This window comes from Haliscomenobacter sp. (genome assembly GCF_041740695.1).
Classification (GTDB): domain Bacteria; phylum Bacteroidota; class Bacteroidia; order Chitinophagales; family Saprospiraceae; genus Haliscomenobacter.
On sequence record NZ_JBGSLK010000038.1, the window covers coordinates 57,672 to 109,015 of the forward strand.

At 48.0% G+C, this 51,344-nt stretch carries 40 protein-coding genes (1 of these 40 only partly in view); 26 read left to right on the forward strand and 14 right to left on the reverse strand.

The features are described from left to right. From ACEW9O_RS08220 to argH, 4 genes are all read left to right on the forward strand, one after another. Positions 1 to 2,128, forward strand: the 3' end of a protein-coding gene (locus tag ACEW9O_RS08220) for a T9SS type A sorting domain-containing protein (protein WP_373549665.1). Its footprint begins 4,919 nt before the window's first position; 2,128 of the gene's 7,047 nt are visible here — the last part of the coding sequence; its start codon lies beyond the left edge, outside the window; it ends in the stop codon at positions 2,126 to 2,128. 171 nt (positions 2,129 to 2,299) lie between these two features. Further along, positions 2,300 to 3,070, forward strand: a complete 771-nt coding sequence (argB, locus tag ACEW9O_RS08225) for an acetylglutamate kinase (protein WP_373549666.1) — start codon at positions 2,300 to 2,302, stop codon at positions 3,068 to 3,070. 56 nt (positions 3,071 to 3,126) lie between these two features. Next, complete coding sequence (locus ACEW9O_RS08230; protein WP_373549667.1) at positions 3,127 to 4,182, forward strand: M20 family metallo-hydrolase; 1,056 nt, start codon at positions 3,127 to 3,129, stop codon at positions 4,180 to 4,182. Further along, positions 4,179 to 5,510 carry an argininosuccinate lyase gene (gene argH, locus ACEW9O_RS08235; RefSeq protein WP_373549668.1) on the forward strand — a complete coding sequence of 444 codons (1,332 nt, stop codon included), beginning with the start codon at positions 4,179 to 4,181 and terminating at the stop codon, positions 5,508 to 5,510. The genes ACEW9O_RS08230 and argH overlap by 4 nt, the downstream gene beginning before the upstream one ends. Before the next feature lie 194 nt (positions 5,511 to 5,704). On the opposite strand, the gene ACEW9O_RS08240 is transcribed toward argH, so the two are convergent. The 6 genes from ACEW9O_RS08240 to pheS form a co-directional block, all read right to left on the reverse strand. Beyond that, entirely contained in the window at positions 5,705 to 8,197 is a 2,493-nt protein-coding gene (locus ACEW9O_RS08240) for a zinc-dependent metalloprotease (protein ID WP_373549669.1), read from the reverse strand. 810 nt (positions 8,198 to 9,007) lie between these two features. Continuing rightward, the gene (locus ACEW9O_RS08245) at positions 9,008 to 11,440 is read right to left on the reverse strand and encodes a M12 family metallo-peptidase (protein ID WP_373549670.1); all 2,433 of its coding nucleotides are present in this window, start codon (positions 11,438 to 11,440) and stop codon (positions 9,008 to 9,010) included. 444 nt (positions 11,441 to 11,884) lie between these two features. Beyond that, positions 11,885 to 14,365 carry a M12 family metallo-peptidase gene (locus tag ACEW9O_RS08250; protein ID WP_373549671.1) on the reverse strand — a complete coding sequence of 827 codons (2,481 nt, stop codon included), beginning with the start codon at positions 14,363 to 14,365 and terminating at the stop codon, positions 11,885 to 11,887. 363 nt (positions 14,366 to 14,728) lie between these two features. Continuing rightward, positions 14,729 to 15,340, reverse strand: a complete 612-nt coding sequence (locus ACEW9O_RS08255; RefSeq protein WP_373549672.1) for a NifU family protein — start codon at positions 15,338 to 15,340, stop codon at positions 14,729 to 14,731. Positions 15,341 to 15,415: 75 nt separating this feature from the next. Next, entirely contained in the window at positions 15,416 to 16,762 is a 1,347-nt protein-coding gene (gene hisS / locus ACEW9O_RS08260) for a histidine--tRNA ligase (protein ID WP_373549673.1), read from the reverse strand. A gap of 74 nt (positions 16,763 to 16,836) precedes the next feature. Next, complete coding sequence (pheS, locus tag ACEW9O_RS08265; RefSeq protein ID WP_373549674.1) at positions 16,837 to 17,874, reverse strand: phenylalanine--tRNA ligase subunit alpha; 1,038 nt, start codon at positions 17,872 to 17,874, stop codon at positions 16,837 to 16,839. Positions 17,875 to 18,082: 208 nt separating this feature from the next. Between pheS and ACEW9O_RS08270 the strand changes: the two genes are divergently transcribed. After that, positions 18,083 to 19,315, forward strand: a complete 1,233-nt coding sequence (locus tag ACEW9O_RS08270; RefSeq protein WP_373549675.1) for an O-antigen ligase family protein — start codon at positions 18,083 to 18,085, stop codon at positions 19,313 to 19,315. A gap of 241 nt (positions 19,316 to 19,556) precedes the next feature. Next, a complete protein-coding gene (locus ACEW9O_RS08275; protein WP_373549676.1) occupies positions 19,557 to 21,728 on the forward strand; it encodes a hypothetical protein in 2,172 nt (723 codons plus the stop codon). 134 nt (positions 21,729 to 21,862) lie between these two features. Here the strand turns inward: ACEW9O_RS08275 and ACEW9O_RS08280 are convergent, their stop codons facing one another. Beyond that, on the reverse strand, positions 21,863 to 23,044 hold the full coding sequence (locus ACEW9O_RS08280; protein WP_373549677.1) for an amidohydrolase family protein: 1,182 nt from the start codon (positions 23,042 to 23,044) through the stop codon (positions 21,863 to 21,865). Positions 23,045 to 23,063: 19 nt separating this feature from the next. Beyond that, complete coding sequence (locus tag ACEW9O_RS08285; RefSeq protein ID WP_373549678.1) at positions 23,064 to 24,170, reverse strand: DUF1015 family protein; 1,107 nt, start codon at positions 24,168 to 24,170, stop codon at positions 23,064 to 23,066. A 472-nt stretch (positions 24,171 to 24,642) separates the two neighbouring features. On the opposite strand from ACEW9O_RS08285, the gene metG reads away from it, so the two are divergent. Further along, positions 24,643 to 26,811: a methionine--tRNA ligase gene (gene metG, locus ACEW9O_RS08290; RefSeq protein WP_373549679.1), complete on the forward strand. Its 2,169-nt coding sequence runs from the start codon at positions 24,643 to 24,645 to the stop codon at positions 26,809 to 26,811. A gap of 122 nt (positions 26,812 to 26,933) precedes the next feature. Here the strand turns inward: metG and ACEW9O_RS08295 are convergent, their stop codons facing one another. Continuing rightward, on the reverse strand, positions 26,934 to 27,422 hold the full coding sequence (locus ACEW9O_RS08295) for an NUDIX domain-containing protein (RefSeq protein ID WP_373549680.1): 489 nt from the start codon (positions 27,420 to 27,422) through the stop codon (positions 26,934 to 26,936). Between the two features lie 234 nt (positions 27,423 to 27,656). Between ACEW9O_RS08295 and ACEW9O_RS08300 the strand changes: the two genes are divergently transcribed. The 3 genes from ACEW9O_RS08300 (at position 27,657) to ACEW9O_RS08310 (ending at position 29,896) form a co-directional block, all read left to right on the forward strand. Further along, on the forward strand, positions 27,657 to 27,917 hold the full coding sequence (locus ACEW9O_RS08300; RefSeq protein WP_373549681.1) for a type B 50S ribosomal protein L31: 261 nt from the start codon (positions 27,657 to 27,659) through the stop codon (positions 27,915 to 27,917). A gap of 91 nt (positions 27,918 to 28,008) precedes the next feature. Continuing rightward, on the forward strand, positions 28,009 to 29,214 hold the full coding sequence (locus ACEW9O_RS08305; RefSeq protein WP_373549682.1) for a GlmU family protein: 1,206 nt from the start codon (positions 28,009 to 28,011) through the stop codon (positions 29,212 to 29,214). 4 nt (positions 29,215 to 29,218) lie between these two features. Beyond that, a complete protein-coding gene (locus tag ACEW9O_RS08310; RefSeq protein WP_373549683.1) occupies positions 29,219 to 29,896 on the forward strand; it encodes a spermidine synthase in 678 nt (225 codons plus the stop codon). Between the two features lie 138 nt (positions 29,897 to 30,034). Here the strand turns inward: ACEW9O_RS08310 and ACEW9O_RS08315 are convergent, their stop codons facing one another. Continuing rightward, a complete protein-coding gene (locus tag ACEW9O_RS08315; RefSeq protein WP_373549684.1) occupies positions 30,035 to 31,045 on the reverse strand; it encodes an alpha/beta fold hydrolase in 1,011 nt (336 codons plus the stop codon). 29 nt (positions 31,046 to 31,074) lie between these two features. Then, positions 31,075 to 31,635 carry a hypothetical protein gene (locus ACEW9O_RS08320; RefSeq protein ID WP_373549685.1) on the reverse strand — a complete coding sequence of 187 codons (561 nt, stop codon included), beginning with the start codon at positions 31,633 to 31,635 and terminating at the stop codon, positions 31,075 to 31,077. 17 nt (positions 31,636 to 31,652) lie between these two features. Here ACEW9O_RS08320 and ACEW9O_RS08325 point away from each other — a divergent pair, with 17 nt between their 5' ends. Beyond that, the gene (locus ACEW9O_RS08325) at positions 31,653 to 31,832 is read left to right on the forward strand and encodes a hypothetical protein (RefSeq protein ID WP_373549686.1); all 180 of its coding nucleotides are present in this window, start codon (positions 31,653 to 31,655) and stop codon (positions 31,830 to 31,832) included. Then, a complete protein-coding gene (locus ACEW9O_RS08330) occupies positions 31,826 to 32,701 on the forward strand; it encodes a LytR/AlgR family response regulator transcription factor (RefSeq protein ID WP_373549687.1) in 876 nt (291 codons plus the stop codon). The genes ACEW9O_RS08325 and ACEW9O_RS08330 overlap by 7 nt, the downstream gene beginning before the upstream one ends. On the opposite strand, the gene ACEW9O_RS08335 is transcribed toward ACEW9O_RS08330, so the two are convergent. Next, positions 32,691 to 33,539 carry a phosphodiester glycosidase family protein gene (locus tag ACEW9O_RS08335; RefSeq protein WP_373549688.1) on the reverse strand — a complete coding sequence of 283 codons (849 nt, stop codon included), beginning with the start codon at positions 33,537 to 33,539 and terminating at the stop codon, positions 32,691 to 32,693. The two genes, ACEW9O_RS08330 and ACEW9O_RS08335, sit on opposite strands and share 11 nt — an antisense overlap. A 104-nt stretch (positions 33,540 to 33,643) precedes the next feature. Between ACEW9O_RS08335 and ACEW9O_RS08340 the strand changes: the two genes are divergently transcribed. The 11 genes from ACEW9O_RS08340 to ACEW9O_RS08390 all read left to right on the forward strand — a co-directional run bounded on the left by ACEW9O_RS08340 (position 33,644) and on the right by ACEW9O_RS08390 (position 45,307). Beyond that, positions 33,644 to 35,566 carry a S8 family serine peptidase gene (locus ACEW9O_RS08340; protein WP_373549689.1) on the forward strand — a complete coding sequence of 641 codons (1,923 nt, stop codon included), beginning with the start codon at positions 33,644 to 33,646 and terminating at the stop codon, positions 35,564 to 35,566. A gap of 1 nt (position 35,567) precedes the next feature. Continuing rightward, positions 35,568 to 36,341: a type III pantothenate kinase gene (locus ACEW9O_RS08345; protein WP_373549690.1), complete on the forward strand. Its 774-nt coding sequence runs from the start codon at positions 35,568 to 35,570 to the stop codon at positions 36,339 to 36,341. Positions 36,342 to 36,344: 3 nt separating this feature from the next. After that, positions 36,345 to 37,016, forward strand: coding sequence for a glycosyltransferase family 2 protein (locus tag ACEW9O_RS08350; protein WP_373549691.1), 672 nt, complete (start codon positions 36,345 to 36,347; stop codon positions 37,014 to 37,016). Positions 37,017 to 37,025: 9 nt separating this feature from the next. Beyond that, a complete protein-coding gene (gene hypF, locus ACEW9O_RS08355; RefSeq protein WP_373549692.1) occupies positions 37,026 to 39,311 on the forward strand; it encodes a carbamoyltransferase HypF in 2,286 nt (761 codons plus the stop codon). Continuing rightward, a complete protein-coding gene (locus ACEW9O_RS08360; protein ID WP_373549693.1) occupies positions 39,308 to 40,648 on the forward strand; it encodes a flavin monoamine oxidase family protein in 1,341 nt (446 codons plus the stop codon). Before hypF ends, ACEW9O_RS08360 begins: the two co-directional genes overlap by 4 nt. 116 nt (positions 40,649 to 40,764) lie before the next feature. After that, a complete protein-coding gene (locus ACEW9O_RS08365) occupies positions 40,765 to 41,217 on the forward strand; it encodes a nuclear transport factor 2 family protein (RefSeq protein ID WP_373549694.1) in 453 nt (150 codons plus the stop codon). A 181-nt stretch (positions 41,218 to 41,398) separates the two neighbouring features. Then, a complete protein-coding gene (hypD, locus tag ACEW9O_RS08370; protein ID WP_373549695.1) occupies positions 41,399 to 42,502 on the forward strand; it encodes a hydrogenase formation protein HypD in 1,104 nt (367 codons plus the stop codon). A gap of 22 nt (positions 42,503 to 42,524) precedes the next feature. Then, positions 42,525 to 43,562: a hydrogenase expression/formation protein HypE gene (gene hypE / locus ACEW9O_RS08375; protein WP_373549704.1), complete on the forward strand. Its 1,038-nt coding sequence runs from the start codon at positions 42,525 to 42,527 to the stop codon at positions 43,560 to 43,562. Between the two features lie 49 nt (positions 43,563 to 43,611). Next, positions 43,612 to 44,241 carry an urease accessory protein gene (locus ACEW9O_RS08380; protein WP_373549696.1) on the forward strand — a complete coding sequence of 210 codons (630 nt, stop codon included), beginning with the start codon at positions 43,612 to 43,614 and terminating at the stop codon, positions 44,239 to 44,241. A 336-nt stretch (positions 44,242 to 44,577) separates the two neighbouring features. Beyond that, on the forward strand, positions 44,578 to 44,853 hold the full coding sequence (locus ACEW9O_RS08385; protein ID WP_373549697.1) for a transposase: 276 nt from the start codon (positions 44,578 to 44,580) through the stop codon (positions 44,851 to 44,853). A 220-nt stretch (positions 44,854 to 45,073) separates the two neighbouring features. Beyond that, positions 45,074 to 45,307 (forward strand): DUF433 domain-containing protein, encoded by a 234-nt coding sequence (locus ACEW9O_RS08390; protein ID WP_373549698.1) that lies wholly within the window; start codon positions 45,074 to 45,076, stop codon positions 45,305 to 45,307. Between the two features lie 15 nt (positions 45,308 to 45,322). Here the strand turns inward: ACEW9O_RS08390 and ACEW9O_RS08395 are convergent, their stop codons facing one another. Next, a complete protein-coding gene (locus tag ACEW9O_RS08395; RefSeq protein ID WP_373549699.1) occupies positions 45,323 to 47,134 on the reverse strand; it encodes a serine hydrolase in 1,812 nt (603 codons plus the stop codon). A 194-nt stretch (positions 47,135 to 47,328) separates the two neighbouring features. Between ACEW9O_RS08395 and ACEW9O_RS08400 the strand changes: the two genes are divergently transcribed. Together ACEW9O_RS08400 and ACEW9O_RS08405 are read left to right on the forward strand one after the other, a co-directional pair. Further along, positions 47,329 to 47,946 (forward strand): DUF2306 domain-containing protein, encoded by a 618-nt coding sequence (locus ACEW9O_RS08400; protein ID WP_373549700.1) that lies wholly within the window; start codon positions 47,329 to 47,331, stop codon positions 47,944 to 47,946. Between the two features lie 45 nt (positions 47,947 to 47,991). After that, entirely contained in the window at positions 47,992 to 48,525 is a 534-nt protein-coding gene (locus tag ACEW9O_RS08405; RefSeq protein ID WP_373549701.1) for a GAF domain-containing protein, read from the forward strand. A gap of 237 nt (positions 48,526 to 48,762) precedes the next feature. On the opposite strand, the gene ACEW9O_RS08410 is transcribed toward ACEW9O_RS08405, so the two are convergent. After that, a complete protein-coding gene (locus tag ACEW9O_RS08410) occupies positions 48,763 to 49,218 on the reverse strand; it encodes an N-acetyltransferase family protein (protein WP_373549702.1) in 456 nt (151 codons plus the stop codon). Positions 49,219 to 49,473: 255 nt separating this feature from the next. Here ACEW9O_RS08410 and ACEW9O_RS08415 point away from each other — a divergent pair, with 255 nt between their 5' ends. Next, entirely contained in the window at positions 49,474 to 51,204 is a 1,731-nt protein-coding gene (locus ACEW9O_RS08415; RefSeq protein ID WP_373549703.1) for an amidohydrolase, read from the forward strand. Positions 51,205 to 51,344 lie beyond the last annotated feature (140 nt).

The following is a 51,344-nucleotide window of genomic DNA, read 5'->3' on the forward strand; positions in this document are numbered from 1 at the left end:
AAGTTTCTACATCACTCCTTGTACCTGCCCAGCAGATGCGGGCAAACTCAAGCCCAATAGCGAAGTATGTTTGCCTAAAAATGGCGAAGTGCTGCTCTCTGCTAGTTCGCTCACCGCAAGTACCGTTCCTTCTGGCTATGGTATTCGCTACTTATTGAGCAAAGGCGCCAACAAGGTTATCATTGACTTTGGTACCAACCCAAGCTTTAGCGTTGCTGAAACGGGGACTTACCGTATCCATGTATTGGTGTACAACTCGACTACCTTCTCTCTGGCTAGCATCCAATTGGGTGTAACCACAGTGAACAGCTTGCGGGCACAGTTCATCGAAGGTGGTGGTGGTATTTGCGCCAGCGTTGAAACAGGTGGAGCGCTCTTTGAAGTACCTGCTTGTGTTGTACCCTGCGTCGCCGCCCCTGGTAAGCTGGTGGTGGTAGGAGAACCTTGTTTGGTCAATGGCCAAGGCGTATTCACCGCTACGGTTTCTCAACAGCCAACCGTTCCAGCTGGTTATGTGGTTCGCTACATTTTGACCAGTGGCAATACTTTGGTAATCAGAGAGATCAAAACCACTCCTTCCTTCACGATTACCCAGTCAGGGGTGTACCGGATTCATGTCCTGGTCTACCTACCAGGAACCTTGAATTTGAATTATCCAGCGGGTGCGACATTGAGCTTTATCTCTAATCAGATTAACAGCAACGTTTGTGCCGCACTGGATGGTGGAGTAGCGTTTGAAATTTCCAATTGCCAATTCACTTGTATCGCATTTGCTGGTACGTTGAAACCGGTTGGAGATACTTGTAAATCTACTTTACCTGCTACCTTACAGGCTACGGCGAACATTCCTCCAATTGTTCCTGTAAACTATCAGGTGAGATACCTGCTAGCTAGCGCCAGCGGCAACAATAAAGTGATTGAACAAATCAACACTACACCAAGTTTTGTGGTCAATAGCCTCAAAAACTGGACGATCCATACGCTGGTGTACGATCCGAATACCTTCAATCCGAATACAATCCAGTTGGGTGTGACAACTATTGCCGGGCTGAAAACGCAACTCAGCAACAACGTGCAAATTTGCTACAGCCTGGATGAAATAGGTGTTCGCTTCATTACCGGGCCATGTTGTACCGCTAAATTGGGTGAATTCAAACCTTATGTGAATGTACCTTGTATCCAACAAGGAGCTTGTGCTTACATTAAATTGGAATGGAAAAAAGCACCAGTAATTCCACAAGGTTGGAAGATTCTTTACCTGGTTTCTGCGCCGAATAGCAAGATCATCAACGTGGTATACGACAAGCCTGAATTCTTCCTTTGCAAGATTGGCAAGTACACCGTCTACCAACTGATCTACAATCCAAAGGATTTTGATCCGCTCAAGCTGATTTCTATCGGTCAATCGACTATTGATGACATCGTGGAAGAAGTCACGATCTTCAAGTGCAACCTGATCGATGTAGGCTTTATGCTGGACATTAAACTTTGCACCGATTGTGGCATGATGATGGCTGGTCGTTTGGATCCTCAAACCATGTCTTGTTTTGTTCCTGCTGGCATTACCATTAAGGCAAATGTTGTATCCATGAACATGGCAGACGCGCCGCTGAAATTGTACTACGTGCTGACTGATGGGGACAAAGCGAACATCCTGGGTATCAGCGACAAACCTGAATTCAAAGTAACTCAGGTCGGAACCTACCGCATACACCCCGTGATCGTCAATCCGGTTCAAGTGAACCTCAACAATTACGCAACCCTCTTTGAGGTGATGCTGCAATTGAAGATGGGTGGCGGGCCATACTGCGGTTTTGTTGAACTGAGCGGTGCAACCTTCAACGTCAACGATTGTAAAGGATTTGGAGCAGTGCCTACAACGGATGCTTATCCAAACCCCACCAACGATCGGGTGCGACTGATTTTCAACAATCCTAAAGAAGTGGATGAATCCGGAATTTCCGTAGAGGTACTCAACCTCAATGGTGGAGTCATCAACCGGGAGAAGTTTGATGCAGGCGCGACTGAAGGCGAACTGGATCTGAAGACATTACCTTCTGGTCTGTACCTCATCCGCGTATTGCGGAGTGGTCAGGCACCAGAGTTGATTCGTATCAATAAGATGTAAATTGGTTGGGGCGGCCCTTGCGTGGCCGCCCTTATTTATCCAATTTGGTAGGGGCAAGCCTTGCGGTTGCCTCGGTAGGGGCAAGCAAATAGGCTTGCCCCTACAATTTTTTTCCCACCCACTATAAAACACTATCTTCGTGCTCAAAGCCAAATACAATACCCAAGCACGATGAACTTACACATCTTAAAAGTTGGTGGCAAAGTCATTGACGATTTACCCCTCTTACAACCCATCCTGGAGGCTTTTTTACAAAAAGAAGGACAAAAAATCATTGTACATGGCGGTGGCAAAAAAGCATCCGAACTCAGTGAGAAACTGGGCATTCCTGTACAAATGGTCAACGGCCGGCGGATTACCGATGCTGCTGCCCTAGAGGTGGCTACCATGGTATATGCCGGCCTTTTTAATAAACAGATCGTCGCTTTGTTACAATCCATCGGCGGCAATGCCTTGGGACTGAGTGGTGCGGATGGCAATGTGATCCTGGCCCACCGGCGACCAGTCAAAGAAATTGATTATGGTTTTGTAGGTGATCTGGATGTGGTGAATGCTGAAGCCATTCACCGCTTGTTGAGCGCCGAGTTTGTCCCGGTTTTTTGCGCCATCACCCACGATGGGCAAGGACAATTGCTCAATACCAATGCGGACACCATTGCCTCTAGTTTGGCAACAGCTATGTCGGCGCTTTACGAAGTAAAACTGTATTTGTGTTTGGATAAAAATGGGGTCTTGAGCAATGCGGAAGATGACAACTCCGTCATTCCGCGCATCAACGCCGCGGATTATGCACGTTACAAGGCAGAAGGGGTCGTATATGCCGGGATGTTGCCCAAACTCGACAATGCCTTCGATGCTTTAGCACAGGGAGTAAAAGAAGTAATCATTTGTGGACCCGAATCCCTGGTACAAGGTGGTGGCACGGTAATTTATGCGGATTAATTTTTTGACCCACTACTAAATCATAAAAAGTATCTTTGCGGCGAAAATTTTGCTTCATGAATTTAGCAGACGCGGCCATTGATTTGTTGAAAAACTTGATTGCGACCCCTTCCTTTTCTAGGGAAGAAGCGCAGGCCGCCGAGCGTGTTGCTGCTTTTTTTACCGAAAAAAACATCCCCTTTCAGCGCCATTTGAATAATCTTTGGGCTCGGAGTCGCCATTGGCAAGCCGGCAAGCCCATCCTTTTGCTCAATTCGCACATCGATACCGTCAAACCTGCTACGGGCTGGCAACGTGACCCTTTTCATCCTGGAATAGAACAAGAAGACATTTTATATGGCTTGGGTAGCAACGATGCTGGAGGGCCATTGGTTTCGCTCCTGGCTACTTTTGTCCATTTTTATGAACGCAGCGATTTGCCCGTCAACCTGATCATGGCGGCTACGGCGGAAGAGGAAATTTCCGGTGCCAATGGCATCGCTGCCCTGCTTCCCGAGTTGGGTCAAATTGACTTCGCCATCGTCGGTGAACCCACCCAAATGCGCATGGCCATTGCTGAAAAAGGTTTGATGGTCATTGATGGCGAAGCACGTGGTGTGGCTGGTCATGCTGCCCGGGAAGAGGGGGTGAATGCCATCTACATCGCCCTGGAGGACATCAATCTCATCCGCAACCTGGAACTGGAACGGGTTTCACCCCTCTTGGGTAAGGTAAAAATGAGCATCACTCAAGTCGAAGCGGGTAAACAACACAATGTGGTGCCCGATTCCTGCCGCTTTGTGATTGATGTGCGTACCAACGAGTGTTACCGCAACGAGGAGATTTTTGACCTATTGCAAAGCAAAGTGCAATCGGAACTTAAAGCGCGTTCCTTTCGCCTCAACTCGTCTGGCATTGCTTTGGAGCATCCCTTGGTGCAAAGTGGGCTCCAATTGGGTTTGCCTTACTTTGGTTCGCCCACTTTGTCGGATCAGGCTTTGATGCCTTTTCCATCCTTAAAAATTGGCCCTGGCGACTCGGCGCGTTCACATACTGCTGATGAGTACATTCGACTGAGTGAAATTCGGGCAGGAATTGATTGCTATATTCAACTGATTGAAGGAATAATATGAAACTTTGGCAAAAATCCATCTCCGCCTGGTCGGAAGTAGAAACCTTTACCGTGGGGCGGGATCGGGAAATGGACTTATACCTGGCCCCTTACGACATTCTGGGCTCTTTGGCACACATTGAGATGCTGTGTAGCATCGGTTTGTTGGAACCAGCGGAATATACAGCGCTGGCGGCGGCATTGAAGGAATTGTACCAGGAAGCCGTAGCTGGCAATTTTGTCATTGAGGATGGGGTAGAGGATGTCCATTCCCAAGTGGAAATGTTGCTCACGCGCCGCCTGGGCGATATGGGCAAAAAAATCCACAGCGGTCGTTCGCGCAATGACCAGGTTTTGGTTGATTTGCGTTTGTTTTTGCGGGCGGAGATTGAGGCGTTGAGCACCCAAATTGGTGAACTCTTCGAGGTGTTGCAAAGTCTTTCTGAAAAGTATAAAGACATTCTTTTGCCTGGCTATACTCACTTGCAGGTGGCAATGGTGTCTTCCTTTGGTTTGTGGTTGGGGGCATATGCGGAGTCGCTGGTGGATGATTTGCGGCAGTTTCAAAGTGCCTACCAGATCATCAATCAAAATCCACTGGGTTCGGCGGCAGGTTATGGCTCTTCTTTTCCGCTGAATCGGCGGATGACCACGGAGTTATTGGGCTTTGCTGATCTGAACTACAATGTGGTGCATGCCCAAATGGGGCGCGGCAAAACCGAATTGTTTCTGGCTTTTGCCCTTTCTGGCTTGGGACATACTTTGAATAAATTATCGATGGACATGGTCTTGTACCTCAACCAGAATTTTGCCTTTTTGAGTTACCCCGATGAACTGACCACGGGCTCAAGCATCATGCCCCACAAGAAGAACCCCGATGTATTTGAATTGCTGCGGGCTAAATGCACCCAACTGGCCGCTTTGCCTCAGCAAGTAAGCCTGTTGACCAGCAACTTGCCGAGTGGCTACCACCGCGATTTTCAGTTGTTGAAAGAGGTGATTTTCCCGGCCATTGAATCAGCAAAAAGCTGTTTAGCCATGCTGTGTTTTGCGCTCCCGCAAATGCAACCTAAAACCAACATCCTCGACGACGACAAGTATAAATACCTGTATTCGGTAGAAGTGGTCAACAAACTGGCTCTGGAAGGTATTCCGTTTCGCGACGCGTATCGCCAGGTGGGCATGGACATTGAAAACGGAACCTTTAATCCCGATCGGACTTTGAATCATACTCATGAAGGGAGTATTGGGAATTTGTGTACGGCGGAGATCAAAGAGAAGTGGGAGAGGGTGTGGAGTGGATTTGGGTTTGAAGGAGTGTTGGAGCAACTGGGGAAAATGGTGAAATAACCACTAGGTGGTTTTAAAAAACTGGACCTATCGATAACCGACCATGAAGGGCGATCGGTCATCGACAGATACCAGCAATTAGAACACTTTATCCAAAATTGGGAACAAAAAAAGGGGAACTTATTCAAGTAAAGTAAACCTAGCCAAGGCTTTGTCTTCAACCTTGGCTAGGAGCATCAGCTTTAAACAAGCTCTTAATTGCCACTCATCACGACCACCCGGCCGGACAGTTTCAAATTTTCATCGCCGATTTTATACAAGTAGGTGCCTGCCGGTAAATCCGCAGTTTCCAAATCAAACGAGTGCTCGCCATAAGCAGCCACATTCAGGGACTGATTGCGGACCACTTTTCCGTAAACATCAAAAACGTCAAGCTGGTATTGCCCAGCTGGCCAGGAACTAAGGCTGACCTGAGCTTTGGCATTGGTGTGGGTTGGATTGGGATAAATGACTACGGCTGGTTTTTCATTCAGCAGGTTGGTGCCAAAACCAAGGCCTTCAGTATTGGGTTGTTGGAAGCCAGGGCAAGGGGTAGTTTCGTAAATGCGCACATTGCGGTACTGCGACTCACTGGTGTATGGCGCTGCATCCATGTCGGCGGCAAAGAACAGGTACTTGGTTGCTCCGGTATAAAACTGTCCCACTTTGATGGTGTACTTTTTCCAGGCCCCATTGCCTTCATAATTGCGGAAATTGGTAATCCCCCAGGATTGTTTACCCCACAATTGGAAGGTATAAGGAGCCGAAATGTTTTCATCATCGTCGAAACCTATACCATGAATTTCACCCTGTAAGGTAGAGCGGAACTCAAACTCTATGTAGGTATTGGCCGTGATGGTATAAGCCAATGGAACGGCTTTCCAGGCATTGTTCTTGATGGTTAAGGATTTGCCGAGGTCGGCAACCGTGGCCGAACCCCCATCCTGAGACCCACCGAAGGATACTGGAACCGTCTTGCTGAAGTCAATATTGGTACAAGTGGTATTGGTAGGTGGGGGAGGATTGCCGCCACCTGATGACTGTACACAGAAGCTGGTCAGCGATTCTTTGGTGAATTGTCCACCTTGGGCAATGACCACGTTGTTGGCGTCCAACAATTTGAATGCCCCAGTGCCATAACTGCAACAGATCCCATCACCAATTTTGTCCAGAATACGCAATCTGTAGCAGCCAAAAGGAAGGCAGATCGTTTTTTCCACTTTTTGGCCAGCTGTTTTGTCTACATATGGCCCACCTTTATCTACTGCAACCCCTGCCGGGTTGAGGATTTCCCAGGTCGTTTCGCTGCCGAACATGTCCAGGGTAAGTGAAAAAGTAACGTTGGCACAAGTAGCTGTACCTGTTCCAGTCCCGGTGCCAGTCCCACCACCTGTTCCGGTTCCACCTCCACCTCCAGTTGGGCACGCCACCAAACAGGTAGCTGCCGCAATCCGGTTGCGCATCAGCGTAGCTGGCTGGGTACCAAAACCGACGGTGAAGCTAATCCCAACCCGGTTGAGGTGACAGTAGGACATGATCGTTCCACCACCCGTAGGTGCAGCTATGGTTGCCGCACAATTGCCTTCTGTAAAGCCGGGGCAAGCATCCAGGGCAGTATTGTTGCCATTCCATACACAGGCATGTGTGTGCTGTGAGCCAAGAATGTGTCCCAATTCATGCGCTACCACCATCACCGTGAATGAAAAAGTAGGCACGGCAGAATAGGTTTTGCCAATGCCAGAATACCCCATTTTAAACGAAGTATAAGGCCGACACAAACCATCTACTACCGCAATACCGCCATTGCCTCGGTAAGAAAGCAACATCCCGGCATCACCATTAAAGGTACTGCGGGTACGTTGGAATTGGGTGAGTAAACTGTAGGTATCCGAACCAGAATACGGACTGGTGGTGTTCCAAATGAACACCTGCGACAAAGTCAAACTGATGTTTTCTTTGGCGTACAAGGTCGCTACCTGGTTGAATACACCGGTGATGTATTGTGCAGTGCCATCTTGACCACCTTTGTCTACAAATACATCATTGTCTACTTCCAGGTAAACCCGTACACAGGATGCAGCACCTCTTAGCTCGGGTGCATCTCTAAGTTCTTCCGCCCGGTAAGCCTGACCACTATCTGCAGTTTTACAATCAAACTCTGGATGGTCTTCCATCATGCTGTCTTCATGCAGCATGTGCAAGCGGCGGTCGCTGCTTTTGTAACGGCCCAATACCTGGTTGGGGTGATCGGGTGTGCTGATGACGCCCGAAATCTCGTCGTCAAAAACACTGATGGCTACCACGGATTCGGGTTGTCCTTTAACGATGCCCCGATAATGAACGCCACTGTTCATTTCGTGCATAACCTTAGGATTACTGGCCAATACGATGCTGAAGTCATCAGCAAAAAGGTTGACTTGTACCAGTTCTAATTCGTAAGTGCCCGCATCGCCCGCAGGTACAGGAAAGGTCATTGCTTTGGGGCGCGCTTGTAGCAGTCCTCGCAGGTCTTCCGACCGCAAGGACAGCCACTGAGCGTTTACAGCGTCTGCATCGCGCAGATTTGGTGCCCGGTCAAACAGTTGATACTTGACAAATTTAGCGCGATTGCTTTTCTGAGCTTCGACCAGCTCCGCAGGACGTAAAGATAGTTGTGCATGGACTATGGACAAAGCCATAGCCATCGCCAGCGTAAGTACAGTTCTCATGGCGTGAATCGGTTTTTGGTAAAACTTTTAAGGTTACTACAATAAAGTGACGACATGGTACACCAAGCCGCTGGTTTTCTCAAAGTGTGTTAATCCCCTGTGTGTAAAGAATGATTACCTATGCTCAAGACAAAGCAAAGTATGGGCTAAAAATTAGTAGTGACGTCTTGTTGGTGTGAGATTACTATTGTTAGTTGGCGTGGCAAGCAAGTATCCGTGTTCTGGATTAGCGCTAAAGTTTGGGAAGGAATTTGCACTTTATAACTCCATCCCTTGAGTTTGGATTGTGCGTAAAACAAAAAAAATATAATTCTTTTTTTGTTTTGTATCGCAAAGATAAGTCTATCAACCAGAAAAACAACCCCTAAAACAAGAGAAGCTAAAAACAGGCGATAAACTGACAATTCTCTGACTTAAGAGACAAGTAGGGCTTTGCTTGTGAGCAAAGCCCTCAAATGAGTAACCTTAAAAAACAATTCACGCCTTATAAGGATGTTATAAAGCCAAAGTTAGGTAGAGTCGCCTCCTCACGCAGTTCCTGCGTTGGGCAATTCCATAATAAAGACAGCTATGACCACATTGATCATATTTCTTGTACAGTTTTTGGGAGGGGCGATAGGTAGAAGGTTTCGCCAATTATTTTTAGAGGGCAGGCTGGAGTAACCTTTGATAAGGTGATGAAAACAAGCCCAAAATAATACAGATTTTTTTTTGACGCAAGTTTTACATTCAGAGACTTGACAGAAAGACAAAAAAAGGGTGAAACCGAAGCTTCACCCTATCAGTGTAAGGCTAAATTCTATGTTTTTTTCATTTTGAATGGTCAACCATAAATTTGCCAGACTGTTGAAGGCTTTTGCCCTTCACCTGGTAGATGTACATGCCACTGGGAAGATCGGCTACTGGAAAATCAATAACTGGGCTACCCAGGATGTGGTCAATTTTTTTGCTGCTAATTATTTTTCCCAAAAGATCCAGCACTTGTACCTGATAATGCCCTGGCGGAAAATAATCCAGCTGCAAGTTTAATTGTTGGTGCGCAGGATTAGGCGAGGCCAGTACCTGTGGGATAGGTTGATGTTCTGGAACTAGCTCATTTAAGAGCAAACAGGGTTTGGTCTCGTAAATTTTGACATTGCGGAATTGAGCATTGCCCGCAATGAGATTTTCATCGTTGTCATTGGCAAAAAACAAATATTTGGTTTCACCCGTGTATTTTTGACCAACCGGGATGATGTATTTTTTCCAACTTCCATACCCAACATAAGTATTAAACTCTTGATACCCCCATACTTGGGTGCCCCCAAGTTGAAAGGTGAAATACGTATTAATGCTCATATCGTTGTCAAAACCAATCCCATGAATCTCTGATTTTTGGGTAGAGCGGAATTCAAACTCTAGAACCGTATTGGCCGTGATGGTTCGGTCGAGCTGAATCGCTTTCCAGGCATTGCCATTTAAGACCAGACCGTTGCCATTTTCAATAATTGACGAGGTGCCTTGGTCTTGCGACTCTCCGAAAGACAGTACATTAACAGTATTGAAATTGACGTTGATACAACCCGCATTATTGGTAGGTGGGGGAGGAGGAGGGGGAACATCGGTAACTTTGCGCCCCGAATTATCAATGCAGAATGAAGTGGCCGCTTCTTTTGTAAAAGTTCCCCCTTCTGCTAGCACCTTGGCTTCACTATCTACCAAAGAAAAGGAGCCATTGCCGTAACGACAGCAAAGGCCATCACCTCTGGAATCGAGCACGCGTAACTTGTAACACCCAGCTGGAAGGCAGAGCTTTTTTTGAATTTTTTGCCCATTGCTTTTGATGCCATAGGGCCCACCACGATCCACTACGGCATTGGTAGCATCGAGGATTTCATAGGTAATTTCATTGCCATAATCGTCGAGAATAAGGGTAAAAGTGATTTCTCCACAAGTAGGTTGTACCACAACAGTCGTTGTACAAGCGCTCACGCAGGGGGCACTGGCAATGCGGTTGCGGATGAGGTTGCCGGGTTGCAAGCCAAAACCCAAGGAAAAATTGATGCCATATTGCGTAATGTGGCAGTATGACATGATGGTACCACCTTGTTTGGGTACGGCTGGAGTAGCACAACCGCCGTCCGTAAAACCAGGGCAACCATCAATGGCTGTATTGTTGCCATTCCATACGCAGGCATGGGTATGTTGTGATCCCAAAATATGCCCCAACTCGTGGGTTAGCACCATTACCGTGAAAGAATACGCTGGCGCAACGCTGTAACTTTTGCCAATCCCAGCGTACCCCAGATTGAAAGGATCGCACAAACCATCTACTACCGCAATGCCACCCCCACCTTTGTAGGAAATCAACATCCCCGCATCTCCTTTGATCTGCCCGGCACGTTTGTTTTTGAATTGATTCAGTAAGCCATAGGCATCATACCCGCTGTAAGGGCTGGTGGTGTTCCAAACGTAGAGTTGGGAAAGATTAAGCTTGATGCCTTCATTGGCGTATAAGGTTGCGGTTTGATTGAATACCGCCTGAATATAGCGTGTAGTTGCATCCAAGCCTCCTTTGTCCAAAAACACATCGTAATCTACCTCAAGGTACAGATTGACACAGTTGTTGGCTGCCCGCAGATTGGGCGTGTTTTCCAGTTCTTTGGCTGAATATCCCCTTTGTCCATCCGGGGTATAACAATGAAAGTCATGCCTTTCCGGTATTTGATCTTCGGGATATAGGACGTGTAAACCTTTGACTTTGTTTAGCTTGGACTGGTATTTGGCTAACGTCAAGTTTCCTGTTTCCAGCGTACTGATCATTCCCAGTACTTCATCGCCATAGATACTCAGGGAAGCGATTGATCCAGGTTTTTCTTTAACAACCCCACGATAATACAAACCTTCAGTCCTTTCATTAGGTCCACGCGTAGGGTCGGCTAACTTTAGGGTATATTCTTCGCTCGACAATTCAACTCGGTACAGTTCAAGTGTTACTCTTTCTCCTTGAACGGGTAGATCAACTTCAATGACCGGGTGTGGGTGTCGCAATAAATTTTGAGCGACACTCTCCTGAAAAGTAAGCCCTTGAGCAAGTGGAAGTTCGACATCTTCCAGCACGCTGTTAGAAGGGAATAATGCAAGCCTGATGAAAGGGGATTTTCCCTTGCGCAGGGCATCAATTTGTTCCTGTGGGCGTAGCCCCGTTTGGGCATGTGTCCCCATTAAGGCACATGCCAGCATAATTGTTAGTAGTGATTTCATAGTGTTCCAATACAAAAATCGGTGAACAATAGACATTCAATCAGCTTGGAGAGGATTAGTCAACAAGCTGTTAAGTTAATTTCTACTATGGATTAAGGTGTCACATGTGCACGAGCGTCTAGTGTTACAGGCGTTGAATGTACCTGAACAATACATAAGGCTGCGCCTTATGGGACCTGAACGGCAACAATGGGTTTTGTGTAAGTGATTAAATTTCCAAGTGGTCTACAAAGTGGTTTACATGTAGTTTGTTTGTGAAAATTCGGCTAGAAACAACCTAATTTGGGATAGGTGAACAGATATTTGGAGGGAACAAATACTATAAAAGCAGATGCAAGATAATGGCATTTTTAACATAGTACAAATATTTTTTTAACATAGACTTCTTTTTTACTAAAAATTACCTGAATCAGACAAAAAAAGTGTTCCTGCGTACAGGAACACCTAATTATTGGGTCTTGATATTAACATTTTTCCTGACTTTTTGAACTGCTCATTTTGGATGACATAGAAATAAACCCCTGATGACCAGTTTGTTGTATTGAGTTGCCATTCCCATACATTGGAATCACTTAGATTCAAAGGATAGTTGTTCAACAACTTTTGCCCTAAAGCATCAAAAACGCTCAATTTGTATTGCCCAACTGGCCAATTCAATAAACTAAAACGAGCACTTACATCGCTAGGGTTGGGTGCAATCAATACTTCTGGATTTGGATTTTTCTGCTCCACTGGTCTAGCTAATCCCAAATCGATGGTAGGCTCATGGAAGCCTGGGCAGGGTGTTTCCTCGTAAATGCGCACATTGCGGAATTGGGATTCACTGGCAAAAGGGGGTGAATCTTTGTCCACGGCAAAAAATAGTCGGTTAAAAGTACCCGTATAAAATTTGCCCACCGGGATGGTGTATTTTTTCCACTGGCTATTTCCTTCATAATTTCGGAATTCTGCGATGCCCCAGGTTTGGGAGCCCCAAAGTTGGAAAGTATAGGGCGATGAGATGTTTTCGTCATCATCAAAACCGATGCCGTGGATTTCACCCAACTGAGTGGAGCGAAATTCAAATTCAATAAAGGTTTTTGTAGTCACAGTGTAATTGATGGCTACTGCTTTCCATGCATTGTTTTGGATGATCAGGGTTTTTCCTGCATCCGCAATGGTCGCGGTGCCTCCATCCTGGGAGCCCCCAAAAGAGATGGGAGGGTAACGGTTAAAATCAATGCTGATACATTTTGCATCGGGTGGAGGGTTGTCGCCACCATTGTTTGGGGCAGTGACACAGAAATTGGTTTGCACCAGATTTCCAAAGACTGAACCCTTCGTGATGTCCACGTTATTTGCATCGATTAAGCGGTAACTGCCTTCGCCATAGGTACAGCAAATTCCATCGCTGTTTTTGTCATAAATTTTGAGGGTATAACAACCAAAGGGCAAACATACCTTGCGCTCAATTTTTTGGCCCAGCGTTTTGTCCACATAAGGCCCGCCTTTTTCAACGGCAACTCCGGCTGGGTTGATGATCTCCCAGGTGGTTTCGCTGCCAAAAAGGTCCAGCGTCATCTGAAAAGTGACATCCCCACAGGTGGCGTTGTTGTTTCCGCCGCCACCGTTGCCGCCGCCGCCGCCATCCGTTGTACACACCTGTAAGCAGGTAGCCGCAGCAATCCGATTGCGAATCAGATTGCCGGGCTGCGTGCCAAATCCCTTCGAAAAATTAATACCTATCGTGTTCAAGTGGCAATAAGACATAATGGTGCCGCCACCAGCAGGCCTCGCCTCGGTAGCACTACAGTTGCCCTCCGTATACCCCGGGCATGCATCGATGGCGGTATTGTTGCCATTCCAAACGCAGGCATGGGTGTGCTGAGCACCAAGGATATGTCCCAATTCGTGGGCGACAACCATTACGCTGAAAGAGTACGTTGGCAGATTGGAAAAAAAGCGACCCACACCAGCTACACCCATCTTGAAGGAGTTGTAAGGGCGACAGAGGCCATCCACAACCGCAATGCCGCCACCTCCTTTGTAAGTAATCAATTCTGCTGCATCGCCATTAAAGCTGGTGCGGGTACGCTGAAACTGCGTCAGTATTGTGTACGTATCAGATCCGGTATAGGGGCTGCTGCTGTTCCAAATGAACACCTGAGACAAACTCAAACGGATGTTTTCATTGGCATATAAAGCGGCAACCTGATTAAACATACCGGTCACATATTGTAAGGTGCCATCCTGGCCTCCTTTGTCTTTAAAAATATCATTGTCTACTTCCAGGTACAAGCGCACACAAGGGGCCGCACTACGCAGCTCTGGTTGTGCCTGTAAATCTTCTGGCCGGTACTCGATTTCATTGTCTGGACTCAGGCAATGAAAATCGGGCCGTTCCGCCATTTGTTCATCCGCGTGTAAAAGGTGTAAGCGCGGGTCCGCTCCTTTGTAATGCCCCAAGACCCGATTGCCTTCCTCCGGGGTACTGATGACACCCGTTACTTCGTTGTTAAAAATACTGATGGCCGCCATAGATTCCGGGTGCCCTTTGATTCGCCCTTGATAAAATAGTCCGTTGAACTCGGTTGTAGGCATATTGCTTTGCTGGGAAAACTGTACGGCGAAATCGGCGCTAAAAATGTCAACTTGCACCAATTCCAATTCCATCATCGTGCCATCGGCATTCGGCAAGGGCAAAGAGAGGGCCAAGGGCCGCTCCCTTTGCAATGGGATTATACTTGCCATATTAAGAAACATCCATAGTCCGTTGACTACCTGGGATTCGCTCCTCAGCTCAGGAGCACGTTCAAAAAGTTGGACGGTTTTAAAGTGTAGTTTGTTTTTTTTTCCTGCATCCACCAGGTCACTTGGTCGCATAGCGCTTTGAGTGTTGGCTGATGTCAATAGCATCGCCAACACGACAGTAAGTAGTGTTCTCATTGAGTACAAATTTTAAAAGGCCAAACCATTCCGTTTGGACAAACGTATAATCAGATTTAAATGAAATTGCTTGCTAGACAGGTATTTTGCCTGAGCGGGTAGGTGAATTATGAAATAGTGTAGTGATTATGGAAGGGAGGGTAGAATAAGTAAAGGTGTCACTTAATATTTAATCGCGATAAAAAGGGTACTATCGCAAATATAGTTTTTAGTTTTGACGGATGCAAATTTTTATTGCAAAAAAATGACAATAAAAAATAATAGCATTCCACCATCTTGATGAAATGCTACCATTTAAGAGCTTGTTTAAGTTTTTGTGCGGAAGCGAAAATTTAAACAAGCTCTAAGTGGAAAACGGACTTTTTACCCCATTTCTTGTACCACTTCTTCAACTTGTGGGATCATCCGCTTCAACATCCCTTCGATACCCGCCTTAAGGGTAACGGTAGAGGAAGGACAACCACTGCAAGAGCCCTGCATGAGCACGAAAACTTTGCCGTTTTCGTAGTGCTTGAACTCAATGTTTCCACCATCCATTTCCACAGCTGGCTTCACGTAGGTATCAATTAGTTCTTTGATTTTTTGCACCAATTCAGCTTCATCACCGGTATAAGCCACTCCGGCACGATCCGCCTCGATTTTAGCCGTATGCTCTGCAAAACCTTCTTTCACCAATTCACCACCTTCTTCGATGTAGTTTTTGATGAAATCTTTCAGTTTGAGCATGATGTCGGGCCACTCGTAGTTCATTTCCTTACTCACCGTGACGAAGTTGTTGCTGACGTACACGCCTTTCACGTAAGGGAACTCAAAAAGTGCCACCGCTAGAGGTGACCACTCGTGCGCCAAATCCACTTCGCGGAAATCGGCTGTGCCGCGATACAACATCCGATTGGTCACAAACTTGAGTGACTCCGGGTTGGGCGTTTGCTCGGTGTACAACAACACCGGGCTTTTGGTAATAGTAGTCTCCATATCTTGAGTGTCTGTTGTCGTGTGAGTTATTTAGAACAAATCTACAAAGTAACATTCGAAAAGCCACGGTGGTTTTTAAAGAACTTGAGTTTTTGCAATAATTTCCTCAATGCTCAGTTTTTCCTGCTCCCCACTTTGCATGTTTTTGAAGCCGAGCAGGCCGCTGCTCATTTCTTCTTCCCCTACCAAAACGACAAAAGGAACCTGCCGATCGTTGGCATATTTCATTTGTTTTTTGAGTTTGCCCGGATCGGGATAAATTTCGGCATTCACGCCCGCGGCACGCAATTTGCTCAACGCAGCAAAAGCATACAGGTGTGTAGCATCATCAAAGGCCATAAAGAGCACCTTAAGCGAACTGCTGCTATCGGCAGGAAAAAGTTTGAGTTCTTCCAGTACATCATAGATGCGCTCGGCACCAAAAGAAACACCCACACCTGAAACATCCTTGAGCCCAAAAACACCAGTCAGGTTATCATAACGACCACCACCGCCAATGCTGCCCATGGCGACCCCTTTGGCTTGTACTTCAAAAATACAGCCAGTATAGTAATTGAGTCCACGGGCCAGAGTGATGTCGAAACGGATTTCTTGCTGGGTCGTACCAGTACCGAGGTATTGCAAGAGGCTTTGGATTTCCTGGATGCCCAACTTTCCGGTTTCGCTGGCCGATAATGCGCTCTGCAATTCTTCCAGCGATTGAATGGCCAGAATCTGGGTAATTGTTTCCACCGCCGCTTCATCAATGCCCCGTTCGATCATTTCTTTTTTTACCCCGTCCAGTCCAATTTTATCCAGCTTATCGATGGCCACGGTCATGTCTACCATCAATTCAGGAATACCGGCCACTTCTGCAATCCCGGTAAGGATCTTCCGGTTGTTGAATTTAATGACGACGGGCAAATTGAGTTTGGAAAAAACCTCATCGTAAATCTGTACCAGCTCCGCCTCGTAAACTAAGGAAGTAGAACCCACCACATCTACATCACACTGATAAAACTCCCGGTAACGCCCCTTTTGTGGCCGATCCGCCCGCCAAACGGGTTGGATTTGGTATCGTTTGAAAGGGAAACTGATCTCGTTCTGGTGCATCACCACAAAGCGGGCGAAGGGCACGGTCAGGTCGTAACGCAGGCCGCGTTTGGCCAGGGCAGGAGTTAGCGTTTTGTAAGTTTGAGCCTCAATGTCCGCTGGCTTGATGCCTTTGAGGTATTCACCGTTGTTCAGGATTTTGAACAACAAGCGGTCGCCCTCTTCACCGTATTTGCCAGACAGAGTGCTGAGATTTTCCATCGCCGGGGTTTCAATGGGCAGGTAGCCGTATTTGACAAACACCGAACGGATGGTATCGAAGATATAGTTGCGTTTGAGCACCTGATCGGGGGTGAAATCCCGGGTGCCTTCAGCGGTGGTTGGTTTCATTTTTTTGTCGTTGTAGAGACGCACTGTTGTGCGTCTCATCTAGCAGAAAGACGCACAACCGTGCGTCTCTACCGTTATATAACAGAGGAAAACTGTTTCAAAAAGCGCACATCGTTTTCAAACAACAGGCGAATATCGGTGATGGTGTACAACATCATGGCCTGGCGTTCGATGCCCATGCCGAAGGCAAAACCGGAGTACTCTTCAGGATCGATGCCACAATTGATCAACACCTGTGGATCGACCATGCCACAACCCAAAATTTCTACCCAGCCGCTGTGCTTGCACACCCGACAGCCCTTGGCGTTGCAAATGAAGCAGGACACGTCCATTTCGGCGCTGGGCTCGGTGAAGGGGAAAAACGAAGGCCGCAGGCGAATTTTGGTATCGGGGCCGTACATCTCTTTGGCGAAGTAGTACAGGGTCTGCTTCATGTCGGCAAAAGACACACCCTTGTCAATGTACAAACCTTCCACTTGATGGAACTGGCAATGTGAGCGCGCCGAGATGGTCTCGTTGCGGTAAACCCGTCCGGGGGCAATGATGCGAATGGGCGGCTTTTGTGAAGTCATTACGCGGGCCTGTACCGAAGAAGTATGGGTACGCAGCAGCATTTCGGTGCTGTTGCGGAGGTAATACGTATCCTGCATGTCGCGCGCCGGATGGTCGGCGGGCGTATTCATGGCCGTGAAGTTGTGCCAATCGTCTTCAATCTCCCGTTCTTCGGCGACTACAAAGCCCAGGCGTTCAAAAATCCGCACAATGCGGTTCAGCGTTACCGCCACGGGATGGCGAGAGCCCAGGTCAATGGGTTCGCCCGGTGCGGTGATGTCCAAACCTGCCGCCTGAGATTTTTCCGCAGCAGCTTCGGCCACGGCCTTGAGGGTTTCAAACTTGGCCTCGGCAAGCTCTTTGGCTTTGTTGATCAATTGACCAAATTCCTTTTTTTGCTCATTCGGTACGTTCCGAATTTCGCCCATCAGGGGTTTGATCACATTGTTGGAGCCCAGGTAGCGCAAACGAAACTGCTCAATGGTTTCCGCAGAGGCGGGATTGGCCACCTCAATTTCCTGCAGCAAGTCCTGTAATTGTTGAAATGCGTTGGCAGACATATTCATTTTTTAAAAAATCGCTGGCAAAAGTAAGCATTTTCATGTCATGTAGAATCAATAACAATGGCGATATTGCGCAGAGTTCCATTTTTTAGTTTAGAAGGTCGATAAGTTGAGAAGGTTGAGGCTACCGCAAGTGTCATTGTCAAAGTCGCTCGCGGTAGCCTCAACCTTCTCAACCTTCTCAACTTTCTCAACCTTCTCAACTATGTTTCAAGCTTCTCAGCTCCGTTTCTATTTTACTTATTTATCCTGCCTCGCCCTTTTGATTGGGCTGGTGGTTTCCCCCTTTTTGCAATCCATGAGTTTGTTTGGTTTTACCATCGCTGCGGTGTGGGAAAGCATCGCCACTCGCGCGACTCTGGCGGAGCGCTGGAAAGCATTCTGGAAAAGGCCCGATTTTTGGGTTTTCGGCCTCCATTTTACGATTGTGTTGTTGGGATTTTGGGCAGTACAAGACATGGACTTTTGGCTGGAGCGCTTGCGCATCAAATTGCCTTTTTTGATCTTGCCCCTGGCTTTCTTTTTTATGCCTCAATTTTCACAGCGTCAATATTTTAGCTTGCTTTATGTGCTGATCATTGTATTGTCGATCGCCAGCTTGGGCATCTTGATCAACTACAATCTGGACTACGAAAATATCCAACTCCTGATCAAACAAGGCCAGTCCATGCCCATGCCCACCAACCACATCCGTTTCAGTTTATTGCTGGCCATTGGGGTGCTGTCAGCGGGGTATTTGTACTGGCAGGGATACTATTTTAGACATGAAAAGGAGCGCAAATGGATCGCGGGAATGGGACTGTTTCTCTTTGGGTTTATCCATGTACTTTCGGTGCGCAGTGGCATTGCAGCGCTGTATTTGGCGATACTGGTAGTGGGTTTGCGGTATGCCTGGCTGAGCCGCAGGTATTGGTTGGCCTTGGTGGTAGTGGGAGCGATGGCAGCTTTACCGGTGTTAGGCTATTTTGTATTGCCGAGTTTTAAAATGAAAGTGGATTACGCCTTGTACGATCTGCGCATGCGCCAAAGCGGGCATACTGAAATGTTGTCTGATTCTGAGCGCATTACAACTTTGAAGGTGGGCTGGAAAATCTTCAAAGCAGCGCCTTTGCTGGGTGTAGGAGCGGGCAATCTGGATCAAGCCGTACACGCCCAATACGAAGCCCACCACCCCAACGCAGCACGGGTGATGATGCCGCACAATCAGTTTTTGTACGTGGCGGCGGGCTCGGGAATAGTGGGCTTGTTGCTGTTTTGTGTGGCTATCTTCCTGCCGATCTTTTATCAACACAATTATCGGGATGAGTTGTTTTTGGGGACTTATGTAGTCCTTTTTGCTTCCTTGTTGGTGGAGGCTACCTTGGAAAATGCGATGGGGGTGGCGTTGGCGAGTTATTTTTGGTTGTGGGGGCTGAAGCAAATGAATTTGTCAAAATAATTACAAAACAATAATCTTAACATTGGTTTATTGCTGAATTGATTCAGAAGGTGTATTTTGCCTCAAAAATAACATCCTAAGTGCAATCAAGTATACATTCTGTTTGCCTTATTTTAGCTTTAGCTTAGTTTTTGCATTATAGCGTACTCATTTCTATTGCTTTACTACTTTTTTAGCGGGATAATCAGTCAATTATTTTCGAAAACTCCTACTTATCACTAGGAAGTTTAATCATCAAATAATGAGATTTTATACCACCCTTTTCCTAATTTTATTTGTCCAATTAGCTACCAAAGGGCAAATCATCTTCAATACCGTAGAGGCCAGTTTTGGAACAACCAACCCTTTCTTGTGTGACAGTAAAGTCCTTACAGGTTTTGGCAAATACAAACTCCCCATTGCCGAAATTGCTATTACTCCCGATGGTAGGCTACTTGGGCACATCGGCGAGCAGCCTAGCGGCCCACTGGATACCCTACCTTATCACATATGTGAATTTGATTTCCTAAAAAACAGCATTATTGATACTTTGATTTCTTTTCGGTATTCTTCTTCATCTTTAAGCATTAGCCCACAAGGCGACTGTTATTTTGGGTATGCCTCTGCCATTTTTTCCATGAACTTAATTACTAAAGAAATCAATTCCTTCGCTTTTCCCGCCATTATCCCCGGTGACATACAATTCATGCCCGAAGACAGTGTGCTCATCACTGAGGCAGAGAGTTATCCCCACCACCCGCCCGGCCAGTGGATTTTTAGAATTGACCTCAAAACCAAAAAAGTAGACACCATTATGGCCTTCCCTCAAGGCGAGCGAGTTTATGGGCTGGTCACTTTGTGGGATTACGCCGCCAAAAAGCGGCGCTTGTACGCTACCCTCTTTTCCTCTTCTTCCAACAGCAATCACAAAATCAACAGTTTGATCGAAATTGATTTGGAAAACAAAAAACTTGTCCCTTTATGTGATCGATTGTTACGCGGAAATCCTCCGGTCTGGGGTATGGCCAGCGACGACGACGTCCGCACCCAATTCAACATCCGCATGGACCTCGACCCCGACAACAGCAGTGGCCGCTTTGTGGATCATTTTCAGCTCGATACCCTCTGCCTCACCAACCTGCCCATTGCCGATCGGGATGCCAGTATCAAATCCTACATTGGCGGCATCGATTCACTCGTGGTGCAAATTCAATCCGGCATCAAACACCCGGGGCAGGAAATATTGGAGTTGCGCAGTATTTTTCCGGGCATCAGCGCCAGTTTTATGGGCAAGGAAAAAATTGTGCTGCGCAATCTGGGCACTGCCAGCGATGAAGCCTTTACAGAGGCCTTGCGCAGCATTCGTTACCGCATCGAAGCTACGGAGGTGCAGGATGGCGAACGGGTCGTGCTGTGCAACATTTACAAAAATGGCATCAAAGGTGACCCGGCTATGGCCTACCTGCGGGTACGCGCCTACGCCCGTCCCTTTGCGGGCAACGATGCCTCGGTACAGGGTTGTGAACATGGCACCTTCATCGATTTATACAAAACGCTAGGGCCTAAAGCTTATCCCGGGGGCACCTGGTCTCCGGCCTTGCAGCTCAACAACCTCCTGAATCCCGACCTGGATACCGCCGCGCATTATTTCTACATCGTCAAAGCGGGAGATTGCCCTGCCGATACGGCTCAGGTTACGGTGGAGCGCCCCTTGCCCTTCCCGGCCATCGGCATCAATGGGATCCGCGAACGCCGCACCCAAATCGTCCAGCTTTGTGCTGGGGATAGCATCACCTGGGACATTTCGGCAGGTTTGTTGTCTGCCCGGCGGTATTCTTGGGAAAACCAGGCCCGCACCCCTCCTCGCCGTACTTTCACCCAACCAGGGAGCCATTTCATCAACATTGAGGATTACAACGGCTGTACCTGGGTGGCTGGCATTACCATTTTAGCCGCCAATGGTGACAAAGCGGCCAAACGGGAAAAAGTTACTTTGCGCAAGGGTGAGGTCTATGTATGGGAAAACCAGGTGATCCGGCGGGATACCCTCATTTGTCGAGTGATCCCCCGACCAAGTACTTGTGATTCTACGTATTGCCTGGAGGTGAAATTCACTACGACGTCCACCCGCGAGCTTGCCATCAACCGCAACGCGGATTTTTACATTCCCGGCCTGCTACACGAAGGTGGCCACCTGAATGTATTTAGCCATACTGGTACCAAGGGCCGGATATTGGACATGGAAGTGTGGGATCAATGGGGGCGTTCCCTCTGGCGGGGCAAAGACTTTTTGACCAATGACCCCACCCAGGGTTGGAATGGCCAAAGCAATGGTCAATGGGTTGCGAAAGGTATGTATTTGAGCTTGGCTAAAATCCAGTTGGACGATGGAACGATCGAATGGGTAAGTGGAAAAATCATCCAGGTTCAGTAAACACAAAATGGCTTTTGTACCAACAAAGTCATCAAGAATATACCACGAATCCAAAGCGCACTCCCCGAAGGTTCCAAACCTTCGGGGAGTTTCAAGCAAAGCTCCGCTATTGATTTTCAACGTAAAATTTCAATTTATACAATCCTTTTCACCACCGTATCCGCCTTCAGCTTCTCATCCTCGCCCAAATTCAACAACAACAATCCCGGCCGTTTACCCGCCTCAATACTCCCCAAGCTGTCCTCAAAACCCAGCGCCTCCGCCCCATTGATGGTCGCCCAACGCAAAATCGTTGTAAAAGGCACATAAGACTGGAATCGCGCGATGGTTTTCATTTCTTCCAACACCGACAACTGCCAGTTGGACGTCAAACTATCCGTACCGATAGTGACCTTAGCCTCCGTATCCAGAAAATACTGGTAATTGGGCAAGCGGTTTTCGATGAACAAGTTGGCGTTCGGGCAAGTGGCCCAATAAATATCCTGACTCCAGGCCTGAGCAGCGCGGATGTCTTCGCGGGTACTTTCGGTATTGTGTACAAAAAGGGTGCGACAAGCCGGATCCATGTTTTCCAACGCATAATGGATGGAAGTGCGGCCGCTGGGCTGAAACTGATCCAGCGGAAAACCAAAGCCACTGTAAAACTCCAAAAAGCTGCCGGTTTTAGTCTGGAAAAGCGCGTTTTCACCCGGCGTTTCCTGGTTGTGGATGCTGACGGTGCAGCCAGGCTGGTTCAGTGCGTTGATTTTTTTGAACAAATTGCGCGAAACCGTATAAGGCGCGTGGGGCACCGCACTTTTGCGATTGCGATTGCCATCGCTCTGTTCGTCGTAGGCGGGTTTGAAGTTGTTGAACCAGTTATCGGCACCCTCTTCCTGCAAGAAGTCAAAAAACTCCACAAAAGTGTAGTACTGGATCTGGCTTTGGTTCTTGCGGTTGGCCGTATCTGCTTTATTGGAAATGTCTCCTACAGCCATGATGCCACCGTCCCACATTTCGGCATCGGCGCGATCGATGGCATCCAGGATTTCTTCCATGGAAATGTCGCGGAAGTTGACCACCGTTTGTAAAAAAGGCACCAGGCCTGTTCCCGTATTGGCTCGGTCTTTCATGTGAGAAAGCTCAAGGTGGCAATGGGTATTGATGAAGCCGGGTACGATGGCACCATCCAGTTTTTCCACACTGGCTGGATCGTGGGCGGCGATATCATCAATTTGTAAAATGGTGCCCTGGGGGTCAAAGATCACAACCTTGTCGAGCAAAGCGACATCGGTAGTACCAGTATAAATGCGATCAGCGCTGATCTTCCGTATCATGAATCGTTTTTTATGTCGGTTAAATTGGAAAAGGGCGAACCAGAATCCCGTTTTTCATCCTCGGCTCAAACCAGGTTGACTTGGGTGGCAAAGCCTGATTGTGATCCGCCAGCAACATCATTTCCTGCAAGTCGATGGGGTAGAGGGCAAAGGCTACACGCTGGGGTTTGCGCTGTTGTTCTTTTTGCAAATAGTCGATTCCTTTGACGCCTTCAACGTAGTGCAAGCGGGTCTCCTGGCGTACATTGACGATGCCAAACACAGTTGGCAAAATCACTTCGTTGAACAATTGGGTGTCCAAAATGGCTTTTTCCCAGTGGTAGTGCTCCAAAAAATCACTGCGCCAAGTTATGCGAAAAGCCCGGTTTTCTACCAATAAACTCCATTCAAATTTCTGATTTGGAAGCACTGCGCTTGGTCTAGATTCGATGTGAAAGTAAGGCTCCAGCTTTTTGATCAACTCATCCGCAGTCCAGCTCACCTCATCCAAGATGCGGTGAAAAGCCTGGATGTTTAAGTGGCTTGAAGGAAAAAGGGCTACTAAAAAATCAGGATCAGCGTTCCCCTGGATCAAACCTCGTTCATACAAAACCGCCGAAGAAGAGCAGCGATGGTGCCCATCGGCAATGTAGGATCGCGGCACAAAGGCGGCAAACAATTCCTGGATGTATTGCACCTCGATGGGGTCACTGATTTCCCAGATCCGGTAGGTTTGTTCATCGGCTGGGAAAGGGATTTCCAGATTTGGAGTTTGCTTATCGGCCATATTTTGCATCCAGACCTCAATGGCAGGCACGCTGGGATAGGCCAATAAGACGGGTTTTATCATCGCCTGTTGTTCCTTCCACAAGCGAATTTGTACTTCCTCTTTGGCCGGGATGGTGTTTTCGTGGCGTTTAATAGCCCCTTGTAAATAATCTTTAATACTGGCGCAGGCTACAATGCCCAATGCACGATGAGTAGCAGATTGAATGGAACAAAGGTAAAGCGCTGGCGTTTCGCGCGACTCAAAGCAACCGCCTTGTACAAAATGAGGGAAATCTTCTTTTACGGCAGCAAAAAAAGTGTCGTTGGATTCAATTTTTTCCAAATGTGGCAAGAGCGCCCGAAAAGGGTTGATTTGCATGGATCCGGTTACTTGGGAACAAGGTAGCAAAAAAGCAAAATAAAAATAAAAAGGAACGGGTGCAAAGTTATCTACACCCATTCCTTAGAGCAGGACAGCCCCAGAAGGGAAGGGGCCGCCACATGATTGTTTAGTACTAGCATTGCATAATGTTCTCTTAGCCTACCGCGCGGCAAAGACTATCAGATTTAGAACAAGAATGATCCTAGAATAAAAAATAGTGTGGCTAGATAGCGTAGAAGGCTGAAAATAATACTGGAAACGGAAGACCAAGAGTCATGCAATAGACTAGAACTACAAAAATAATGGCCAAATATACAACTAATTGCATTGCATGCATGTCGTACAATTGTAAAAATTGGGTTTTATTTACATGCTCCAAGGTGTTGTTGGAACCATTTTATCCACTTATATCGTTGGACAAAAGCTTATATTCGCGCCAAATTTAGCTTGAGTGCTTAAATGTGTTACCATGTCAAAAAAATATTTGATCACCTCCGCTTTGCCTTATGCCAATGGTGCCCTTCACCTGGGCCACCTGGCTGGCGCTTATTTGCCTGCTGACATCTACGTGCGTTACCTGCGGATGCTCGGCAAGGAGGTGGTATGGGTATGTGGCTCGGACGAACACGGCGCCGCCATCACCATTAAGGCCAAAAAAGAAGGCACCAGCCCACAGGAAATCATCGATAAGTACCATACGCTGAATAAGGCTACTTTTGAAAAACTGGGCATCTCCTTCGACATTTACCACCGCACCAGTGAGCCAATTCACCACAAAACTTCTCAGGATTTTTTCCTGCGTTTGCACGAAAAAGGGGACGAGTTTGAAGAGCATTTTATTGAGCAATACTACGACGAGGACTACAATCAATTCCTGGCCGATCGCTACATCATCGGAACTTGCCCCAAATGTGGACACCCGGAAGCCTTTGGCGACCAGTGTGAAAACTGTGGCTCTGACCTTTCACCCCTGGAACTGATCAATCCCCGCTCGACCCTCAGCGGCAAAACACCCGTTCTGAAAGAAACCAAACACTGGTACTTCAAACTCGATAACCACACCGAGTGGCTGAAGCAGTGGGTTGAAACTGGAGTACTCGACGGCAAACAACACCACGACCCCAAAACCTGGAAAAACCACGTATTGGGTCAATGCCTATCCTGGCTGGATGGAGGTTTACATCCTCGTTCCATTACCCGGGACCTGGATTGGGGTATCCCCGTGCCGCTTCCCGAAGGCAAGGGAAAGGTCTTGTACGTGTGGTTTGACGCGCCGATTGGCTACATCTCCGCCACCAAGCAATGGGCGCTGGACAATGGCAAAAATTGGGAGGAATATTGGAAAGGGGACGATGTGGAATTGATCCATTTTATTGGCAAAGACAACATCGTTTTCCACTGCATCATTTTCCCGGCCATGCTCAAGGCGCACGGCGAATTTGCCCTGCCCAAAAACGTGCCAGCCAACCAATTCCTGAATTTTGAAGGGCAAAAATTCTCCAAATCCAGAGGTTGGGGCATCGAACAGCACGACTACCTCGAAGAGTTTGCAGATTTTCCCAATAAAGAAGATGCACTGCGCTACGCGCTGCTGCGCAACATGCCCGAAAACCGCGACGCGGATTTCAAATGGGACGACTTTGTGGACTACCACGACAAAGAACTGGCCGACAACTTGGGCAACTTTGTCAACCGGGTGATTACCCTGACCCACAAGTATTTTGGTGGCCAAGTACCGGAACTAAAAATCGACCTCCAGGACAAACTGGCTGAAGTCACTGCCTTGGTGCAGCGCTTCAGCGAGGAGTTGGAGGCCTTTAGTTTCAAAGCAGCCAGTCAAACCTTTTTGGAGATTTCTACCTACGGCAATACCTACTTGCAGGATGTATCGCCCTGGAACATTTACAAAGAAAATCCCGATAGCCCGGTCATCCGCGAGTGTATGTTCATATGCTTGCAGATCGTGGGTATATTGAGCCTGGCGGCGCATCCCTTTATTCCCTTCACCTCGCCACGTTTCCGCAAGCTGATTGGTTTGCCAGAGGTGCAAAATGGGGATTGGGCGGAGTTGTTGCACAAACTGGAAAACGGCCTTGCCATTGTGCCTGCTGGACACCAGGTTGGAGAAGCGGAGGTGTTGTTTCCCAAAATCAACGATCGTCGCGATACAAGTCGCCTGGAGATCGTAAACCGCCAAAAGGACAAACTGGCGGCGATTTTGGCTGCCGAAGCGGAAAGAATTAAAAATGCGCCTGCTGCTCAGGATTTAAAAACAACCGAAGTGACCAATACTGAACTGCCTGCTTTGAAAGAAGTGATTCAATACGAGGATTTTGCCAAAATTGACCTGCGGGTGGGCACCATCCTTTCTGCCGAACGAGTACCAAAGGCAGACAAATTGCTAAAATTGCAAATTGACCTGGGTTTTGAGGAGCGGACGATTGTTTCCGGGATTGCGGAGCACTTTAGTCCGGAGGAATTGCCGGGGAAACAGGTGGTGGTTGTGGCGAATTTGGCACCGCGTAAATTGCGGGGGATCGAGTCGAATGGGATGATCCTGAGCGCGGAGGAACCGGATGGAAGATTGCGTTTGGTGAGCCCGGCGGTAGGGGTGAGCAACGGTAGCATTGTGAAATAAATGCAGGCATTTATTTCACTTACCCACGAATAAATTCATGGGGTGAGGCGGTAGGGTAGCCTCCCACGGATATAACCCACGATTTAAATCGTGGGATTCCCGTGGGTTGGCGGAGTATGGAGTTATCCCAAAACCCTCACCCCCGCCAGATCCTCATCCATAAACAGCAAATTCATCTCCGCATCATACACCGCATTGAAGGCAAACGGCTTTTCTTCCATTAAATATTGATAAACGGTAAAATCGGTTGGAGGGGTGGGCACATTCGGGACATCCGCAAAAGCAATCCATTCCAAATCACCCTCCGGGCAAGGAGGGGGTGGGATAAAATCAATATCCGCAATATAGATGTTGCACTGCCAATTGTAATCTATCGGCGAAGATTCCATCAGGCAACCGCCGTATTTTAATTTTTCTACTTCCAGTCCCGTTTCTTCTTTTAATTCCCGGTGGGCGGCAGTCCGCGGGTCTTCAAAGGGCTCCAATTTCCCACCCACCGGCAGATAGCTACCTACATAAGGTGGCTTGATGCGTTTGAGCAAAAGGAAGTGTTGTTGATGGCGCAAGATGACCATGGAACAAGCGCGTTTAAGGCCGAGTGGAAAAGACATAGCAATTCGAATTGAAAGGTTTTCACCAAATAAACAGTTATTCCTGCAAAAGTTTTTTGTTGATCCAAAAAAGATCGACCCTTTCATCGTGCCCTAAGCACTGTGTTCTCTTTGTTTTTCGGTTGAAAGGGAGTAAATGAAAAAGTTGAGAATATTTTACCTTACTCTTTTGATTTATTGCGTAAAGCATTTTATCTTTGCACCCTAATTCAAAAATTGAAAAAGGAGTTTGCCATGAAAAAAGATATCCATCCGCAAAGTTACCGTACGGTGGTATTCAAAGATTTCTCTTGCGATGAATCTTGGTTGGGCCGTTCTTGTGCTCCTAGCCGCGATAGCGTTGTTTGGGAAGATGGCACTGAATATCCGCTGATTAAGTTGGAAATTTCCAGCGCATCACACCCATTCTTCACCGGTAAGATGAAGTTTGTAGATACTGCGGGCCGTATTGACAAGTTCAATAAGAAATTTGCCAAATTCGTTCAGAAGCCGTAAATCACTGCACATTTGATTACGGTAAAAAAAGTCCCAATCAGGTTTGGTTGGGACTTTTTTTTTAATTTTCGGGCAAACTTTTAAATCGCCTATGTGGCACGTCATTCTTTTTGACAGTGAAGTTCGCGAACAATTGCTTCCACTCACTTTTACCCGACCTGTAGGTGCCCTACGCGTAGGTGCACTGACTATACAAGAAAAATGGAAGCAGTGGCTCAACGCGAAGGTTTCCTTTATTACCCAAGATTATCTTGCCAGTAAATTCCCGATCGAATACGGTGACGAAAACATTGTCATCAACGGCTCCGTGATGCCCTCGGATCGTTTGATCCGCCTGATTCGGCAAATGGAGTTCAACGAGGCCTACCTCAAAGGTGAGGAGTTGATTGTGGCCAAACTGGATCGGGAACAGTTGGAAAAACTCATCCACGATGAGGACATCGACCAACTGCACGTATACGATATCGAAGACACACCTTTTTTAAAAATAGACCACCCCTGGGATATTTTCACGCAAAACGCTGAGGCACTGGAGGAAGACTTCCAATTGCTTACCCAGGGACGTGAATCCCAGCCCATTTCTGACAGCAACCGCATCGTTGGCGATCCCAGCCGCATCTTTCTGGAAGAAGGTGCCGTGGTGGAAGGAGCTAGCCTCAATGTAATCGATGGTCCCATCTACGTCGGCAAAAATGCCGAAATCATGGAGGGCAGCCTCATTCGGGGCGGTTTGGCATTGGGTGAACATGCACAAGTCAAAATGGGCACGCGCCTCTACGGCAGCAATACCTTCGGCCCCTGGACCAGAGTAGGTGGAGAAGTAAACAATTCAGTCATCCAAGGCTACAGCAATAAAGCCCACGATGGTTATCTGGGCAACTCGGTCATTGGGGAATGGTGCAATATCGGTGCCGCCACCAATACCTCCAACCTCAAAAACACCTACGAAGAAGTACGAATCTGGAATTATCCCGCTGGTCAGTTTTTACCCTCTGGCATCAAATTTTGTGGGGTCATCATGGGCGATCACGCAAAAATTGGCATCAACTCCATGCTCAATACGGGTACGGTGATCGGGGTAGGTGCCAATATTTTTGGGGCGGGATTCCCCCGCGCTTTTGTGCCCTCTTTTTCCTGGGGCGGGGCGGCAGGTTTTACAACCTTCCAACTGGACAAAGCCTTTGAAACCGCCGAAGCCATGATGCAGCGCCGAGGCAAGGAATTTGACATTTCCGAACGCCTGATTTTGCTGCGCACCTTTGAGGATAGCTCCAAATACCGCAATTGGGAAAAATAAGCACATGCACATTCCTGCTTGGAAAAGGTACCTGAGTTATCTGGTGGAAATTCACCTGGAAAGTGCCTCGAGCGAGTACAACCCTCACCTCTATGTAAGCATGCGCCGGGGGCGCTATCAACTGAGTACGGCTCATGCCGTGTATTCCTTCGAAGATTTGTATACCAACTTTGCCCGTGCTTTTGAGCAATGCAAATTGGAAGAGCTGCCAGGAAAAGAAGCATTGGTGCTGGGCCTGGGCCTGGGCAGTATTCCTTACATCCTGGAGAAAAAACAGGGACTGGATTTCCACATCACCGCCGTGGAAATTGACGAGGTCATCATCGACCTGGCCTACCGCTATACTTTAGCCGATTTAGAATCACCCATCGATATGATTTGTACCGATGCGGAAATTTTTGTGTCGAGCACCTACCAAAAGTACGACCTGATCTGTATGGACGTTTTTTTGGACGATCAGATCCCTGGGCCTTTCCAGCAAATTGAATTTTTGGAGCAATTGCGTGATTTATTGACTCCGGGTGGGCTGTTGCTCTTCAATATCTTGGCTTTGCGCAAGGCGGATCGGAAAAAAGCAGAACGTTTTTTTGGACAGGTGTTTAAAGCAGTATTTCCCCAAGGGACTTTTATTGAGGTGGAGTTCAATTGGATTTTGGTGAATGATCGTGAGATGTTGCGCTGAGCGTATCCTGAGGTGAATCCTTAAGTGCCTTAGGTTTCTTAGGTGGTGAATAATTTTTTTTAACCACCTAAGAAACCTAAGGCACTTAAGGACTCACCTCAGGAATGATATGCCATAGGCGTTTGCAAGTACCGAAATCTACCTCCACCTCTCCACAAACTCCCGCATCACCGCCACAAACCTCGTCGGCTGCTCATAATGCGGTGAATGCCCACACTTTTCAAACTCAACCTTCATTTTTCGATCCGGTGCCGTTCCCAAGGTATTGTAAGCAAAGCTGGCCAACTCCACTGGTAAGGTTGGATCGTCTTTTCCCCACAACACTAATGCCGGGATGTTGATGCGCCGCAATTCAGGTCGAAAATCCAGCCCATCCGCAAAACGAGCGTCCACTTTATTGGTAAAATAAGCCAAAGAGTAGGGCGAACGCAGCAGCAGTTTGCCGTAATTGATCTGGTTGGTATCGGCCAGGGCTGCGGCGTTGAAGCTGGTGTCCAGAGCTGCCGCAAAAATGTACGGCTCCTTGTCAGAATACACGGGGGCGGGGTGCGCCTGGTACCAATCGACGACGTATTGCCAAAATTCAGGGTCCTTGCCTTCGGCTATTTTAGCGGGAACCCGCTCCAGCGTCCAGTTTTTGACCGATTGAACCTCCAGTGAATCAAACACCGAACCATCTACATCGATCCAGCCTTGTATTTTTTGCTGGTTGTTGTTGCGGCCCAGCCAGGCTGCACTCAGCCCGCCGCCCCAGCTGTGGCCCAGCATGAACAATTTGGGCTCATTAAACTGCTGGCGCACAAAATCGACCACCACATCTACATCCTCCACAAATTGATCGATGCTCAAAGTCGATTTTTTGGGATCGCCCTGAGAAAGACCCGAAAAACGCTGATCCCAGTATACTACGGCGTAGTCTTTTTCCAGTTCGGCAAAACTTTTGGTTATCGCAAATTCATGGCCGGATGAGCCAGGGCCTCCGTGTACCGTGATCAAAAAAACGCCGGATTCCAGGTTGCCTTTGACCCACACCGGCATGGCTGCCCCTTTGTGGCGAATGAAATAATAATTGCCCTCGCTGAGGAATTCTGATTTTTCGCAGGCAAAGAGGCTGACGGCCAGTAATGCCATCCAAAGTAACTTTTTCATAATTAGAGGTTTGGAGCTTGTTTGAGTTCTTAGTTGATGCGGTGAATGAATCCAGCTTGCAGCGCCACATGAGGCAGAGCGAGATTGTTGAACGGCAGTTGCCAAAAAACCTTCGGGCGGAAATAGATCAAATTGGCACTAGTATCATCTTTGCTCAGGTTGTAGCCGATGCCCAAGGTCACCGAAGGCATGATGTCCAGATTGGCGAAAGCCGAGGCCCGGCGGATGTTGCCATTTTCATCGCGTTGGAAAACTCCATCGCCATTGTAAAAACTCAACAGGGTACCTAGACCCAGGTATTGCTCAGTAAAAAAGCCCGAAGTCCGGTAGCGACGCAGGCCAGCGTGTACATCCATAAATACTCCCGTGTGGTTGCGGGCATGTACGTAGGCACCTAGATCGGCGCGGAAGAGAGTGGATACTTTTTTGGACTGGGTTTTTTCCAGTTCCAAGTGAGCGACCAATCCGGGATGGGTGGCCGTTTCACCAAAATAACCCAGCCCCAGGTTGAGGCTTTTTTGAGCCATCAGGCTCGAAGTACTCAAGAAAATTAGTAAGCTTAAAGTACTCCAGCAAGATAAATTCTTCATCAGAACAGTTTGAAAGGGTGAAAAATGCAGTAAACATTTGTGCCCCTATTGACTGGGAAGTTGAAGATGGGGTGGCAGAAAATCTGGCTGCTTTGGCCGAAGTAGAAGGCATTTGGGCTGAAGTAGATAAAAAAGGGGCTGAAGTATGTATGCTAAATGCGAACTATTCCCATAAAAGTTTGTGTAATTTGTGCTGAAAATCCACAACGTGCAGACCCGGCCCTATCCCGATATTTGGATACGTATTATTGGCTCCATTTTTCTGGCCCATTTCATCAAAACGCTTGGGTATTCCGAGAGTTTGTGGGAAATTGTAATGGAGCCCGGTTATTTTTTAGAGGTGTTGATTGGTGCCTTGATCAATTTTGGGGTATGGAGCCTTGTTCGTTGGGTCAGCATCCGTTTAGATGCCCATTACGATTGGTTGGAAACCTCAATGTTGCGCACTTTTTTGCAGGCCACTTTGGGTTTCGTGGTGCCCGTATTGCTTTCCTTTTTTGCGATGTATTTCTTCTTTATCTACGTTGCCGGGGACAATATCTTTAATTCGAGTTGGTTGTATGTAGAATACCGGGTGGTTCTTTTTTTCCTGGCGATGATGAATTGTTTTTATTTGGCTTATTATTTTTATCAACGTTTCAGGCAAATGGAATCTACATTCCAGACGCTACAGCATAAACCAGTGGAACCTCTGACTATGGCAATTGCACCTGCTGCCAGCAATACCACTCCCATCATTATTGCCACCAAAGGCAGCCGCCAGGTGCCTGTACCCGTTGAAGAGATTGCTTATTGTTTTTTGCAGGATGACATCTATTACCTCAAAACCTACGATGAGCAACAATTGATGACCAATGAAACACTGGATGAGTTGGCCAACCTGCTACCCGCTAGTCAGTTTTTCCGCATCAATCGACAGATTCTGGCCAACGCCAAAGCTTGTGCCTCCTTTCGCAGCATCGCCAACGGCAAACTGGAAGTAATGCTCCAGCCCAGTATGGCTGAATCCGCCACGGTCAGTCAAAAGAAAGCGGCTGCCTTTAAAAGCTGGCTAGTCAATCGTTGATTTTTGGCTTGCGTCGACTCAGCAGCAACACATTGCTCACCTTACGTTCGCCGTATTCATCAAAAACCTTGTCGTCACAAGGCATGTTGACAATGCCCGTTTTGGTAGTTCCATCAATCCATAGCGTAGTAGAGCCGCCGCCGTCCAGGTTGATGGCTTCTACACAACCCAGCGCTGCCATCAGTTGGCTCAGCTCGTACAGGCTCATTCCCGCGGCTTCTTTGGCACGCCCGTCTACGGTAATCCACAAAATTTCTCCACTGCGGGTGATGCCCAAGGCGCTGCGCGGGTGGCGAGTGGTATTGAATAAACGAGCAGGTAACTGGATTTTTTTCCCCTCGTGGATGAGCAAAGGCCCGGTCACCATCACATTGTCTTCAGTCAACAAGCGTTTTTCCCAACCCTTGATGCTGTCTCCTTTGACGATTTGCACCTGATTGTTTTTGATCAGAATAGCACTGCGTTGGTGTTCTGCCAAAACCTTACCGGAAGGCCGGGTGGTATCCAGGGTCACCCCATCGATCCGCATCAAATCAACCGAGCCACCGTTTTTAACATCAAAAAAAGTGCCGTTTAAAGCTGCCAAAGCTTTTGCTTGTTGGCCTTGGGTGCTGGTCGGAATTAGGGATTTACCGCCTGAACCAAAGGCAAGATTTAAGGGGCGGTGTCCCTTTTTAATGCGCAGGATATTGATGTTTTGGTTGGCATGAAACAACTCTGCATTGGCAAAATGATGCTGTTCCCATTTGGCCCTTGGGGCAATTTTTTGCGGATGCCAATCCGTTTTTTTAAGCAAAAGCTGGACGCTATCTATTTGTGCAAATATGATTTGTGGCAAAGCGATTAAAAGAGTCAACAAGCGAATCATCATCGGTCAGTTGCAAGAGTTCTAAAATATTTTGTACTTTTCACCTATAAAACATCAGCAGAACGTATCGAGTTATGGATCAAATCAGCATTCACAGCGATAAAGGTGAGATTAAACTGCGTAAAAGTAAAGCTTTGGTCGGGTTAAAAATGACTCAATCGCGGGGGCTTTTGGAGCCAGATTACATCAACAAAGAATTGCACCAAAGCCTGGGCGGCTTCAAAGTGGTGGAATTGAGCATTGAAGATACCAACGTCAACGATAAACTGGATGAGGTACGCGGCAGGGATGAGGTAGAAGTAGGCACCCATGTCTATTATCCAGAAAACAGCGATCGGCCTTTGATCGCTACCGGTGAAATTTTCATCACTTACCACGAGGGTGTCAGTGACGAAGAACAAATGCTTGCCTTGGATGAATACAACTTAGAATTGGTAGAGCGCCGCGAGCCCAACGTTCTGGTAGCCCGCGTGACGGCCAATTCCCCCAACCCCATCAAAACCGCAGGCTTATTACAAGAAAGTTGCCTCGTGAAAAACGCCCAACCAGACATCGATACCGTTCTGGATCAATACTTTTTGCCTACCGACAACTTGATGGGCAGTATGTGGCACCTGCAAAACAATGGCTTTGTACCCGATGCCAACGTTCAACTGCGCCGAGGCATCGATGCCAAAGTGGTAGCGGCCTGGCGCAAATTGGGCAGCCTCGGTTCACCCAATATCAATATTGCCGTGGTGGACAATGGGTTTGACCTGACCCACCCCGACCTCAAAAACAAGGTGATCAAACCCTTTGACTTCTGGAACAATACTCCCCAGGTACTCCAGGGCGATGCTCGTTACACCCACGGCACTCCTTGTGCCAGTGTGGCCTTGGCCGCTTCGAATGGGGTAGGTATGGTGGGCTCAGCGCCCAATGCCCGCTTTATTCCGATCAGTGGCACTTCCTTTACTGTGCGCACCACCGAGTCGATTTTTAACTATTGCGTCAACAACGGCGCCGATATCATCAGTTGCAGTTGGGGTTCTACCGATCGCAACTACCAATTGAATGCCGAAAAACAACAAATCATCGCCAATGCCGCTCGCCGTGGTCGGAATGGACGTGGCTGTGTGATCCTATATGCTGTTGGCAACGATAGTTTGAACTACGTCAATTTCTACGCGCAACACCCGGACGTAATTGCCGTGGGTGCTTGTACCAGCCAGGGTGTTCATGCACCCTATTCCAATACCGGGATGGAAGTGACCGTGTGCGCACCTTCCAATGGCGATTGGCCGATTATTGCGGCCCGTGCCTGGTGGGATCAGGGCGATCCACGTGAACAGGGTGAAAGAAGGTATTGGATCGATGGTTATAGTCGGGGCAATCAGTACAAACATTTTGGAGGTACCTCATCGGCTACGCCTCTCGTAGCAGGTATTTGTGCCCTGATGTTGACGGCCAACCCAGATTTAACTGCCCGCGAGGTAAAGCAAATTTTGATCCAAACTGCTGATAAAATTGGCAATCCCGGTGAATACATCAATGGCCATTCGCGCAAATATGGCTATGGGATGGTCAACGCTGAACGCGCCGTGGCCGAAGCCCTGCGCCGCAGAGGTATCTCGACCCCAACACCAATGCCTACTAATCCACAACCACAGCCGAATCCACAACCACAACCCCGGCCAACTACACAACCACAAACCCAACCAGTGAGTTCAGGTGGCGGCTCTAGCGTATTTGAGGTCAATGTCAACCAAAAGCCTAGCTCCGGTTGGGGGGTACAAGTTGGCGTATACAGCAATTACGATAACGTACTGTCACTCGTCGCCAAGTTGAAACAACAATTTGGACAACCCGTATTTGTGGTCGTGTCCAATCAAAATGGCCGCCAGCTCTATAAGGTAGTGGTAGGTGCTTACGCCAACATCAACGAAGCCAGCATCATGCAAAGTCGTTTGGCGCAGGCAGGATATCAGGGCTTTGTGAAAAATCTAGCAGACGTTTAATATGGTTCTTGCAATTGATATTGGCAACAGCAACGTGGTGGTCGCATTACACGATGGCAATTCCTGGTCGCAGGTTTGGCGCATACCCACCATTACAGAAGCCGAAGCAGCGCTTTTTTATGAAAAACGCTTGTCAGATTTGTTGATGGAAGCGGGGGTATTGCTGGGGCCCCGACCCAGGGTGGTGGTGAGCAGTGTAGTGCCCCAATTGACCCCATCCTTTTTGCGCCTTGCTGAACATCTCTTTGGCCAGCCAGCCCTAAAAGTAGCTCCACCGATTTACCCTAAGTTGAAATTACAAATTGACCGCCCCAATGAAATTGGCACCGACCTGTTGGCCAATGCAGTGGCGGCGCATCATTTGTACCAGCAAGATTGCATCATCGTGGATTTTGGGACCGCGCTTACTTTTACCACGGTCACCGGAGAAGGGCATATCTTAGGAGTAGCCATTGCCCCGGGCTTAAAAACAGCCATTGCTTCATTGTTTCAAAAAACCGCCCAATTGCCCGAAGTGCCCCTTACTTTGCCTGAAACGCCAATTGGAAAAAACACCGAACACGCCATTCAAAGCGGCATTTTGATTGGCTATGTAGGTTTGGTGCGGCACATGTTGGCTGAAATCCGCCGCGAGGTAGGGGAGCAGTACATCGCGGTAGCTACCGGGGGCTTGTCTTCCATTCTTACTCCCTTGCAAGCAGATTTTAACCACATTGACCCGATGTTGACTTTGGAAGGACTGCGCATCATTGCTGAAACCCAGCGTAGCGAATAGCATATGAAAAACCTACAACTTTATCCATCCTCTATTCCTGAAGTCAGTGTCCTAACTGCCACGTTCAACCGCGAAAAACTGCTGCCAACTTGTATCGAATCGGTTATTGCACAAACGTACAACAACTGGGAGCACCTCATTATTGATGACGGCAGCAGCGACGAGACTTTGCAAGTAGTCCAAAAATACCTGCTTGCCGATGCTCGCATCCGCTATAGCCGGCACAGCAATCGGGGGCAATCCCTGAGCCTGAACGTGGCAATAATGATGGCGGCGGGCGAATATGTGTGTATCCTGGATTCGGACGACTATTACCTGCCCAATCACATCGAGAGCCGACTTCAGTATTTAAAAGCCCATCCCGAAGTAGATTTTTTACACGGGGGAATTGTCGTAATTGGCGATGAATTCGTAGTAGATACAACAGACCCCAGCCGAAGAATAAACCTGAATGATTGCAGCGTAAACGGTAGTTTTTTTGGCAAAACGGCAGTCTTCAGGGCGGTTGGTGGGTATCGCAATATAGCGTTTGGAAACGATACCGATCTCTTCGCCAGAATTGAGAAACAACGTTTTTCCATGCAAAAATTAACCGAACCTGAGTACAAAACGATGGTGTATTGTAGAACGGAGGATAGCATCACTGTACAATTTGAAAAAAATTTGAAGACTTGATTCTCACTTATGCACGAGCAAGCGCTGCACCTGCACATCCAGGGACAAGTACAAGGTGTAGGATTTCGTCCCTTTGTTTACCGCCTGGCGCTGGAAATGGGGCTCAAAGGCTGGGTCAACAATGGAGTGGATGGGGTGCACATTGAGGTGTATGGAGCGGAAGGCACCCTTCAGCAGTTTGCCCAGCGGATCGTAGCCGAAGCACCTGCCCTGGCCCGCATCACCGCCGTTCATCAGCAAATTTTAGCAGCTCAAACCTTTCCCGATTTCAGGATCATTGCCAGTGAAAACCTTAGCACCCCTCAATTGTTGCTGACTCCCGATTTTGGCTTGTGTGCCGATTGTAAAAGTGAACTGCACCAAGCCCAAAACTTTCGCTACAAGTACGCCTTCATCACTTGCACCAATTGTGGGCCACGTTATTCCATCATTACGGGTTTGCCTTACGATCGGCCACTGACCACCATGCGGGATTTTCCGATGTGTCCCAATTGCCAGGCGGAATACGACGATCCACTGAATCGGCGCTATTATGCGCAGACCAATTCTTGCCCAGCCTGTGGCATCCAGTTGCAATATGTTGAGGGTGAAAACGATACATCGGAAAACAATGAAGTAGCCTTACAAACTGCCATCGCAGCATTGAACGCCGGAAAAATAGTCGCAGTGAAAGGCATCGGTGGCTTTTTGCTTTTGGCGGATGCCACCAATGCCAACACCATCCACTTATTGCGGCAGCGCAAACAACGCCTCAGCAAACCTTTTGCACTGTTGTATCCCGACTTGGAATGCCTGGCATCTGATGTGATTGTATCTTCACAAGCCCCCGCTGCCCTGCAAAGCCCGGTGGCCCCGATTGTGCTTTTACCTCTACAACCGCAGCCAAAAAGCGGTGTTCAAGTTGCCGCTCTTGCACCTGGCCTGCGCCGTTTGGGGGTGATGTTGCCTTATGCGCCTTTGTTGGAGTTGATCAGTACCGCTTTGGGCCGCCCTTTGGTGGCCACCAGTGGCAACCTCAGCCATGCGCCCATTGTGTATACCAATGAGCAAGCTTTGGAACGATTAGGTGGGATTGCCGATGGAATCCTTTTGCATAACCGGGAGATTGTGGTGCCGCAGGACGATACTGTGTTGGCCTTCACGCCGATATCGCAGCAGAAAATTGTAATTCGCCGCTCGCGTGGTTTGGCACCGACCCTGCTTTTGCCCCATTTTCAACCACAAAATGGCCTATTGGCGATGGGCGCACTGCTCAAAAGTACCTTTGCTTTTACCCATCAAAACAACCTGTACTTGTCACAATACCTGGGGGATTTGGAGGATTTTGATACGCAGCAAAATTACCAACACACCCTACAACACTTACTGACTACTCTGCAAATGGAACCCACTTGTATTTTGGTGGACTTACATCCGGCTTATGCTTCCAGTCAATTGGGGCGAGAAATCGCCGAAACTAGGGGTCTGCCCGTCGTAACCATTCAACACCATCTAGCCCATTTTGGCGCCGTTTTAGCAGAGCATGATTTATTGGAACAATCAGAATCTGTGCTCGGGGTTATTTGGGATGGGGTAGGGCTGGGTGGAGATGGCCAGATTTGGGGCGGTGAGTTTTTTATGTACCACAAAAAGCAGTTTGACCGCAAAAGCCATTTTCAATACTTCCCGTATTTTATGGGGGATAAAATGGCCCGCGAACCCCGGCTTGCAGCTTTGGCCATTTTGGGGCCGGATCCGATTCTGGAAGTTAAATTCAGCCCTACGGAATGGGCGAATTATCAAGTGTTGTGGCAGAAAAAACACGTGGTACAGACCTCCAGCATGGGGCGCATTTTTGACGCGGTGGCGGCTTTATTGGGCGTTATGGATGTTCAAACCTATGAAGGGGAAGCGGCTCTGCGACTGGAAGAACTGGCCTGGACGTATTGGCGGGCTGAGCACAACATGCCAGCCCCATATGTATTTGGAGAACACATTTCTACTAAAGGCCTGCTCTTACAAATCTTAGAAGATTTGAAAAATGGACTAGCTGTCAACTTTATTGCCTTCAAATTCCATTGGTCTTTGATTCATCTTATTGATGAGATAGCCAAAGATGTACAAATACAACGCATTGCCTTTTCGGGAGGGGTATGGCAGAATAGCTTACTGGTGGATTTGGCGCTGAGTCAATTGCAAGGGTTTCAGCTTTACTTTCATCAGGAGGTTTCGCCGAACGATGAGGGGATTGCACTGGGGCAGTTGGTGGTGTTTGGGCAGCTGCATAATCCTAAAATAAACGCTCATCAATCATGAAACGACGTCAATTCATCCAAGAGGCCAGCCTACTACTCAGCGCATCTACCTTGCTCACTTCCTGCCAAAAAGAAGCCATGTTTCCCAACAAATCTGTCATCATCATTGGAGCAGGTATCTCTGGCCTAACTGCCGCTAAAACCCTAAACGAACGAGGTTTTCAGGTAACGGTACTCGAAGCCCAGGAAAAAACAGGTGGCCGCCTGCGCAGCAATCGCAGTCTTGGTATTGCCTTTGACGAAGGCGCCAGCTGGATTCATGGCGTCAAGAAAAATCCCATCAGCGATCTGGCTCAAAAAGCGGGCATGAAGACTTTTGAAACGGTAGATGAAAGCCGAAAATCGTACGACGTCGGCGGCGTATTGCGCAGCACTACAGTATATGACGACACTGAAGACAAGTTGTACGAAATACTGGACACCTTGACGAAAAAAGGCAGTGCCACACAGAGTTTCGAAACCGTTTTTAAGCAGCTATACCCCACCTATGCCAACGATCGCCTTTGGAAGTTTTTTCTCTCTACCTATATCACTTTTGATACGGGTGACCTCAATAAGTTATCCTCACTGCTTTACAATGAAGGAGAGGAATTTGGCGGGGTGGAAAAAATTGCCACCAATGGTTACGATACCATCACCAACCATCTGGCTAAGGGACTAAACATCCAGCTGAATCAACGCGTAAGTAAAGTAGATCACAGCGAAACGAAAGTGCAGGTAAGCCACAACGGAAAGATCAGTACTGCCGATTATGTGATTGTAACCGTGCCTTTGGGCGTTTTAAAAAAGAACAGCATACAGTTTATACCCGCATTGCCTACCACCAAACACACGGCTATTCAGAAAGTAGGCATGAATTGTGTGAACAAATTTCTGCTCACCTGGGATCGTGCCTTTTGGGACGACGTACAATTCATTTCTTACACTCCTGAAACCCCTGACAAGTTCAATTACTTTGTCAATGTCAAAAAAATTCATCCCACCGTCAACGCTTTGATGACCTTCGCGTATGCCGAATATGGCCGATCCACGGAATCGATGAGTGATGCCCAGGTGACCAATGAAATCATGGCTCACCTTAAAGACATCTATGGCAACAACATCCCCAATCCGCGCAATTTGCTACGCACCAAATGGGACAGCAACGAAAACAGCTTTGGCGCTTATTCCTACACCGCCGTTGGTACAGAAATGCGGCATTTTGACGATTTGGCAGAAGAAGTCAACGATCGTCTTTTTTTTGCGGGCGAGCATACGGAGATCGATTATTTTTCCACTGCTCATGGTGCGTATTTGAGTGGAATTCGGGAGGCAGAAAAAATCATTGCATTGCAATAATTCACCTTTAACCCACACAATCGACTGTTTTCCAACCTTTGTATAAGCACTTCGATACTAGTGCTGTATTTTTCAGCACAGTTTTTACTGAATTGACCATTCAAAACACCACGACGATGAAATCACTCCCAATCCTGGCAATCTGCCTGATGCTTTGTAGCGGCTTAACCGCTCAAACCCAGGTCGAAAACAGCAAATCTGAATTCGAGCAAATCACCGCTACCCTCATGGATTACATCGAAGGTACCGCCAATGGAGAGCCCGAACGCCTGCGCAAAGCCTTCCACCCCAACTTCAATTTGTACACCGTAACTGCGGACACCCTCATGACGCGTTCCGGAGAAGCTTACATCAAAGGTTTTAAACCAGGAGAAAAAGCCAACCGCATTGGGCGCATCATTTCGATCGATTATGAAAAAGATGCTGCTACCGCCAAAGCTGAAATAGTAGTACCCAATTGGCGGATTTTCACGGACTATTTTTTGCTGATGAAATACCAGGGTTCCTGGAAAATCGTACAAAAAAGTTACACCTGGCGGCCGTACCCCAAACCGGATGAGAAAAAATAGCAATTCAATGTTTCTTATTTGGAAATTTTGAGGGAAAAACGTTTAGGCAACCTCCCTTTTCAACGAGCAAAATCACCAAGAATAGGGACAAAACACTGATTTTTATCATGGTTAGGCAGAATTAGATCGAATAGTATTGTAGCAATATTTAGATCGCTTGTCCATAAATTTTGCCTTCCCTATGAAATACATCAGCGAATACCGTGATGCGGATTTAGTTGCCCAATACCTTGAAGAGATTCGGCATACGGTCACTCGCCCTTGGACCATCATGGAGGTTTGTGGCGGTCAAACCCATAGTCTGGTCAAAAATGGAATTTTGAACCTATTGCCGCCTGAAGTGCAGATGGTGCATGGCCCCGGCTGCCCGGTTTGTGTGACCCCGCTCAATTTGATTGACAAAGCGGCGTACCTGGCTGAAGAAAAAGGGGTAATCCTTTGCTCTTACGGCGACATGATTCGGGTGCCCGGCTCCAAACGCAGTTTGCTGGAATCCAAAGCACGCGGCGCCGATGTCCGGATTTTGTATTCACCCCTGGAAGCCGTCAAGATTGCCCAGGAAAACCCAGACCGAGAGGTGGTCTTTTTTGCCGTAGGTTTTGAAACTACTGCTCCCGCCAATGCCCTTTCGGTCATCCATGCCCAGCGGGCCGGGGTGCCCAATTATTCGATTCTGGCCTCTCACGTGTTGGTTCCACCCGCCATCGAAGCGGTGATGAACGATCCTGATTCCAATATTCAAGGCTTTTTAGCGGCAGGGCACGTCTGTGCCATCATGGGCATCGACGAGTATTTCCCACTGGTAGATCGATTTCAAATTCCGATTGTTGTGACTGGATTTGAACCCGTGGATTTGGTACAAGGCATCCTGATGACTGTTCGCCAATTGGAAAAAGGTGAACATCAGCTGGAAAACCAGTACAGCCGGGTAGTCAAACCCGATGGAAATCCCGAAGCCCAAAAAGTCATCCAGCGCATTTTTACCATTGCAGACCGGGAGTGGCGCGGCATTGGCGTGATTCCTATGAGTGGCTACGAAGTACGCCCGGAATATGTTGCTTATGATGCCAACATCAAGTTCAATGTCAACATCGAAAAGGCAGCGGAAAGTGAGGAATGTATTGCGGGCCTGGTGTTGAAAGGCATCAAAAAGCCGCAGGAATGCCCTCAATTTGGTCGCGGCTGTACCCCTCAGATGCCTTTGGGCGCACCAATGGTATCCAGCGAAGGAGCCTGCGCCGCGTATTACCATTTTTCACAGGCTATGGAAGCAATACCTGCATAACAACGCAATGGAAACACTAAAAATGGAATTGCAATGCCCCATGCCTCAGCTCGATTTTGAGGTGATTACCCTGGGGCATGGCAGCGGAGGGCTGCTCACCAACAAACTGCTGGAGACAGGGGTATTTAACCTGTTGAAAAATGAATACCTGGATCAGCACCACGATGGCGCCACCTTCAGTTTGCAAGGGCCGCTGGCCTTTTCCACGGATAGTTACGTGGTGTCGCCGATCTTTTTTCCTGGAGGCAACATTGGTGAATTGGCAGTCAATGGCACGGTCAATGATTTGGCGATGTGTGGGGCCATTCCACGTTATTTGTCCCTGGCATTTATCCTCGAAGAAGGGCTGATGATGCAGGATTTTTGGGAAATTCTGGTCAGCATCAAGTTTGCCGCCGAGCGCGCTGGCGTCCAAATCGTCACGGGTGATACCAAAGTGGTCGAGCGTGGCAAAGGGGATAAAATTTTCATCAACACCTCTGGCATCGGCACCCTGCACCCACAGGCCCAAATCAGTAAGTCCAGGGTACAGGTAGGTGATCGCATCCTCATCAGTGGCAACATTGCTGCGCATGGCATCGCGATCCTGAGTTTGCGGCAAGGCCTGCAATTCGACAGCGAAATCCAAAGTGATACCGTCAACCTCAACCATACCGTAGCCCGTTTGCTGGATCAGTTTGGCGAAAAAATCCACTTGTTGCACGATCCCACTCGTGGCGGGGTGGCTACAGTGCTCAATGAAATGGCCCGCGATACCCGCCTGGGTGTAGAAATTTGGCAAAAACAACTACCCGTCGCCGAAGACGTTTACGGTGCCTGCGAATTATTGGGCCTCGATCCCTTGTATGTAGCCAATGAAGGTATTTTTATGGCCTTCGTGGCCCCAGAAATAGCGGATGCCGCTTTGGAAATGCTGCGTGCAGATGAAAATGGAGTAGAGGCTGCCATCATCGGTGAGGTAGTCGCCGCGCATCCGAAACAAGTCATTCTGCACAGTTCAATTGGCGGAAAAAGGGTCGTGAACATGCCTTTGGGTGAGCAATTGCCCCGAATTTGTTGAAACTATTCATTTATATCGTTCCCTCACATCAGAGCTAAAATCGACTTTTATGCTTACGCTTCCTTTGTTTTTTGCAGCTGTAGTTGGTTTTGGCCATGCCTTTGAAGTGGATCACTTGTTGGCGGTGAGCAACATTGTGACCCGGCGCAAAACGCTTTGGGAAGCGCTCAAAGATGGGATTTATTGGGGACTTGGGCATACGTCAACCATCCTGATCATTGGCGTTTTGATGATTTTGGCCAAACTGGGCATCTCCGAACAAACCTTTCATTTCTTCGAGGCCGGGGTAGGGGTGATGCTGGTTGTGCTGGGCATCCAACGCATCCGCAAAACCTGGGAACACGAAAAATGGCACGCCGACCAACACCATCACTTGCAAGCGCATGACCATCGTCTGGCTTATGGAGTGGGCCTGGTGCATGGCCTGGCTGGAAGTGGAGCCCTGGTTTTATTGGTCATGACCGAAATCAAAGAGGCCATACCCGCAGTACTCTATCTGCTGGTGTTTGGGCTTGGTTCCATTGCCGGGATGTTGCTGGCTTCGGGGGTGTTTATCCTACCTTTTTCACAAAAACTTGCGGGTGCTGGGGCCTGGCGTTGGCGTTTTACGCTGCTGTCTTCGTTGTTGTGTATGATTGTGGGAGGGAAAGTTATTTGGGAGAATTTGATGGGGGGGTGAGTATTGTCTTTTCAGCTTTTTAAATCAAGGCCATCCAAATGCTACCGAAGAATGGTCGTGTACAACAAGGAGAATCAATACAACCGGAAAGGGCATTTTGCGAGCTTTGAAGCAAAGGTGCCGAATTGGTGGTATGATTGGTTGGATTGAGGGGGGTATTTTTGAGATGCAAGCCAGACCAACGTGGCAGTCCGTTTTTTTTATGATTTCTCGCCTGGTGGAATTCCTAACCTGCATCTAACATCTTGTAACCCGCCGCTTTATCGGCGGGCCTAAACGTATCCCTCCCCTCATATCTATCATCTTTTCCGGAGGCTACATCAAAAAAATCCCCCTGTGCATTGCCTAATTTCAATGGCCTGTGATCAGAACATTGCGCAAATAATGAAGTTGCTTAAAGGTGGAAGCTCTTCTTATGCGGTTAAACAAAGACTATTTACCCCCGATTTTGATTGGGCGGATGATTATTATGCGGTTTCAGTTTCACAATCGCAAGTAGAGATGGTGCGGAATTACCTGAAAAAGCAGGAAGAACACCATCGGAGAAAGACTTTTGAGGAAGAATGTCAGCTTTTTATGGAAAAATATGGATTCATCCGGACGCTGGGCTAAAAGATGATTTGATGCGCGCTCTGGAAAAGATGATAGATGTGAGGGTAGGGGTGTGCCTAATCCCGCCGATTAAGCGGCGGGTTACAAGATGATAGATGCAGAAGTGGGTTGTTTTTAAACTGGAAGCATCACCCAATGACGAGGAGGTAGCGTTGGGGCCAGGCCAATTCCTCATTTGCATAAATTTTAAAAAGAGCTTAGCTTGGGAAAAAACAGCCACATGGAGTTCCAATATATTGTTTCTGATCCTGAAATTTTGAGTGGCAAACCCATCATCAAAGGTAGCCATATCAGTGTGCAGTTGATCCTGGAATGGCTGGCCTCGGGAGCTAGTATCAAAGATATTGTTGAGGAGTTTCCGCACCTGCCTTATGAAGGGGTACAGGAGGCGGTGCTTTATGCTTCACGCTGGATGGAAAATGAGATCATCATTGAGACTAAAGTAAGGGCATAATGATGATTCAGCCCTCTACTTCAACCTCCCCAAAACCTTCACCACCCCCTCATCACTCGGATCCAACTGATTCGCCCTTTCATAGGCCCGAATGGCCGCCGCCCGATCCTGCATTTTAAGGTAATAATCCCCCCAACGGGCAAACACAATCGCCGATTGAGGGTGTTGCTCCTCGGCCAGTTCCAGCAACATTTTTGCTGCCGCAAAATTACCTACCGGTTTGCGATTCAGCAATTCGTAAATTTTGTAGGTGATTTGATACACGTTGAGTTGTTGCGTGCGGATCAGGGCTTTGGCCTCTGGCAGCCTTTGGGCATTGATCAATTCCGTGGGCGTGAACTCGTCGGCGGCCATGCGGAGGATGGGATTCGTTTGGTAAGCCGACTGAAAGGAGCTGGACCGACCTTGCGAATCGAAGCGGAAATGCGCTTTGACATTAAAATCAGTCAGCACAATGCTGTCATTGGCAATGGGGAAACAAGGAATCGGCGAACCAGAGTTGATGACCTGGATCAGATGGTCTCCTTCTCTTTGGAAGGACATCACCTCATCCGGGCCCAGTCGGTAGCGACCTACCACCCGCTCCAGTTCAGCCTTCGTCCATTTGCTCGGCTGAACTGCTGGCGGTAAAAAATTGTGCCAGCCGTAAGTTTGGGCAATGGCCCGGCGAATCTCCTTGCCCAGGCCATTAAAATCGTCTCCCGTGTTGAGCATGATGACTGCGCCGTAGCCTTCGGTAATGTTGCCAATCAGGTAGGCTACGAAACCAGCATTTACCCCCGTGAACTCAAAATAACGCCCTTGCGGATCCTGATTGTCGATGCGCTGGAGTAAAAATGGCCCGACGCCGATTTCTTCCCGAAAACCACCTTCGGATACTTTCGCTACCGGCGTTACCATAGTTTGAGCACTGGCCGGGCTCAGCACTTTTCCCTTCCCCCGCAAAGCTTGTTGGATTTCAATGAGGAACCGGGCCAGATCGCTGGGTGTGGCGTACAAACCTGCGGCGGCTTGCTGAGGATACACGTAGGGCATCCCTTCGTACCAGGATGCGTAGGAGTAACCCCAGGCCGCTTGCGCCTGAAACTTGGAGGGTAGGGGCTGCGCAAAGGTGCTTTGGGGCATGCCCAAGGGCTGGAACAAAACTCGGTCACACAAGGCTTCAAACCGTTCACCACTCACATCCATCAGTGCCATTTGGGCAATCATACTGCCGCCGCCCGAGTAGCGAAACTCCTTTTTTGGCTCGCTGTTGACCACCACGCCCCGACTTTCGGCATTGGGTTGGCCAGATAAAATGTCGAGGATGCTCGGCAGGTTTTTATTGTCAGGGGTGAAGCCAAAATAAGAAGTTTGGGAAGTGCCTGCGGTATGACTCAAAAGCATACGCAGAGTAATCGGCGTTTGGCGGGTGTAGTCATTTTCCGGGATTTTCCAGGATTTGAGGTACTGGTTGATGGGTTCGTCCAGGCTGATTTTTTGCTCCTGGATCAATTGGAAGGCCGCCGCTGCCATCACCAACTTGCTGATGGAACCCGCTGAAAACATCGTTTGGGGAGTAACTGGTGTTTTTTTCAAGGTATCCGCCAAGCCATAACCCTTGGCCCATTCCAGCTTAAAATTGTTGACTACTGCGATGCTGACGCCGGGCACTTTGTAATGCTTCATCCGCTCATAGATATTCCAGGCGGGGAAACCCTGCACGGGCACGTAGGGGATGAGGCCATTTTCGACACTTTTGATACTGGTTTTTACCGAGGCAGCTTGCCCAAATAGTACTACTGAGCAAAGCAGCAAGAGGCTCAGGGAGTTCAATTTTTTTTGCATGTAGCTATTGGATTAAAATGATGCTCAAACCTACAACGAATGGGTTGTGTGGGCGCTTCAAATCATGATTTGGGCGCAAAAGAATAAAGACTATATTGAGTTTTAGTTTTGTTTAAACTTGTTGCGCTTGCAAATTCAGGTTTATCTTTAGGGGGATAAGCTCGATTCTTACATCTGGAGGTAAACACATGCTTATGAAATCAAGAGTACTCACTCCTATCTTTCTCTTTTTTACCATCTCCATTGGTTTGTACCCGCTCGTTTACTTCCTATTTGACATGAGCAATGGTTTGATGAACTCCAAATCTGCGCAGTTATTAGGCAATCGTTTGTGGCAAGTCGGGTTTTACACCCACATTACTTTTGGTGGCTTGGCGCTGTTGAGTGGCTGTACGCAATTTTTATCCAGTTTGCGGCAAAAACACTTGTCTTTGCACCGCAGTTTGGGCAAGGTTTACGTAGCATCGGTCATGTTGAGCGGAGTTGCAGGATTTGGCATCGCCTTTGCCGCCAGTGCTGGGGTTTGGGCACAAATGGGCTTTGCCGCTTTGGGCTTTTTGTGGCTCTACACTACGGCCAAGGCTTTTCTGGCCATTAAAAAGCGAGACATTGCCGAACACCAAAACTGGATGACCCGCAGTTACGCCCTGTGTTTTGGGGCGGTGACCCTGCGTTTGTGGATGCCCCTGTTTTTGGGTGCTTTGGGCATGAGTTTCAGCATCGCTTATCCGATTATTGCCTGGCTCAGTTGGGTGCCTAATTTAGTGGTGGCGGAATTGATCATTAGGCGTGCAAAACCTAGCCTGGCTTAACGAACTTTTTTGCCTTGTTTTTGTATTCTTGCAAAAAGAACCACCATGTCCGCATCCGCAGAAATGCCCTATTTCATCAAACCTTCGCTCAATCTTGACACAGAGGCCAAAAAAGCCGCTTACGAACAAGCCGTAGTAGCCATTGATGCCAATCTGGAGGGAGAAACTGACCGTATTCTCAAAATGGCGACGATCAACTCCGTGCTCAAAACCTATTTACCGTACTACTATTGGGCTGGTTTTTATGTGGTTAAAAATGGCAGGCTTTCGGTAGGGCCCTATCAAGGCACTTTGGGTTGTTTGCACATCGAATTTGGCCGGGGAGTATGTGGCAGAGCGGCGCGCGAGCAAAAAACGCAGTTGGTGGGCGATGTTCATGCGCTGGCGCAAGGCAGCGAGCACATCGCTTGTGATCCGAATTCGGCCTCGGAGATTGTGGTGCCAGTACTTGACGGCAAAGGTGAATTGATCGCAGTATACGATGTGGATAGTACCCAAATCAACTCATTTGATGCACTAGACCAGTTCTATTTGGAAAAAATAATGGAGCGACATTTTCGGCGGGAGGCACTGGATTGAGTAAAGGACAAAAAAAGAGGGAGCAGTTGCCTACTCCCTTTCTTGGTACATTACAGTTAGCCCTTAAAACTGTTTTATATTTCGAGGAAAACAAATTCAAAAAAATGGAGGGGCTTCCAAATCGGCAACTCCCCCCCACACACTATGAAACACTAGATCTTTAATCGGTTGAGATGTTTATCTAATATTCCAATAGCGTGCCAAACTTTGTCGATTTGGATTTTTTTTTAATGTTTTTTAAAAATTTTCTGACAAAAAGATTTTTCCGTTCCACCAGCCCTCTTCAATGATGGCGTCGTTCTTGCGGTAAAAGCGCAGGGCGGGCTCGTTCCAGTCCAAAACTTGCCATTTCACCATGCGGCAACCTTGATTGCGGGCTTCCTCCAGAAAAGCATCAAATAATTTTTGGCCCAAGCCATACCGGCGATGCGTTTCTTTCACCACAAAATCCTCTAAAAAGAGCATTTTGCCCTTCCAGGTGGAATAAGCGACGTAGTACAAAGCCATGCCCACCACCTGATTGTCCATTTCAGCGACGATGGCCTGGAAAACGCTATTGCTAAAATCACGCTCGTACTCCTCAATGGTGGCAATGAATTCTTCTTCAGCTTTTTCATATACGGCCAGATCGCGGACCAAATCGTGGATGGCGTTCAAATCAGCGTGGGTGGCTCTGCGGATGATGATTTCCATATTTTTTTTGATTGAAATTGATTAGACTTGTTGTAATGGGAGCGCTTGAGCTCAAAAATTAGGGATTTTTTTCCTGATTGAGGCTTATTTTTGAGTGCGTAGCAGCGCTACGGACGAGAAAATAAACGAAAAGCAGGGAAAAAAGACCATTTTTGAGCCAAGCAGTCTCCCGTTACAACAAGTCTATCAGACTTGCGCAGTTACAGCAAACAAACTTAATAGGTAATTTTCCCTTTCCAAATCAAAACTGTAAACATGTTCAAACGGATTAAAAAAACCACAACTTTTACACTTTTTTCACTACTGCTACTAAGTGGCTTGTTTTCGGCATGCCAAAAAAAAGAGGTAGCCGATACCATCTTTACCAACGGTAACATTTACACAGTGGATGAAAAAAATCCCAATGCGGAAGCCATCGCGGTCTTGGGCGAACGGATTTTGGCGGTGGGCAGCAATGCCGAAATTGAAAAACTGAAAGGCCCCAATACCAAAACGGTCGATCTCGGAGGCCAGTTCGTCATGCCCGGCTTTATTGAAGGGCACGGGCATTATTCAGGTTTGGGGCAAAGTTTGATCAACTTGAATTTCCTCAAATCCAAAAGTTGGGAGGAAATTGTCCAGGCCGTAGCCGAACGCGCCAAAACCGCCAAACCCGGCGAGTGGATCATTGGTCGCGGCTGGCACCAGGAAAAATGGTCGAGTACGCCCGATCGCAATGTGCTGGGTTATCCCTACCACGATGAACTGAGCAAAGTGGCTCCCAACAACCCCGTCTTGCTCAGCCATGCCAGTGGCCACGGCTTATTTGCCAATGAAAAGGCCATGAATCTGGCGGGCGTGAGCGCCGAAACACCCAGTCCTCTTGGCGGCGAAATTGTACGCGACGACCGAGGCAATGCCATCGGAGTGTTTGAAGAACGCGCCATGCGTGTGATCTACAAAGTGTATCAGGAATACCTAGAAACCTTATCTGAGGAAGACCGCAAAAAACAATGGCTGAAAGGCATTGAACTGGCGCAAAAAGAGTGCCTGGCCAAAGGAATCACCTCATTCCAGGATGCGGGATCCAGTTTTAAAGATCTGGACTGGTACAAAGAATTGGCCGAGGCTGGCAAATTTGATGTGCGCCTCTGGGCGATGATCCGCCATTCCTCCAAAGACATGGAAGGCAAACTCAACAGTTTTCCTTGGATCAACCTGGGCAATCATTATTTTACGGTCAATGGCATCAAGTCGGAAGTGGACGGCGCGTTGGGCTCGTTTGGAGCCTGGTTGCTGCGCTCGTATCAAGATAAAGCTGATTTTGAAGGTCAAAACACCACTTCGGTTGATGAGGTGAAAAAAATTGCGCAAATGGCACGCGAGCACAAACTCCAGCTTTGTGTACACGCCATCGGCGACCGCGCCAACCGCGTTTGCCTCGACATCATGGAGGGCGAATTGAAAAAAGACCCTCAGGGCAAAGAGCTGCGCTGGCGGATCGAACACGCACAACACCTGGACCCTGAGGATATTCCCCGCTTTAAAAAACTGGGCGTAATCGCGGCCATGCAAGCGGTGCATTGCACTTCAGATGCACCTTTTGTGGTCAAACGCCTCGGGGAAGACCGCGCCCGTAAAGGGGCTTATGCCTGGCGCTCACTCCTGGATGCAGGTGCAGTGGTGACCAATGGTACCGATGCTCCGGTAGAAGATGTGGATCCACTACAATCTTTTTACGCTGCGGTAACCCGCAAACGCGCCGATAGTGGCCTGGTTTTTTTCCCTGAACAAAAAATCACTCGCGAAGAGGCGGTGTATTCCTATACCATGGCGAATGCATATTCAGCATTTGAAGAGAAGGACAAAGGCTCGCTGGAAAAAGGCAAGCTGGCGGATTTTGTGGTGCTGGATAAGGACTTGATCAAATGCCAGGACGAGGAGATTCTGGCCACGAAGGTGCTGAAAACTGTGGTTGGGGGGAAGGAGAAGTATAGCAGAAAATAGGCTTGAGGTAATTTGATTATCAATCAATTAAGGCCTTTTTTGATGGTTTTGAGTGAAGAGTTAAGAATACATGACTTAAGACTTTAGAAGTGGGCTACCGCAGCGACTTGTTCGGCCTTTTAGGTCTAAGTCGCTGCGGT

Coding starts and splice junctions, on each gene's coding strand:
- ACEW9O_RS08250 (WP_373549671.1), bottom strand. CDS start 14,365: ATGAGAACACTACTTACTGTCGTGTTGGCGATGCTATTGACATCAGCC.
- ACEW9O_RS08270 (WP_373549675.1), top strand. CDS start 18,083: ATGTTTCAAGCTTCTCAGCTCCGTTTCTATTTTACTTATTTATCCTGC.
- ACEW9O_RS08415 (WP_373549703.1), top strand. CDS start 49,474: ATGTTCAAACGGATTAAAAAAACCACAACTTTTACACTTTTTTCACTA.
- ACEW9O_RS08320 (WP_373549685.1), bottom strand. CDS start 31,635: ATGAAGAATTTATCTTGCTGGAGTACTTTAAGCTTACTAATTTTCTTG.
- metG (WP_373549679.1), top strand. CDS start 24,643: ATGTCAAAAAAATATTTGATCACCTCCGCTTTGCCTTATGCCAATGGT.
- hisS (WP_373549673.1), bottom strand. CDS start 16,762: ATGAAACCAACCACCGCTGAAGGCACCCGGGATTTCACCCCCGATCAG.
- ACEW9O_RS08365 (WP_373549694.1), top strand. CDS start 40,765: ATGAAATCACTCCCAATCCTGGCAATCTGCCTGATGCTTTGTAGCGGC.
- ACEW9O_RS08395 (WP_373549699.1), bottom strand. CDS start 47,134: ATGCAAAAAAAATTGAACTCCCTGAGCCTCTTGCTGCTTTGCTCAGTA.
- ACEW9O_RS08280 (WP_373549677.1), bottom strand. CDS start 23,044: ATGATACGGAAGATCAGCGCTGATCGCATTTATACTGGTACTACCGAT.
- ACEW9O_RS08405 (WP_373549701.1), top strand. CDS start 47,992: ATGTCCGCATCCGCAGAAATGCCCTATTTCATCAAACCTTCGCTCAAT.
- ACEW9O_RS08245 (WP_373549670.1), bottom strand. CDS start 11,440: ATGAAATCACTACTAACAATTATGCTGGCATGTGCCTTAATGGGGACA.
- pheS (WP_373549674.1), bottom strand. CDS start 17,874: ATGTCTGCCAACGCATTTCAACAATTACAGGACTTGCTGCAGGAAATT.
- hypF (WP_373549692.1), top strand. CDS start 37,026: ATGCACGAGCAAGCGCTGCACCTGCACATCCAGGGACAAGTACAAGGT.
- ACEW9O_RS08350 (WP_373549691.1), top strand. CDS start 36,345: ATGAAAAACCTACAACTTTATCCATCCTCTATTCCTGAAGTCAGTGTC.
- ACEW9O_RS08345 (WP_373549690.1), top strand. CDS start 35,568: ATGGTTCTTGCAATTGATATTGGCAACAGCAACGTGGTGGTCGCATTA.
- ACEW9O_RS08305 (WP_373549682.1), top strand. CDS start 28,009: ATGTGGCACGTCATTCTTTTTGACAGTGAAGTTCGCGAACAATTGCTT.
- ACEW9O_RS08380 (WP_373549696.1), top strand. CDS start 43,612: ATGCTTACGCTTCCTTTGTTTTTTGCAGCTGTAGTTGGTTTTGGCCAT.
- argH (WP_373549668.1), top strand. CDS start 4,179: ATGAAACTTTGGCAAAAATCCATCTCCGCCTGGTCGGAAGTAGAAACC.
- ACEW9O_RS08315 (WP_373549684.1), bottom strand. CDS start 31,045: ATGAAAAAGTTACTTTGGATGGCATTACTGGCCGTCAGCCTCTTTGCC.
- ACEW9O_RS08310 (WP_373549683.1), top strand. CDS start 29,219: ATGCACATTCCTGCTTGGAAAAGGTACCTGAGTTATCTGGTGGAAATT.
- hypD (WP_373549695.1), top strand. CDS start 41,399: ATGAAATACATCAGCGAATACCGTGATGCGGATTTAGTTGCCCAATAC.
- ACEW9O_RS08275 (WP_373549676.1), top strand. CDS start 19,557: ATGAGATTTTATACCACCCTTTTCCTAATTTTATTTGTCCAATTAGCT.
- ACEW9O_RS08240 (WP_373549669.1), bottom strand. CDS start 8,197: ATGAGAACTGTACTTACGCTGGCGATGGCTATGGCTTTGTCCATAGTC.
- hypE (WP_373549704.1), top strand. CDS start 42,525: ATGGAATTGCAATGCCCCATGCCTCAGCTCGATTTTGAGGTGATTACC.
- ACEW9O_RS08230 (WP_373549667.1), top strand. CDS start 3,127: ATGAATTTAGCAGACGCGGCCATTGATTTGTTGAAAAACTTGATTGCG.
- ACEW9O_RS08300 (WP_373549681.1), top strand. CDS start 27,657: ATGAAAAAAGATATCCATCCGCAAAGTTACCGTACGGTGGTATTCAAA.
- ACEW9O_RS08285 (WP_373549678.1), bottom strand. CDS start 24,170: ATGCAAATCAACCCTTTTCGGGCGCTCTTGCCACATTTGGAAAAAATT.
- ACEW9O_RS08340 (WP_373549689.1), top strand. CDS start 33,644: ATGGATCAAATCAGCATTCACAGCGATAAAGGTGAGATTAAACTGCGT.
- ACEW9O_RS08295 (WP_373549680.1), bottom strand. CDS start 27,422: ATGTCTTTTCCACTCGGCCTTAAACGCGCTTGTTCCATGGTCATCTTG.
- ACEW9O_RS08410 (WP_373549702.1), bottom strand. CDS start 49,218: ATGGAAATCATCATCCGCAGAGCCACCCACGCTGATTTGAACGCCATC.
- ACEW9O_RS08390 (WP_373549698.1), top strand. CDS start 45,074: ATGGAGTTCCAATATATTGTTTCTGATCCTGAAATTTTGAGTGGCAAA.
- ACEW9O_RS08255 (WP_373549672.1), bottom strand. CDS start 15,340: ATGGAGACTACTATTACCAAAAGCCCGGTGTTGTTGTACACCGAGCAA.
- ACEW9O_RS08400 (WP_373549700.1), top strand. CDS start 47,329: ATGAAATCAAGAGTACTCACTCCTATCTTTCTCTTTTTTACCATCTCC.
- argB (WP_373549666.1), top strand. CDS start 2,300: ATGAACTTACACATCTTAAAAGTTGGTGGCAAAGTCATTGACGATTTA.
- ACEW9O_RS08360 (WP_373549693.1), top strand. CDS start 39,308: ATGAAACGACGTCAATTCATCCAAGAGGCCAGCCTACTACTCAGCGCA.